Origin of the sequence: Pantoea sp. V106_11 (assembly GCF_029967885.1) — a bacterium.
Classification (GTDB): domain Bacteria; phylum Pseudomonadota; class Gammaproteobacteria; order Enterobacterales; family Enterobacteriaceae; genus Pantoea; species Pantoea ananatis.
Genome location: NZ_JASCAK010000024.1, coordinates 173015 through 218920 on the forward strand (window position 1 = coordinate 173015; position 45906 = coordinate 218920).

At 55.0% G+C, this 45906-nt stretch carries 41 protein-coding genes, 2 tRNA genes and 1 riboswitch (1 of these 44 running past the window's edge); of the genes, 16 read left to right on the forward strand and 27 right to left on the reverse strand.

Going from position 1 to position 45906, the window contains the following annotated elements:
- The 6 genes from kdpC to QLG08_RS08120 all read right to left on the reverse strand — a co-directional run.
- Nucleotides 1-442, reverse strand: the 5' portion of a protein-coding gene (kdpC, locus tag QLG08_RS08095; RefSeq protein WP_014594840.1) for a potassium-transporting ATPase subunit KdpC. Its footprint begins 128 nt before the window's first position; 442 of the gene's 570 nt are visible here — the first part of the coding sequence; the start codon lies at nucleotides 440-442; the stop codon falls past the left edge of the window.
- Between the two features lie 10 nt (nucleotides 443-452).
- Entirely contained in the window at nucleotides 453-2498 is a 2046-nt protein-coding gene (gene kdpB, locus QLG08_RS08100; protein WP_238492941.1) for a potassium-transporting ATPase subunit KdpB, read from the reverse strand.
- Between the two features lie 2 nt (nucleotides 2499-2500).
- Nucleotides 2501-4183, reverse strand: a complete 1683-nt coding sequence (kdpA, locus tag QLG08_RS08105) for a potassium-transporting ATPase subunit KdpA (RefSeq protein ID WP_282472882.1) — start codon at nucleotides 4181-4183, stop codon at nucleotides 2501-2503.
- Nucleotides 4183-4272, reverse strand: a complete 90-nt coding sequence (gene kdpF, locus QLG08_RS08110) for a K(+)-transporting ATPase subunit F (RefSeq protein ID WP_015699348.1) — start codon at nucleotides 4270-4272, stop codon at nucleotides 4183-4185. Before kdpF ends, kdpA begins: the two co-directional genes overlap by 1 nt.
- Before the next feature lie 110 nt (nucleotides 4273-4382).
- On the reverse strand, nucleotides 4383-5549 hold the full coding sequence (locus QLG08_RS08115; RefSeq protein WP_015699347.1) for an HD-GYP domain-containing protein: 1167 nt from the start codon (nucleotides 5547-5549) through the stop codon (nucleotides 4383-4385).
- A gap of 147 nt (nucleotides 5550-5696) precedes the next feature.
- Nucleotides 5697-6200, reverse strand: a complete 504-nt coding sequence (locus tag QLG08_RS08120) for a GNAT family N-acetyltransferase (RefSeq protein ID WP_024472226.1) — start codon at nucleotides 6198-6200, stop codon at nucleotides 5697-5699.
- 71 nt (nucleotides 6201-6271) lie between these two features.
- Between QLG08_RS08120 and QLG08_RS08125 the strand changes: the two genes are divergently transcribed.
- Nucleotides 6272-8104, forward strand: coding sequence for an ABC transporter ATP-binding protein (locus QLG08_RS08125; protein ID WP_013027631.1), 1833 nt, complete (start codon nucleotides 6272-6274; stop codon nucleotides 8102-8104).
- Here QLG08_RS08125 and QLG08_RS08130 read toward each other — a convergent pair.
- Nucleotides 8101-9225: a GNAT family N-acetyltransferase gene (locus QLG08_RS08130; protein ID WP_029569256.1), complete on the reverse strand. Its 1125-nt coding sequence runs from the start codon at nucleotides 9223-9225 to the stop codon at nucleotides 8101-8103. The two genes, QLG08_RS08125 and QLG08_RS08130, sit on opposite strands and share 4 nt — an antisense overlap.
- A 181-nt stretch (nucleotides 9226-9406) precedes the next feature.
- On the opposite strand from QLG08_RS08130, the gene QLG08_RS08135 reads away from it, so the two are divergent.
- Nucleotides 9407-10012: a prolyl oligopeptidase family serine peptidase gene (locus QLG08_RS08135; RefSeq protein WP_019106348.1), complete on the forward strand. Its 606-nt coding sequence runs from the start codon at nucleotides 9407-9409 to the stop codon at nucleotides 10010-10012.
- A gap of 29 nt (nucleotides 10013-10041) precedes the next feature.
- Here the strand turns inward: QLG08_RS08135 and crcB are convergent, their stop codons facing one another.
- On the reverse strand, nucleotides 10042-10419 hold the full coding sequence (crcB, locus tag QLG08_RS08140; RefSeq protein ID WP_015699341.1) for a fluoride efflux transporter CrcB: 378 nt from the start codon (nucleotides 10417-10419) through the stop codon (nucleotides 10042-10044).
- Nucleotides 10420-10512: 93 nt separating this feature from the next.
- Nucleotides 10513-10589: riboswitch (Fluoride riboswitch) on the reverse strand.
- A 244-nt stretch (nucleotides 10590-10833) separates the two neighbouring features.
- On the opposite strand from crcB, the gene QLG08_RS08145 reads away from it, so the two are divergent.
- On the forward strand, nucleotides 10834-11751 hold the full coding sequence (locus QLG08_RS08145; RefSeq protein WP_019106346.1) for a nucleoside hydrolase: 918 nt from the start codon (nucleotides 10834-10836) through the stop codon (nucleotides 11749-11751).
- Between the two features lie 33 nt (nucleotides 11752-11784).
- Here QLG08_RS08145 and QLG08_RS08150 read toward each other — a convergent pair whose 3' ends face one another.
- Nucleotides 11785-12813 carry a zinc-binding alcohol dehydrogenase family protein gene (locus tag QLG08_RS08150; protein WP_105087924.1) on the reverse strand — a complete coding sequence of 343 codons (1029 nt, stop codon included), beginning with the start codon at nucleotides 12811-12813 and terminating at the stop codon, nucleotides 11785-11787.
- Nucleotides 12814-12950: 137 nt separating this feature from the next.
- Here QLG08_RS08150 and QLG08_RS08155 point away from each other — a divergent pair, with 137 nt between their 5' ends.
- Nucleotides 12951-13853 (forward strand): GntR family transcriptional regulator, encoded by a 903-nt coding sequence (locus tag QLG08_RS08155; RefSeq protein WP_015699337.1) that lies wholly within the window; start codon nucleotides 12951-12953, stop codon nucleotides 13851-13853.
- Nucleotides 13854-14021: 168 nt separating this feature from the next.
- On the forward strand, nucleotides 14022-15371 hold the full coding sequence (locus QLG08_RS08160) for an MFS transporter (RefSeq protein WP_015699336.1): 1350 nt from the start codon (nucleotides 14022-14024) through the stop codon (nucleotides 15369-15371).
- A gap of 10 nt (nucleotides 15372-15381) precedes the next feature.
- On the opposite strand, the gene QLG08_RS08165 is transcribed toward QLG08_RS08160, so the two are convergent.
- The 4 genes from QLG08_RS08165 to mntP all read right to left on the reverse strand — a co-directional run bounded on the left by QLG08_RS08165 (nucleotide 15382) and on the right by mntP (nucleotide 19622).
- Entirely contained in the window at nucleotides 15382-16773 is a 1392-nt protein-coding gene (locus QLG08_RS08165; RefSeq protein WP_015699335.1) for a hypothetical protein, read from the reverse strand.
- Nucleotides 16766-17713, reverse strand: a complete 948-nt coding sequence (locus tag QLG08_RS08170) for an alpha/beta fold hydrolase (RefSeq protein ID WP_013027640.1) — start codon at nucleotides 17711-17713, stop codon at nucleotides 16766-16768. The genes QLG08_RS08165 and QLG08_RS08170 overlap by 8 nt, the downstream gene beginning before the upstream one ends.
- A gap of 46 nt (nucleotides 17714-17759) precedes the next feature.
- The gene (locus QLG08_RS08175; RefSeq protein ID WP_014604789.1) at nucleotides 17760-18596 is read right to left on the reverse strand and encodes a fumarylacetoacetate hydrolase family protein; all 837 of its coding nucleotides are present in this window, start codon (nucleotides 18594-18596) and stop codon (nucleotides 17760-17762) included.
- A 453-nt stretch (nucleotides 18597-19049) separates the two neighbouring features.
- Nucleotides 19050-19622 (reverse strand): manganese efflux pump MntP, encoded by a 573-nt coding sequence (gene mntP, locus QLG08_RS08180; protein ID WP_024472222.1) that lies wholly within the window; start codon nucleotides 19620-19622, stop codon nucleotides 19050-19052.
- A gap of 305 nt (nucleotides 19623-19927) precedes the next feature.
- On the opposite strand from mntP, the gene QLG08_RS08185 reads away from it, so the two are divergent.
- Both QLG08_RS08185 and mqo read left to right on the forward strand, forming a co-directional pair.
- Nucleotides 19928-20170: a DUF1158 family protein gene (locus tag QLG08_RS08185; protein WP_013027643.1), complete on the forward strand. Its 243-nt coding sequence runs from the start codon at nucleotides 19928-19930 to the stop codon at nucleotides 20168-20170.
- A gap of 622 nt (nucleotides 20171-20792) precedes the next feature.
- Complete coding sequence (mqo, locus tag QLG08_RS08190; RefSeq protein ID WP_014594855.1) at nucleotides 20793-22406, forward strand: malate dehydrogenase (quinone); 1614 nt, start codon at nucleotides 20793-20795, stop codon at nucleotides 22404-22406.
- A gap of 108 nt (nucleotides 22407-22514) precedes the next feature.
- On the opposite strand, the gene QLG08_RS08195 is transcribed toward mqo, so the two are convergent.
- Entirely contained in the window at nucleotides 22515-23102 is a 588-nt protein-coding gene (locus tag QLG08_RS08195) for a LysE family translocator (RefSeq protein ID WP_019106341.1), read from the reverse strand.
- 134 nt (nucleotides 23103-23236) lie between these two features.
- Here QLG08_RS08195 and QLG08_RS08200 point away from each other — a divergent pair, with 134 nt between their 5' ends.
- A complete protein-coding gene (locus QLG08_RS08200; RefSeq protein ID WP_013027646.1) occupies nucleotides 23237-24727 on the forward strand; it encodes a PLP-dependent aminotransferase family protein in 1491 nt (496 codons plus the stop codon).
- On the opposite strand, the gene QLG08_RS08205 is transcribed toward QLG08_RS08200, so the two are convergent.
- On the reverse strand, nucleotides 24694-25317 hold the full coding sequence (locus QLG08_RS08205; protein ID WP_014604785.1) for a glutathione S-transferase: 624 nt from the start codon (nucleotides 25315-25317) through the stop codon (nucleotides 24694-24696). The two genes, QLG08_RS08200 and QLG08_RS08205, sit on opposite strands and share 34 nt — an antisense overlap.
- A 105-nt stretch (nucleotides 25318-25422) precedes the next feature.
- Here QLG08_RS08205 and QLG08_RS08210 point away from each other — a divergent pair, with 105 nt between their 5' ends.
- On the forward strand, nucleotides 25423-26271 hold the full coding sequence (locus QLG08_RS08210; protein ID WP_029570776.1) for a PhzF family phenazine biosynthesis protein: 849 nt from the start codon (nucleotides 25423-25425) through the stop codon (nucleotides 26269-26271).
- A gap of 39 nt (nucleotides 26272-26310) precedes the next feature.
- Here QLG08_RS08210 and QLG08_RS08215 read toward each other — a convergent pair whose 3' ends face one another.
- The gene (locus QLG08_RS08215) at nucleotides 26311-27069 is read right to left on the reverse strand and encodes an SDR family oxidoreductase (RefSeq protein WP_014594859.1); all 759 of its coding nucleotides are present in this window, start codon (nucleotides 27067-27069) and stop codon (nucleotides 26311-26313) included.
- A gap of 115 nt (nucleotides 27070-27184) precedes the next feature.
- On the opposite strand from QLG08_RS08215, the gene QLG08_RS08220 reads away from it, so the two are divergent.
- From QLG08_RS08220 to QLG08_RS08230, 3 genes are all read left to right on the forward strand, one after another.
- Nucleotides 27185-28084, forward strand: a complete 900-nt coding sequence (locus tag QLG08_RS08220) for a LysR family transcriptional regulator (protein ID WP_013027650.1) — start codon at nucleotides 27185-27187, stop codon at nucleotides 28082-28084.
- Between the two features lie 44 nt (nucleotides 28085-28128).
- Entirely contained in the window at nucleotides 28129-29142 is a 1014-nt protein-coding gene (gene yhjD / locus QLG08_RS08225; RefSeq protein ID WP_024472219.1) for an inner membrane protein YhjD, read from the forward strand.
- A 277-nt stretch (nucleotides 29143-29419) separates the two neighbouring features.
- The gene (locus tag QLG08_RS08230; protein ID WP_013027652.1) at nucleotides 29420-30751 is read left to right on the forward strand and encodes an MFS transporter; all 1332 of its coding nucleotides are present in this window, start codon (nucleotides 29420-29422) and stop codon (nucleotides 30749-30751) included.
- A gap of 64 nt (nucleotides 30752-30815) precedes the next feature.
- On the opposite strand, the gene QLG08_RS08235 is transcribed toward QLG08_RS08230, so the two are convergent.
- On the reverse strand, nucleotides 30816-31769 hold the full coding sequence (locus QLG08_RS08235; protein WP_309545640.1) for a LysR family transcriptional regulator: 954 nt from the start codon (nucleotides 31767-31769) through the stop codon (nucleotides 30816-30818).
- A 141-nt stretch (nucleotides 31770-31910) separates the two neighbouring features.
- On the opposite strand from QLG08_RS08235, the gene QLG08_RS08240 reads away from it, so the two are divergent.
- On the forward strand, nucleotides 31911-33152 hold the full coding sequence (locus QLG08_RS08240; RefSeq protein ID WP_116198006.1) for an MFS transporter: 1242 nt from the start codon (nucleotides 31911-31913) through the stop codon (nucleotides 33150-33152).
- Between the two features lie 74 nt (nucleotides 33153-33226).
- On the opposite strand, the gene ilvC is transcribed toward QLG08_RS08240, so the two are convergent.
- Entirely contained in the window at nucleotides 33227-34702 is a 1476-nt protein-coding gene (ilvC, locus tag QLG08_RS08245; protein WP_013027660.1) for a ketol-acid reductoisomerase, read from the reverse strand.
- A gap of 161 nt (nucleotides 34703-34863) precedes the next feature.
- Between ilvC and ilvY the strand changes: the two genes are divergently transcribed.
- Nucleotides 34864-35745, forward strand: a complete 882-nt coding sequence (gene ilvY / locus QLG08_RS08250; RefSeq protein ID WP_013027661.1) for an HTH-type transcriptional activator IlvY — start codon at nucleotides 34864-34866, stop codon at nucleotides 35743-35745.
- On the opposite strand, the gene ilvA is transcribed toward ilvY, so the two are convergent.
- The 6 genes from ilvA to ilvL all read right to left on the reverse strand — a co-directional run bounded on the left by ilvA (nucleotide 35746) and on the right by ilvL (nucleotide 42302).
- Complete coding sequence (ilvA, locus tag QLG08_RS08255) at nucleotides 35746-37293, reverse strand: threonine ammonia-lyase, biosynthetic (RefSeq protein WP_238492943.1); 1548 nt, start codon at nucleotides 37291-37293, stop codon at nucleotides 35746-35748.
- Between the two features lies 1 nt (nucleotide 37294).
- Nucleotides 37295-39145, reverse strand: coding sequence for a dihydroxy-acid dehydratase (gene ilvD / locus QLG08_RS08260; RefSeq protein ID WP_014604778.1), 1851 nt, complete (start codon nucleotides 39143-39145; stop codon nucleotides 37295-37297).
- Nucleotides 39146-39204: 59 nt separating this feature from the next.
- Entirely contained in the window at nucleotides 39205-40134 is a 930-nt protein-coding gene (locus tag QLG08_RS08265) for a branched-chain amino acid transaminase (RefSeq protein WP_014604777.1), read from the reverse strand.
- A gap of 18 nt (nucleotides 40135-40152) precedes the next feature.
- Entirely contained in the window at nucleotides 40153-40410 is a 258-nt protein-coding gene (gene ilvM, locus QLG08_RS08270; protein WP_013027665.1) for an acetolactate synthase 2 small subunit, read from the reverse strand.
- Nucleotides 40407-42053 carry an acetolactate synthase 2 catalytic subunit gene (ilvG, locus tag QLG08_RS08275; protein ID WP_282472883.1) on the reverse strand — a complete coding sequence of 549 codons (1647 nt, stop codon included), beginning with the start codon at nucleotides 42051-42053 and terminating at the stop codon, nucleotides 40407-40409. The genes ilvM and ilvG overlap by 4 nt, the downstream gene beginning before the upstream one ends.
- Nucleotides 42054-42203: 150 nt before the next feature.
- On the reverse strand, nucleotides 42204-42302 hold the full coding sequence (gene ilvL, locus QLG08_RS08280) for an ilv operon leader peptide (RefSeq protein WP_071785161.1): 99 nt from the start codon (nucleotides 42300-42302) through the stop codon (nucleotides 42204-42206).
- A 330-nt stretch (nucleotides 42303-42632) separates the two neighbouring features.
- On the opposite strand from ilvL, the gene QLG08_RS08285 reads away from it, so the two are divergent.
- Nucleotides 42633-44153 (forward strand): YifB family Mg chelatase-like AAA ATPase, encoded by a 1521-nt coding sequence (locus QLG08_RS08285; RefSeq protein ID WP_029570780.1) that lies wholly within the window; start codon nucleotides 42633-42635, stop codon nucleotides 44151-44153.
- A gap of 23 nt (nucleotides 44154-44176) precedes the next feature.
- Here the strand turns inward: QLG08_RS08285 and QLG08_RS08290 are convergent, their stop codons facing one another.
- Entirely contained in the window at nucleotides 44177-44515 is a 339-nt protein-coding gene (locus QLG08_RS08290) for a DUF413 domain-containing protein (RefSeq protein WP_006121163.1), read from the reverse strand.
- A gap of 121 nt (nucleotides 44516-44636) precedes the next feature.
- Here QLG08_RS08290 and hdfR point away from each other — a divergent pair, with 121 nt between their 5' ends.
- Nucleotides 44637-45461 carry an HTH-type transcriptional regulator HdfR gene (gene hdfR, locus QLG08_RS08295; protein WP_013027669.1) on the forward strand — a complete coding sequence of 275 codons (825 nt, stop codon included), beginning with the start codon at nucleotides 44637-44639 and terminating at the stop codon, nucleotides 45459-45461.
- A 112-nt stretch (nucleotides 45462-45573) separates the two neighbouring features.
- Here the strand turns inward: hdfR and QLG08_RS08300 are convergent.
- Together QLG08_RS08300 and QLG08_RS08305 are read right to left on the reverse strand one after the other, a co-directional pair.
- Nucleotides 45574-45649, reverse strand: a tRNA-Trp gene (locus QLG08_RS08300).
- An 8-nt stretch (nucleotides 45650-45657) separates the two neighbouring features.
- Nucleotides 45658-45734 (reverse strand) — tRNA-Asp (locus QLG08_RS08305).
- Between the last annotated feature and the right edge of the window lie 172 nt (nucleotides 45735-45906).

A 45906-nucleotide genomic window follows, 5' to 3' on the forward strand; every position in this document is an offset into this window, starting at 1 on the left:
GTGCCGCCGCGATACGCGGTGCCTGCCACAGCGCAGCCTCAGGCGAAATCTCCGGGTCCAGTCCACTGGCCGAGGTGGTTACCAGCTCGACCGGTACCGCCCCGTTAGCCTGCGGATTCGCCGTGCGCAAAGCCGCCACGCGCTCGGCTACAGCCTTATCCAGCGCCGGGTTGCTGGCCGCCAGGTTGCTGCCGCTGGAGGCCAGAGGATTATAAGGCTTATCACCGGTTGCAGAAGGACGCCCCCAGAAATAACCGGGCTGGCTAAAATTCTGACCAATCAGCGCTGATCCCCGTTCTTCGCCATCGACATTCAATACTGACCCGTTAGCCTGCCAGGGAAACAGCAGTTGCGACAGTCCCGTGGTAAGCAAAGGATAAACGACGCCGCACACAACCGTTAGCAGCAAAAGCAGGAAAATCGCCGGACGTAACTGACTCATTTTAATCTCCTCAGGCCATACCAGACAGCACGAGCAACATATCAATCGCTTTGATGCCGACAAAGGGCACCAGCAGCCCACCTAACCCATAAATCAGTAAATTACGGCGCAACAGCGATGCGGCACTCAAGGGGCGATAGCTGACACCTTTAAGCGCCAGAGGGATCAGGAATACAATCACCAGGGCGTTAAAAATCACGGCCGACAGGATGGCCGATGCGGGCGAGTGCAGCTGCATCACGTTGAGCATATTTAACTGTGGATAGGTTGCCGCAAAGGCGGCCGGGATGATGGCGAAATACTTGGCAACGTCATTGGCGATACTGAAGGTGGTCAAGGAACCGCGCGTCATCAGCATCTGCTTACCAATGTGCACCACTTCCAGCAGTTTGGTGGGGTTCGAGTCCAGATCGACCATGTTGCCCGCTTCTTTCGCCGCCTGAGTACCCGAGTTCATGGCAACCGCCACGTCCGCCTGGGCCAACGCTGGCGCGTCATTGGTGCCGTCACCGGTCATCGCGACTAAGCGCCCCTCCGCCTGATACTGACGAATCAGTGCCAGCTTGGCTTCCGGCGTCGCTTCTGACAGAAAGTCATCCACTCCCGCCTCTGCCGCGATGGCGGCGGCGGTGAGCGGGTTATCACCGGTGATCATCACGGTTTTAATGCCCATCTTGCGCAGTTCCGCAAAACGTTCTTTGATGCCACCTTTAACGATATCTTTTAGCGCCACCACGCCCAGCACCTTTGCGCCTTCCGCCACCACCAGCGGTGTGCCACCGGCCCGCGCCACCTCTTCAACCCGGGCGTTCACCTCAGCCGGAAAGGCACCGTGGCTGGCTTCAATATGACGGCGCACCGCATCGACCGCACCTTTACGGATCAGGCGGTCCTGTACGTTGACGCCGCTCATACGGGTTTGAGCCGAGAAGGGAATAAAGCTGGCGCCCATGCTGCTCAGGTCACGTTCACGCAGGTTAAACTTTTGCTTCGCCAGCACCACGATGCTGCGCCCTTCCGGCGTTTCATCCGCCAGGGACGCCAGCTGCGCCGCATCGGCAAGCTGTTCTTCCGTGACGCCGGGAGCCGGTAAAAACTGCGTTGCCTGACGGTTACCCAGCGTGATGGTGCCGGTTTTATCCAGCATCAGCACATCCACGTCGCCAGCGGCTTCAACAGCGCGGCCACTGGTGGCAATGACGTTAGCGCCCAGCATCCGGCTCATCCCGGCCACGCCGATAGCGGACAGCAGACCGCCAATGGTGGTCGGGATCAGGCATACCAGCAGCGCCACCAGTACGGTGATGGTGACCGGCGTGCCGCCCCAGGCTGAAAAAGGCCACAGCGTGACGGTGGCTAACAGAAACACAATGGTGAGCGACACCAGCAGAATGGTCAGGGCAATCTCATTCGGGGTTTTACGACGCTGTGCGCCTTCGACCATGGCGATCATCCGGTCCAGGAAGGTTTCGCCTGGGTTGGCGCTGCAGGTAATGACCAGCCAGTCAGACAGAATGCGTGTCCCGCCGGTCACCGAGGCGAAATCCCCGCCCGATTCACGGATCACCGGTGCCGATTCACCGGTGATCGCGCTCTCGTCTACCGATGCGCCCCCTTCCACGACTTCACCGTCGCAGGGGATCACATCACCGGCCTCTACCAGCACGGCATCCCCTTTACGCAGCGCATCGGCCGCCACCTGCTGCCACGCTGCACCGTAGTGCGCCGCCGACAGTTTTTTGGCGAAGCTGGTCTTTTTAACGCCTTTCAGGCTGTTTGCCTGGGCTTTACTGCGCCCTTCCGCCAGGGCTTCTGCCATGTTGGCAAACAGCACGGTGAACCATAGCCACAGGGCAATCGCGCCGGTAAAGCTGGCGCTGCCGCTCTGGTGTCCGATAAACATCATTATGGCCAGAATCGAGGTCAGGATACTGCCCAGGTAAACCACAAACATGACCGGATTGCGAAACTGCACGCGAGGATCGAGTTTTTTTACCGCATCGATCGCTGAGGTACGTAACAGCGCTGCGTCAAACACCTGTTGTTGACGACTCATGATTATTGTCCCTGAATAAGTTGCAGATGCTCGGCGACCGGACCCAGCGCCAGAGCAGGAATAAAGGTCAGCGCGCCGACCAACAAGACGGTACCGACCAGCAGTGCGATAAACAGCGGACCGTGCGTAGGGAGCGTGCCGTTACCTACCGGCTGCACTTTTTTCACCGCCATTGCCCCCGCGATCGCCATGACCGGAATAATGATGCCGAAGCGACCCACGAACATGCACACCGCCAGCAGCAGGTTCCAGAACGGCGTATTGGCGCTCAGGCCCGCAAAGGCGCTGCCATTGTTATTGGCGGCCGACGAAACGGCATACAGGACTTCACTAAAGCCATGCGTTCCGGGGTTTGCAATACCTGCGCGTCCGGCGTCGGTCATCATCGCAATCGCCGTACCGATCAACACCAGCGCGGGCGTGACCAGAATCGCCAGGGCCGTCATTTTCATTTCCCATACGTCGATTTTCTTGCCGAGGAATTCCGGTGTGCGGCCAATCATCAACCCGGCAATAAACACCGCCAGTAAGACAAACAGCAGCATCCCGTACAGACCGGCACCCACGCCGCCAAACACCACCTCGCCCAGTTGCATCAGCAGCATCGGCACCATACCGCCCAGCGCCGTAAACGAGTCATGCATCGCGTTTACCGCACCGCAGGACGCCGCCGTCGTAATCACCGCAAACAGGCTGGAGTTGAGAATGCCGAAGCGCGTTTCTTTGCCTTCCATATTGATGGCGCTGTCAGCCCCTAGCGTCAGAAAGTGCGGGTTGCCACGTAGTTCGGCCCACATCACCAGCGCAGCAGCCACGACAAACATCAACGTCATGGACCACAGCAACATTGAGCCCTGGCGCCGATCTTTAACGCTTTCGCCAAAGGCAAAGCAGAGTGCTGCAGGAATCAGGAAGATACTAAGCATCTGTACGAAATTGCTCAGCGCGGTAGGGTTCTCAAACGGATGCGCAGAGTTGACGTTGAAAAAGCCGCCGCCGTTGGTGCCCAGCATTTTGATGGCTTCCTGAGAGGCAACCGGCCCCATTGCCAGCGTTTGCTGCGCACCTTCCAGGCTGGTGACGTTGTGATACGGCAGGAAGTTCTGGATGCTGCCCTGGCTGACAAAAAACAGCGCCATCAGCAGGCTGATCGGCAACAGGACATAGAGTGTGATGCGCGTTAAATCGCGCCAGGCGTTGCCCAGGGTTGCCACCGAACGATTAGCAAAACCGCGAATCAGCGCAAACGCCACGGCGATGCCGGTGGCGGCGGAAACGAAGTTCTGCACCGTCAGCCCGACCATCTGGCTGAAGTAACTCAGGGTGCTTTCACCGGCATAAGACTGCCAGTTGGTGTTGGTGACAAAACTGATAGCGGTATTCAGCGCCAAATCCCAGCTCAGTCCGGGAAGATGTTGCGGATTGAGCGGCAACGCTCCCTGAAACATCAGGATGGCGAGCAGCACCACGAAGCCAAGCAGGTTGAACACCAAAATTGCCAGCAGGTAGTGCTGCCAGCGCATACCGCCTTCTTGTACACCCGAAAAACGCCACAGCAGGGCTTCAGCACGTGCAAAGAGGGGTTTATCGGCAACCAGCGCGGCCAGCCCACGCCCCAGCGGTTGCGCCATCACCATCAGCAACAGCAGATAAACCGCGATCAGTAAAAACGCATTGGCCGCCATCAGAAAGCCTCCGCATTTAACAGGGCATAGATCAGATAGCCCAGCAACAACACTACCAGCACAATGCCGGTTATTACGCCTGCACTCACAGCAACCTCCAGAGGATTGGATTTGCTGAGTAGCTTGCGCTGGCGCACATAAAGAAAGGGTTAAAATGCGGGTCGGGGATGTAAAAAATGTATAAAAACGACCCGCAATATCAGGCGGCGTCCAGCAACCAGATTCGGCGCAGATCGACGTTGTCCCAACGGCCGTTATCTTCGGCACACACAATGCTGTCAGTACAAAAACTGTCGCCCAGATCCAGCACCTCGGGTTTGATTTCCCGCTGCGCGTGCAGTGACCAGAAGACATGCACCGTAGGTCGCTGTAATGACTTATCGCCGCCCTTCACCACCAGCGCAATGCGTCCAGACGCCAGGCGAACCAGGGAACCGACGGGATACATCCCTATCGTACTGACGAAAGCGTGCAGTAAGGTACTGTCGAAATGCCCCGGCCAGCTCAACATCATTTGCAGGGTTTTGGCTGGGGTCCAGCCTTTACGGTAAGGCCGCGTTGAGGTCAGCGCATCGTAAACGTCACAAATCGTCGCCATGCGGGAATACACGCTGATCTCATGGCCTTTCAGGCCATAGGGATAGCCGCTACCGTCATATTTTTCATGGTGATGCAGCGCGATATCCACAAGATCATCGCCTGCCTGTGCATCCATCAGCATTTGCGCACCGGCAATCGGATGTTCACACATGATCTTAAACTCATCGTCGTTGAGCGTGTCCGGTTTGTTGAGGATAGCGAGTGGTACGGCTGCCTTGCCCAGATCGTGCAGTAATCCGCCCATCCCCACCCGCTGAAGCTGCTGAGCATCCAGCCCCAGTTTTTTTCCAAAGGCGATCATGAGCCCACAGACCGCCATGGAGTGCAGGTAGGTGTAATTGTCATGATCCTTTAGCTGCGCAACGCGTAACAGCGCGGAGGGCTCACGCTCAATAGAGCCCGCAATCTGATCGACAATGGCAATCATATCATTGAGATTCAGACCATGGCCCAGGCGTGCCTCGCTGAACATGGCCAGCACTTTTGGCTTTCCCTGTTCAAAGATATGCTGCGCCTGCTCCATTTCCTGAGAAAAAGGCGCACGCAGGCCTGAATCGACCTTTTTCGGCACAGATGGCGTCACTGAAATCGATTTCTCCATATCGATCCATAAACGCTGTATGCCCTCATGACGAAACATCGAAACCTGACGTTGATCGGTGATCAACATCTGATTACGAATGCGTTTGTCTTTAAACCACCAGACTTCAAGCTTGTGGACGAACATACCCGGTTTTAGTTCGTCAATGGTGATGAGTTTAATCACAATCTCCCTCCAGAGTATCAGCGGGTGATATCGTGATATCGGCAGGCACTCGGTTTTGTGCAGGTCATTTTGTGCGAACTGCGGCACAGCACAAATTTTAGTCGTCGAAGGGAGATTTTTCCTGTTAACCGGTAAAAAAGAGCGTGGTCAGGCTGTCTCAGTGAGCAATTTTGCCATCATCACCACATCGTGAAATTTGCCTTCACGCAGTGACGCCTGGCGGCGGATGCCTTCGCGTTCAAAACCCAGTCGCTCATACAGCGCCAGCGCCCGGTGATTATCGTGAAACACCTCCAGTTCCATACGGGTGATGCCCAGCCAGTTGCGCGCATAATCCATGGCGTTACGAATCAAATGCTCTCCGATTCCCCGACCAGAGAAGGCGGGATCGACGCCAATACCGAAACTGATGCAGTGGCGGGTACGCGGATTATGATTGGTAAACAGCGTGAGTTCGCCCACCATTTCCCCCTCAACTTCGGCGATAAAATTGATAAAGCCTTCCGCATCCATCTTTGCAAACTTCTTTTCCCAGGTCGCGACGCTGGGGAAAGGCAACTGAAGCGTCCAGGGATAAACCGCCGGATGACCGTAAAGACGTTGGTATGCCGCAGCATCGCCAGGCTCGCGGCCGCGCAGAGTGATATCCATATTTAATCCTTTTTAATCGGGCGTACACATGCACTAAGCTGTAACTCTTCCCGAACGGAAAGAGTGACTCTATGTTGTATCGTCGTTTCGAACGTTTTATCAATATTTTTCAGGATGCGCCAACCGATATGCCGCCTTCACGGGTCTGGCCATTTTACTTTTACTATCTGCGTCAGGTGTGGCCGAGCTTCGCCGCACTACTGGTGGTGGGATTAATTGGCGCACTGATTGAGGTTGCACTGTTCAGTTATCTGAGCCGCATTATCGATTTGGTGAATCACGCTACGCCAGCAACGTTGTTCAGGGATAACTGGCAAACGTTGTTATGGATGGGCTGTGTTGCGCTAATACTGCGCCCGGTATTTATTGCACTGCACGATATGCTGGTCCATCAGAGCATTAACCCCGGCATGACCAGTATGATCCGCTGGCAGCACCATAATTATGTCCTGCGGCAGAGCATGAACTTTTTTCAGAACGACTTCGCCGGGCGGATTGCGCAACGTATTTTGCAAACCGGTAATTCGCTGCGCGACTCGGCAGTACAGTTGGTGGATGCGATCTGGCATGTGCTGATCTATGCCGCAACGGCGATGGTCCTGTTTGCAGAAGCCGACTGGCGTTTGATGATTCCGCTGATAATCTGGATTGTGGCCTACGTTGCCGCGCTGCGCTTTTTCGTCCCCCGGGTAAAAGCCCGTTCGGTGGTGTCATCGGAGGCCCGTTCGAAGCTGATGGGCACCATTGTTGACGGCTATACCAACATCGCCACCATCAAGCTTTTCGCGCACAGCGATCTTGAACGTCAGTATGCCCGCGAAGCGATTCAGGAGCAGACGGATAAGACGCAGCATGCTAACCGGATGGTGACCAGCATGGACCTCACCTTATCAACGCTGAACGGAATCCTGATTGTCTCAACGTCAGGACTGGCGCTGTGGCTGTGGAGCGAGTCGCTGATCAGCGTTGGCGCCATTGCCCTGGCAACCGGCCTGGTGATCCGCCTGGTCAACATGTCCGGCTGGGTGATGTGGGTGGTAAACGGGATTTTTGAAAACATCGGTATGGTGCAGGACGGACTGAATACCATTTCACAACCGCTTAGCGTGCAGGATTCCTCAAAGGCAACACAGCTAAAGGTGACGCAGGGCGAGATTCGTTTCGACGCTATCCGTTTTGACTATGGCGGCGGCCGCCAGGTCATTGATGGCCTGAACCTGACCATCAAACCCGGTGAAAAAATTGGCCTGATTGGGCCTTCCGGTGCGGGTAAATCCACCCTGGTGAACCTGCTGCTGCGCCTGTACGACCTCAACGGCGGTCGTATCCTGATTGACGGTCAAAATATTGCTGAAGTGACGCAGGAGAGCCTGCGCAGCCAAATCGGGATGATCACCCAGGATACCTCGCTGCTGCATCGCTCTATTCGCGAAAACCTGTTGTACGGGCGGCCAGATGCCAGCGAAGAAGAACTCCAGTTAGCCATTCATCGCGCCCGCGCCGATGAGTTTATCCCGTTGCTGTCGGATTCTCAGGGCCGGTTTGGCCTGGATGCACATGTGGGTGAACGCGGCGTGAAACTGTCAGGCGGGCAGCGCCAGCGCGTAGCTATCGCCCGTGTCCTGTTGAAAGATGCGCCGATCCTGATTATGGATGAAGCGACGTCCGCGCTCGATTCCGAAGTGGAAGCCGCGATTCAGGAAAGCCTGGAATCCCTGATGCAGGGCAAAACGGTGATTGCCATCGCCCACCGCCTGTCCACCATTGCCAAAATGGATCGTCTTGTGGTGCTGGAAAAAGGCCAGATTGTGGAAATCGGTAGTCACTCTGAGCTACTGGCTCAAAATGGCCTGTATGCCCGTCTGTGGCAGCATCAGACGGGAGGATTTGTTGGCGCAGATTAATCGCCGCGTCGATATGGCAGGGCGTCACGGGCTTCTTCGGCCCAAAGATGGACGCCTTGCCGCTCCTGCTGCAGAAAGTCATCCACGGCCGCGCGCAGGCCGGGATGGCACAGATAGTGCCAGGAGTGGGTCATCTGGGGTTCAAAACCACGTACCAGTTTGTGCTCGCCCTGCGCGCCCGCATCAAAGCGTTGCAGCCCTTCCGCAATGGCGAAATCCATCCCCTGATAAAAACAGGTTTCGAAGTGAAGCCGGTCAAATTCCGCCAGGCAGCCCCAGTAGCGGCCATACAGGCTTTGGCCGTCCTTGAGGTAAAAGGCCATCGCCGCCGGTTGTTGCTGCAGACGGGCAATGACCACGCGAATATTGTCCGGCAGCCTCTCAGCCAGCAGGCTGAAGAAGGCGCGGGTCAGATAGGGCCGCTGGCCGCGCACTGCATAAGTATTGGCGTAGCAGGTATAGACAAAGTCCCACTGATCCTCGCGCAGTTGATCGCCGCGATACCAGTCAAATTCAAAACCGCTCTGCACCACCTGCTCGCGCTCTTTTCGCAGCTGTTTACGTTTACGCGACATCAGCGTATCCAGGAAATCCTGAAAGTCGCGATAGCCTCGATTGTGCCAGTGATACTGGCAGCCCAGGCGTGACAGCCAGTCAGGTTGCGCCGCCAGCAAGGCGTTCGCTTGCGGGTCGGTGAAGTTGATATGCGCACCACTCAGCCCCTGTTCAGCCAGCGCGTCCGGGAGAGCCGCAAGCAGTCGGGCGGCGGCATCCGCTGCGCCGAGTACGCGTGCCCCTGTGACCGGGCTGAAAGGAATCGCGCCCAGCCATTTCGGATAGTACGGAATCCCGGCGCGCTGACAGGCATCTGCCCAGGCGTGATCGAAAACGTATTCACCCTGAGAATGAAACTTTTGATAACCGGGAAGCGCGGCGCGAAGCACACCGGCCTCACGCCAGAGAAGGTGATCGGGCTGCCAGCCCCTTTCCGGCCGGACGCTGCCACTTTCTTCCAGGCTCAGCAAAAACGCGTGGCGTAAAAAAGGCTGTTGATCGGGTAACAGCGCATCCCATTCAGCGGCAGAGATATCTGAAAGCGAACTCAGGTGGAACAACGACATGCATAACTCCAGACAGCAACCGATGACACGTCAGTCAAGCAGGTTTTAGGGTTCAGGGAAAGCAGAACGGCACGGAATGCCTCATGCCAACGCGCGACCTGAAGCGTCGTTAGGTTTTGACGTTAATCCCGCCAGCTGTTCAAATGCCTGCAGAATCTGACAAAACAGCGAAGGAACGGACATGGCAAAAGCATTGGTGATCTTCCTACACGGCGTGGGCAGTAACGGCGACGATCTGGCCCCCATTGGCGACGACTGGGCAACCCTGCTCCCGGATGTGGCCTTTGCCTCACCGGATGCGCCTTACGCCTTTGAGCATGGCGCGGGCTATCAGTGGTTTAGCCTGGCCGGGATTACGCCGGAAAATCGCCCGGGTCGGGTGCGTGAAGCCCGCGAGGCCTTTGACCGCGTTATTCGTCATCTGATGGCGCAGCACGGAATGGCAGATCGCTGGGAAAACGTCATTCTGGTGGGCTTTTCGCAGGGCTCAATTATGGCGCTGGATCTGCTGGCTTCCGGGCGTTATCCGCTCGCGGGCGTGGTGGCGTTTTCCGGACGCCTGGCCTTTGACGGCCCGCTGACGCCAGCACCTCACACGCCAGCCCTGATAATTCATGGTCGTGCTGATACGGTCATACCGGCCAGTGAAAGCGAGTCGGCGGCCACTCGCCTGAAGGCGGCTGGCGTCCTGGTCGAAGCGGTATTTGAGCCGCAGACCGGTCACACGATTTCGGGTCAGGGCGCGATGCACGCCGCCGGGTTTATTGCTCAGTGCTTGCAGGACTAAACCGCAGACATGCCGGTTTGGCCCTCAGGCTAGCCCAACAGGTTAATGAGCGCGAAACCGGCAAAACTCATCAGTAACGAGCCAATGACATGCACCAGCGCACTGCTCATCGCCCACAGGTATTTGCCGGTCTGCAATAAGGTCATTAACTCTGCTGTAAACGTGGAAAACGTGGTGAGCCCGCCGCATAAGCCCGTAATGATGAGTAACCGCCAGGCGGGATCGAGTGAGGGATTTTTGATAAACCAGGCCATTGCACCGCCAATCACGAATCCGCCAATCAAATTCACCAGCAAAGTCCCCGGTGGCAGATTGGGGAAAAACGCATTAAAACGCATACCGAACCACCAACGCAGTACACAGCCCACACTGCCGCCCAAAATCACAGCCAATAGCGGTTTTAACATCACAGACTCCATTTCAGGATTTGCGCAGAAGAGGGTGGAGGGCCAGAAAAAATGCATGCACCTGACACTCCAGCTCCCGCGAAAGGATTAAGGATAATGTCAGGCGTCATCAGCCGCAGGTTACGCCTGCAGGCGGTTGGGAAAGGTGGAACGCCATCACCTTATGCGCGCCATAATACGACGCCTTTTTCTGACTGGCAACCACAGTTGAGCGGGGAAATCAGCAATGCCAACCGACGCCGTCTGGACAGATGCCCCCGCTCAGGCTGCCGCAAAGCAGACGGTTTTGGGCCACACAATTCAGGTTTCCTCTTGAGCCGTTTTCCGCTTAAATGGTGACCTGCCAGCGGCCTTAAAGGGCCGTTTAATGCCCTTCACGCATAGCGAAGGGATGAGCCTGTTCTGGAGCGGCCTGTGCGAACTGTCATTTTAGATACTGATATCGGCGTAGACGATGCCTTTGCTCTGGCTTATGCCGCCCGCACCCAACATTTGCTGGGCATTACTACGGTGTTTGGCAACGTTGCCGTGGGACAGGCCGTGAAAAACGCCCGGCTGTTTTGCCACAAAATGGCGATTGAGGTGCCGGTATACCGGGGCTGTTCACGTCCATTAGCCCAGGCGCCGAGCGCGCCTGCCCGACTGCATGGCGAAGATGGTTTAGGGGACGCGTTTGATAATCCCTTCAGCGATGAGGCACCCGGTGCCGTTCAGTTTATTATCGACAGCGTGCGGGCCCGTCCGGGTGAAATCACGCTTGTCGCGATAGGTCCGCTGACCAATATCGCCAGCGCAATCAATCAGGCGCCGGATATTATTCCGCTGGTGAAAGAGCTGGTCATAATGGGCGGCGCATTTGGCACGGATGGGCACAGCGGGAATGTCACGCCCTTCAGCGAATTTAATATCTGGAAAGATCCTCACGCCGCCGATCAGGTTCTCTCTTCCACCTTGCCGATCGTGGTGATCCCGCTCGATGTCACGCATAACGTCTTGATCCACAGCGATGAGGTCGATCGACTTCATCAACCCGTCCTGCATGCGATCTGCCGCCCCTATCTGGCATACAGCCTTGAGAAGGAAGGCTTTTCTGGTATGGCGCTGCATGACACGCTGACGATATCCTGGCTGTGTTTGCCTGACGCGTTCACGCTGGTGGAAAGCCCGCTTCGTGTCATTACGGAAGGCATTGCCTGCGGCCAGACGGTGCGTCAGTTGAGTGCCCTGGCGTCCCGGCATGATCCCTTCCGCAATCTGCCTCGACAGCGCATCGCACTGGGGGTTGATGCGGAGGCCGTGCGGAAACACTTTTTTCAGTTGCTCAGCCGATAAGCCTGGCGGCGAGACGGCTCCTGTCATCCACCGTTAGCGATCAAAATCGATAACGCCTTTAATCAACTCACGATTGTTGATAACCGCTTCCTCAAAGTGCTCTGCCAGCGTAGAGAAGGCGAAATGGCGGTTCAGCATCATTTCTGCTCGCAGTTTCCCGGCGGCCATGAGTTCACGCACCCGGTCAAAATCTTCGCGCGTAGCGTTCCGGCTGCCCATCAACGTACTCTCTTTTTTGTGGAATTCACTGTCGGGGATGACCAGGTCGCCTTTGTGCAGGCCTACATAAACCACCGTACCGCCATGCCGAATCAGGTTAACCGCCGCGTTCATGGCCGCCGGGTTGCCCGTGGCATCGATCAGGGTTAACGCCAGCTGACCGTTAAATCCAGCGCGCAGCTTGGCGATGAAATCGGCGTCAGCCGGGTTAAGCGCGGGAAGACCCAGCTGTTGACTGACGTGCTGGCGGCGGTATTCACTGGTGTCCGCCACGATGACCTGCGCGCCATTGGCCGCCGCGATGGCCGCCGCCCCCAGCCCAATAGGGCCAGCGCCCACCACCAGCACGGCATCGCCCTGTGCCACTGCCGCACGCCTTACCGCATGGGCGCTAATCGCAAAGGGTTCAATCAGCGCCGCCGCCTCAGGTGCCAGCGCGTCCACGGCCAACAGGTTTGACGCAGGCACGCTCAGATAGTCACAAAAGCCGCCATCCTGATGTACGCCAATAACTGAGATATGTTCACAACAGTTGGTTTTACCGCTTTGGCAGGCATCGCACTGATAACAGGAGAGATAGGGGATCAGCGCCACGCGCTGGCCAACGGCAAACCCCTCCACGGCGCTGCCTGTTTCAACAATGTCTGCGCAGAGTTCATGCCCGAGTACCCGTGGATAGCTAAAAAAAGGTTGGTTTCCCGCCCAGGCATGGATATCCGTGCCGCAGATGCCCGCGCTGACAATTTTAATCAGCACCTCCCCTGGCGCGGGTTGAGGCGTTGCGCGCGTGGTCCAGACCATATTGCGTGGTTCGGCGATGACTAATGCTTTCATTGTTGTCATGGTAAGACTCCCGTTATCGTTAGCGCAGTTATGGCTAATCTTGCCGTGACAAGGCATTTCCTTTGCGCGTTCTGTGAAGCGTGACGGTTTTTTTGGGCCTTCAATGGTTTTTAATGCATAAAAAACCGGAGCCGCTCATGAGCCGTAGTCAGAATTTACGTCATAACGTGATCAACCATATGCTGGAAAGCATTGCCCAGGGTCATATTCAGTCGCCCCTGCCGCCACAGGCCGCCCTGGCTGAAATGTTTAATATCAGCCGCACTACGGTGCGGCATGCTCTGCGTTATCTGCACCAACGCGGCGTGCTGGAGAACGTAAAAGAGAGCTGGGTCATCGTGCGCGAGCCTGAAGAGCAAGACAGCCTCAGCGCCGTCACGCCAGCCATTGAGCTGCAGGCCAGCCAGGTGGAAAAACGCTTTTTTGATATGATTAATCAGCGACTGCTGCAGCCCGGTGACACGTTCAGCGAACTGCAACTGGCAAAACAGGCCAACGTCAGCCCGGTAGCGGTACGGGAATTCCTGCTGCATTTTATGCGTTATAACCTGCTGGAACCGGTTAAACGCGGCCACTGGCAGATGAAAAAGTTTTCACAGGAGTACGCCGAAAAGTTATTTGAGCTGCGCGAGATGCTGGAAACTCATGCGCTTACCCGCTTTCTAAATTTGCCCAGAGAGGATGAACGCTGGATCCAGGCCAGAGATCTACTGGATCGCCACCGATCGATGCGCGAAACGATCGCCAGCAACTATCGCCATTTTGCTGCCCTCGATAAAGAGCTGCACTGGCTGATCCTGTCTGCCGCCAACAACCCCTTTTTTAATCAGTCGCTGGAGATTATTTCAGTGATTTTTCATTCGCATTATCAGTGGGATGAAAGCGATCTTAAGCAGCGCAATATCGTCGCGCTGGAAGAGCATATGGCGATTCTGTCCGCCCTGATTGGCCGCCGGGATGTGGATGCGCTGTGCGCATTGCATAACCACCTGGCTACCGCCAAGCGCTCTATGGTACGGAGCATTAATCAGTACAATTAAAACCCGATTAAAAACCACAAAGCATTAGCTCCCGCACGATTTTGAAACAACTTTACAACATATCCTGTTCATTCCCCCTACTCTCAGCGCAACGCCCCGACGGCCTTGTACCGCCGGGCGACCGTAATACTCACAATAATGATGAATCGCCTGCCCGGGGAGATTGCCATGGAACACAGATCGGTTGTTGATCACGCGAACCCGTCCGACACTTCGCCCGATGAGGCGTTTGTGCCGTGGCGCAGTGATATCGTGCGCTCGCCGCGCATTCGTAAAGTCCAGATTACCGCCATGCTGCTGCTGCTGTTTGCTGCCGTCATTAACTACCTGGATCGCAGTTCGCTGTCTGTGGCCAACATGACCATTCGTGATGAAATGGGGCTGAGCGCCACCGAGATCGGCGTGCTGTTGTCTGCGTTTTCGCTGGCCTATGGGCTGGCGCAGTTGCCCGCCGGTGCGCTGCTGGACCGTAAAGGACCGCGCATTATGCTGGGCCTGGGAATGTTTATCTGGTCCCTGTTCCAGGCCGCGTCCGGACTGGTGCATAACTTTACGCAGTTTGTCCTGGTGCGTATTGGGCTCGGCATTGGTGAAGCCCCCATGAATCCGTGCGGGGTCAAGGTCATCAACGACTGGTTTAACATTAAAGATCGCGGTATGCCGATGGGGATGTTTAACGCCGCCTCGATGATTGGCTTATCCATCGCGCCGCCGATCCTGGCGGCCATGATGCTGGTTCTGGGCTGGCGCGGCATGTTTGTCACCATCGGGATTCTGGGTGTGTTTCTTGCCATCGGCTGGTACCTGGTTTACCGCGATCGCGATAACAAACAGCTAAGCGCTGAAGAGATCCACTACCTGCAGGCAGGCAGCGTGGCATCGCGTAAAGAGCCGATCAGCTTTCAAGAATGGCGTGGGCTGTTTAAACAACGCACCATGTGGGGCATGATGATTGGCTTCAGCGGCATCAACTATACCGCCTGGCTGTATATCGCCTGGCTGCCGGGCTATCTGCAATCCACCTATCATCTCGACCTGAAAAGCACGGGATTACTGGCGGCCATTCCCTTCCTGTTCGGTGCCGCAGGCATGCTGTTAAATGGCTATGTGGTTGATGCGCTGGTCAGGCGCGGCTGGGATGCGGTAAAAACCCGTAAAGTCTGCATTGTCAGCGGTATGATTCTGTCTGCCGGGTTTACCGCTATCGTGACGCGCGCGACCGACACCACCAGCGCCGTGACGCTGATTGGGATGGCGCTGTTTTGCATCCACTTTGCCGGTACTTCCTGTTGGGGTTTGATTCATGCCAACGTCACCGCGCGTATGACGGCGTCCGTGGGCAGCATTCAAAACTTCGCCAGCTTTATCTTTGCCTCGTTTGCGCCGGTCGTGACCGGATGGGTGCTGGATACCACCAAATCATTCAGCCTGGCGCTGATGATTTGCGCCTGCGTCACCCTGGTTGGCGCCCTGGCGTACCTGCTGCTGGTGCGCAAACCCATCACGGACGGCGCCTGATATCCCCGATTCAGGTCAGCGGGTGGAGGGTCACGCCATGGCGCGCACCATAACGCTGAATGCCCGCAATCGCTTTATCAATACTGAGCGGCGGCGGCGCAGGCAGTAGCGGGGCGCGCTCCCGGAGCGCCGAATCGAACCGGGAAAAGGTGGCAAAATCGTGGGGGAAGCGCGTTTCATCTACCCCGACTAATGCGCCCTCTTCCCTGGCGAAGGCCAACAGCTGTTTCCAGCGATCGACGTCCGCCAGGCCAATGCTGTCGGTGCCGTGCGAATACAGCATCATATCGATATGGTTGAAAGGCGGCTGCTTTTCAAGAAAGCGCTGTAGCGCATCAGCCGACGGCACGGATGGAAACATCAGCCAGAACGGAATTGCGTGCTGCTGCATGCTGCACCAGGGATCCATAAGTAAAAAGCTGTCTACCGTCAGCCGGGCAGGCAATATGCCCGCCGCCAGATACCAGTCGCGATAAATTTCAGCGACCACGAAACTCAGCGCTTCGGGATGGTCGTAGCGAATCTCCATCAGCCGCCAGCGCTGGGCTTCTGCCAGCTTTTTCAGTGGCGAAATCAGGTAGCCATCCAGCCCCCATTCGGCTTCAGGGACGTGGTCGGTGATAGCAGGCGGTTCCCAACGCGCCCGATCCACGCCTGCCCGCGCCAGATATTCCGCCACTCTCGGCCCGCCCTGCAAATACTCCTTTTCGGTTGCGCCGCCGGGGGCGCCAAACTGAAAGAAAGAGCGGTCACTGGTGCGCGTTACCGGCCACTGTCGCGTACAGTGATTAATGAACAGTGTTGATCCCGCCGGTAATCCTCCCAGCAGAAACTCATTGAAGGCCAGCGGCATGTCGCGCAGCTTCAGGCGGAAATAGTGCATTTTTTCCAGCAGGAGGCGATCCTGACTCGGATCCTGCATGTGGTGCACGGCAAGCTTAGGCCAGGTCGCCAGCAACGCTGCTGCCACGGCCTTGCCGTTTTCAAATTCGGACTGGGCGTCATCCGGATCGCTCTGCTGTACCCGCACCGGGCACAAAAACGTTTGCGGTAGCCACGGCGTTCCCATCGCCGCGGCCAGATGCACCATGGCACCGTTAGTGGCACCGACAAACGCAGCCGGATAATCGCGCTGCGGATAGGTACTGACCATCCATTCGGCGATGCCTTCGACGTCCAGTTCACTGGCCTGTTTGTGACTGATGCCCTCGGCCAGGCCACTGACCGCATAGCCCCACTCACGCAGCCGGGTCGGTAACCGATCAAGTGAAGGCAGTAAGCGGTCTAACATGGGCGACTGGCCTGGACTGGCAAAAGGCCGATCGTGCAGCGCATTCGCTAAGGCCAGCAGCATCGTGGCGGCTGAATCAAACCGGGCAATGCCCTTGGGAGGTTTACTCATGCTGGCTCTCCTGCTGAATACGCGCCAAAAAAGGTCGGATGGCGTGGCAGAAACTCCACGGATAGACATAGTGCAGCCGGTGCGTGCCGCCGCGCAGGGTGATTTTTTCACTGTGCGGCAGCAGCCCCGCCAGCTCATCCAGCCAGCGCGCCGGGCAAACCGGATCGCGCGAGCCTCTCAGCAAGAGGGTTGGCGCGGTGAGATAGGTCAGGTGGTGTTCGATAGGATCGTTCAGCATGGCGCGCAGGGTGCCAAAGGCTCGCGGCAAACCGGCTTTCGCCCAGTCAATTCGGGCCAGCGAGTCGGGCGATCGATGCGCTTCCATTCGGCTGTTACGCCAGCCTCGCCATATCTGACGAACCACGCTGCGCGCGTGGCGATCGGCGGTGGGCCCCTGTAATACCAGGCCTGCCACCGCTTCGGGGTATTTATCCGCCAGAGCCGCCAGCACCTGGCAGCCAAAAGCGCTCCCAACCCAGATCGCCCGCTGAAATCCGTTATGCTGTAACCATTGCCACAGGATATCGGCCAGCGCTTTCACCGAAAGAACCGGTGCGGATGCGGGCAACGCACTACCGCCAAAGCCTGGCAGGTCGGGCACCAGAACGTGATAATCCCGTCCCAGCGCCAATGCCAGTGATTCCATCGACCGCCCCGACATTACCAGGCCGTGAATCAGCACCACGGGCAACCCCTGAGGTTCCTCAGGCGTGACGCGGGTAAACATGCGCCAGTCACCGATCTGTTGATAATAACCCGCCAATCCCGCGTGATGACTGCGTGGTGAAACCGGCGGCGTTTGCTTCATTTGCTGCCAGCGTTTCGTGCCCCACATGACCGCCGCGACACCTAAGCCGATCCCGGCGGCAAGCGCCATGCCCTGCCGCTTTCTACACTGGATGGTACGCCTCATCAGCTGCTCCTGTTCCTGGGTATCCATTGAGTGTAGGACGGGAATGGCAGAGGCAGGCGGTTAATGCATTGGGTCAGGCAATGGTATGGCGCAGGCGGCCGATTTTTTCGATCTCAACCTCAACCACATCGCCACTGAACATGAACAGCGGCGGCGTGCGTTTTTTACCCACGCCGCCCGGTGAACCCGTGATAATCACATCGCCTGGCGACAGCGGGCTAAAGGCGGAAACGTATTCAATAATGTTGGCTACCGGATGCACCATGCTGCCGGTGGTATCGTTTTGTACTTCCTGACCGTTCAGCACCGTTTTAATGGTCAACTGCTGCGGATCAGGGATCTCGTCGGCGGTAGTCATCCAGGGCCCGAAGCCTCCGGTTTGCGGCCAGTTTTTCCCTGCGGTAAACCAGGTAAACTGCATGTCGCGCACCGTCGCATCCATAAAGCAGCTGTATCCTGCCACCGCGCTCAGCGCCTCTTCCGCCTTAACCTGATGCGCAGGCTGGCCGATGATCACCGCCAGTTCCCCCTCGTAATCAAACTCCTGGGTGGTGGTGGGTTTTTGCAACGGTTGCTCATGGCCGACCAGGGAGTCAGCAAAGCGTACAAATAACGTGGGGGCATCCAGCGTGGCGGCGAATTCCTGGCGTTTATCGGCATAGTTCATGCCCACGCAAAACACTTTACCAGGCTGCTCGATGACGGGCAGAAACTGTACAGTTGACCAAACATGATCGGCGGGCATCGCCTCAAAAGCAGTCAGGTCGGCCAGTGACGAGCGCGTCAGGAAGGTTTTTAAATCCGGGCAGGCTTTTCCCAGGCGCATACCGACATCCACTACGCCTTGAGCCTTAACGATACCAAAGCTTTTCTTCCCCTGTTCAGGAAGGTAAAAACTGCATAGCTGCATGACCGCCTCATGATGATTACGGGTTATAACCGCATGTTTTACAAGAAATTGGCGCGCAGAGTAGCAAAAACAGCGATGAAAATCGTACCTCGTTTGGCACATCGGATGTCCAGATGTATCACGTTGTGTCAACAGGAGGATGTCAGGAAGGTCACGCAGATAAGGTTGTCGTTATGACAGGGGACAATCAAAAGGGGGGCGAGATAACGAGGTGATAATCACCGGTCAATCCCTGACCGCGACTATCGAGGGTATTCGGTGGGCGCTTAGTTCAGCGCGCCTGGCGGTACGTGTTTAAAGGTTTCGACATAAGCGTGGAACACGTACTTAAAAAAACGTTTCATACATCATCCGGTTAAAAATTTGTTGAATATCTACAGCAAAAGTATAGCGCCTGCTGTTTAAAGCATCAATAAATTTTGAACCAGATCACAAAATTCACTTTTAACTGCGTTACTGAAACAGGGCCAGGTGCTCTGCAAGAATGGTTGACCCAATAGCAATCAGGACCAGGCCGCCCAGCACTTCAGCCCATTTGCCCAACACCGGTCCGATAAAACGCCCAATCAGCACGCCGGTGGTGGCCATTACGGTGGTTGCAGCACCGATAGTCAGGGCCGTGGTCACGATATTTACCTGCAGGAACGCCAGTCCAACCCCGACGGCCAGGGCATCAAGACTGGTTGCGACCGCCGTGGTAGCCAGTACCATGAAGCCGTGACTCTGCGGTGCTTCACAAGGCTCTGTGGCTGTTTTGCGGAAGCCTTCCATCATCATACGCGCGCCAAGAAAGGCCAGCAGGAAAAAGGCAATCCAGTGATCCCATGCCGCTACGTACTGGCTGGCTGCCAGGCCCAGCGCCCAACCGATAAGCGGCGTCAGGGCTTCGATACAACCGAAAATCAGACCGGTCCGCACGGCTTCCTTCAGGCCAGGACGATGCAAGGTTGCACCTTTGCCCAGTGCGGCGGCAAACGCGTCCATTGACATTCCAAAAGCAAGAATAAGCGTGGCAATAAAGGTCATGATTCGTTCACTTGGGATGAAAAAGCACGGCTTCATGCTAAATCCATCACACAATTTGCTCGGTTATTTAAAAAGTGCGCGCAGTCTATCACGCGATAATCGATATAAAAAGACAATAAAATCAGGGATTTAAGTATAGCAAAGGCTATAACTCATAACAGTCGCTATGAATGCCGCTAAGTTAATGTCATTTAAGCCTTTTCTCGACAGCTTTCCTCTGGGAATGACAGGTAGCGGCAGAGCATGATTGAACCTCTGCACGGAATACCGGAAAATGTCCGGCTGATAAACAGAGAACACTGCTCATGAATAACCCTTTCGAGTCCTTAATCCTTCCCGGTGGCATTTTACTGCTGGGCTTTCTGTCTGCCCTGCTGCTACCCGCACCGGCTTTTAGCCTGACGGTGGCGCAGCATTTGCAGCAGCTGTTTCATTTACAGGATCTGAGCCAGCTGTACACCCTGGTGTTCTGCCTGTGGTTCCTGGTGCTGGGCGCGCTGGAGTTTTTTGTTATCCGCTTTGTCTGGCGTCGCTGGTTCAAGGTGTGACAACGCTGTCCTGCAAAAACGGCCTGGATACAGGGCTGCCGGGCGGTTGGCCCTGGCCGGTTTTCTGTTCTGAAGAAAATCTTAAAATTACGCTGTCACGCGTATTTCCTGAGGCGTCGCAACCGTGCTGGCATCCTGCATGGGGCCACTCCTGAGGCCACAAAAATGTAACATTTGTTTTACACAAATGGGCCAGATACACCAACGATTAAAAATTCACCTCAAAGAATAAAATTAAATAAACGCCATTTTTCATAAGTTTAAATTATTCCTTCCCTTGGGTGACATTTTCACCCTGCACCATAAAGAGGCAATCTCGCAACATCCATTTTAACTTAACTCACTGAGTTAAAAGAAAAATCCCCCTTATACCCAGCCAGGCATTATGATTATTTCTTATGCTGAATCATTTCTGCATTTAAAAAATAAACAAATGTTTAAATCCGATACGAGAATGTTATATTTGGGCAACAAAGCATAACGTTGAGTTAACTCGTTATCGTCGCTTTAACCCATACCTGAGTCTTAACCCGGAAATAGCGCAACGCGCTCATCAGAAGCGTGACTATTTCGCCTGCAACGCTGTTGAGCTTCAGGTCAACAGAAGAGGAGATGTCGCCTCATGTGCAAATCAGCTGTAAATCTTGCGCTCATGATGAGTGTTAGCGGAAAGGACACCACCAGGGCGCAGGAGCGTAAAGACGTTGATGTACTGCTTATTGGCGCAGGCGTCATGAGTGCTACGTTAGGAACCTGGCTTCAGGATCTGGAACCTGACTGGTCCATCGAAATGGTGGAGCGGCTGGGGCACGTAGCGGAAGAGTCTTCAAATGGCTGGAACAACGCGGGTACAGGCCATGCGGCGCTGGCTGAGTTGAACTATACGCCTCAGCGAGCCGATGGCAGTATCGATATCGCCAAAGCCGTTGCGATTAACGAGTCATTCCAAATTTCTCGCCAGTTCTGGGCTTATCACGTCCAGAAAGGCAACCTGCATACGCCGAAAAGCTTTATTCACAGTACTCCGCACATGAGCTTTGTCTGGGGCGATGATAATGTCGCGTTCCTGCGCAAGCGCTTTACTGCCTTACAGAAAAGCACGCTGTTCCGCGGCATGGCTTACTCTGAAGATCCGCAACAAATCGCACAGTGGATTCCGCTGGTCATGAAAGGCCGTGCGTCGAATCAGAAAGTGGCAGCAACCTGGACAGACATGGGCACCGACGTCGATTTCGGTGAAGTGACGCGCCAGCTGATTGCTTCACTGGAGCAAAAAGCCAACTTCCGTTTACGGATGCATCAGGAAGTGCGCGAGATTACCCGCCTTAATGATGGCCGCTGGCAGGTGACGCTCGTCTGCATGAAAGAGGGTACGCGCCGCACGTTGACGGCTGGAAAGATCTTTATTGGCGCGGGCGGTGCGGCGCTGCCGCTGCTGCAGAAAGCCGGCATTCCGGAAGCCAACGGCTATGCGGGCTTCCCGGTTGGCGGTTCCTTCCTGGTCACCGAGAATCCAGACGTCGTGAAACAGCACATGGCGAAAGTCTATGGCAAAGCCAGCGTGGGCGCGCCACCGATGTCCGTGCCCCATGTCGATACGCGTGTGCTGAACGGCAAGCAGGTGCTGCTGTTTGGTCCCTTTGCGACCTTCTCGACCAAATTCCTGAAGCAGGGCTCGCTGCTGGATATGTTTGCCTCACTCAACAGCACCAACGTAATGCCCATGATCAAGGTCGGACTGAAAAGCTTTGATCTGGTGAAATACCTGATGGATCAGGTGCTGCAAAGTGACCGCGATCGTATGGATGCACTGCGTGCTTATGTGCCACAGGCGAAACAGGAAGACTGGCGCCTGGTGACGGCCGGGCAGCGCGTGCAAATCATCAAGAAAGATGAGAAAGAAGGCGCAGTGCTGCGTTTAGGCACGGAAGTGGTGTCGTCCGAAGACGGCTCTGTCTCAGCGCTGCTGGGTGCCTCGCCAGGTGCCTCGACCGCCGCGCCGATTATGCTGGAGCTGCTGCATAAGGTCTATCCGGAGCAGATGGCGTCGCCGGAGTGGCAAAATAAAATCCGTGCCGTGGTGCCGTCCTGGGGTCGTAAGTTGAATGGCGATGTGGCGCTGACTGAAAAAGTACTGGCAGAAACCAGCCGTATCCTGCAGCTCAAATACACGCCGGTTACGCCAGTGGCTGCCAACGATGAAGGCCGTGAAACCGCCTATGTCATAGGCAAATAACCCACGGCAGCTCGCAAAACATCATCGCTACGGGCGCATTCGTGGCGATGATATGTCGGAAATCCAGAACGAAACGTCGCCCTTGACGACCGCGTCAGGCCCACCGAACTAGAGAAGCCTGAAGGCATCGACCAGCATCCAGATCGTGGTCGCCACTAACGACAGCGCCATAAGGCTGTTAAACAGCTGGCGTTTCCAGTTGATTTGCAGGTGACCGCGCAGGCGGTCACCCAGTGCAGCCCACAATAAAATGCATGGCAGATTGAGCAACATAAAAGCCCCCATCACGGTCAGCACGCCACTGCTGGCGCTGTAGAGCAGTGCCACGTTGCTGGCCATTAACCAGGCTTTTGGATTGATAGCCTGAAAACAGGCCCCACCCACCAGGGTCATGGGCTGCGGCTTTGCACGCGCTTCGGGGGCATTCGCCCGAAATATTTTCCATGACAGCCATAACAAATAACCACATCCCACCAGCGTCAGCGGCAGACGCACAGATGCCATCCAGTGCAGCAGGACTTCCAGCGCCAGCCCCGCAATGACGGTTTGTAGCGCACAGCCAATCAAAATGCCAAACACCATCGGTAACGTCCGGCGCATACCAAAGTTAACACCGGAAGTGGCGAGCAACAGATTATTTGGCCCCGGCGTAATCGACATCACGGTGACATAACTAAAGAAGGAAGGATCGAGCATAGTGGCGTTCCTGATGAAAGAGAGAACACCATGCTACGATCAGAAAAGCTATGGTAACAGAGACAAGAAATCGCTATTTTGATGGGTACAATCAGAACTGATTCCAACTGTACCTGTTACCTGCGGAGGCAATTGTGTCCCCTGAAACTCAGTCCGAGCACAGGCTTTATCAGCAACTGGCCGACAGCTTTGCCGAGGCCATTCACAAGGGCACGCTAAAACCGGGCAAGCGCTTACCCGCCATCCGGCGCGTTGCTCAGTCACATCAGGTCAGCGTGAACACCGTGCTGAATGCCTGGCAGCTGCTGGAGAATCGCGGTCTGATTGAGGCGCGCCCGCAATCGGGCTACTACGTGCGCGGCGTGCTGCCGGTGGTGACGCGAGATGCCCAGCACTCTGCCCGGGTGGTTCGCGATCCAGGCAACGAGAAGCTGGACTTGATTGATAAGGTTTTCGCCGCACAAAATCATCCGGATTACACCAATATTTCGCTGGCCTGTCCGCAGGACAGTGACCTGTTTCCGTCAGCCAGACTGGCGCGCATTACGGCCTCTCTGCTACGTCGCGATCCACAACTTATTGGTCGCTACGCGCTTCCGCCGGGTAGTGAGCGCTTACGGGAGGAGATTGCGCGACGTGCCTTGCATAGTGGCCAGTCGCTCGCCGCCGATGAGATCACCCTTACCCATGGCTGCATGGAGGCACTTCAGCTGGCACTCAGGGCGGTGACCCGGCCGGGTGATTGTGTCGGTCTGGAATCCCCCACCTATTTCTTCCTGTTTCCCCTGCTGGCATCGCTGGGCCTAAAGGCACTGGAGATTCCTACCGATCCTCAGCGCGGCCTGTCGCTGGATGCACTTGAGATGCTGCTCCAGGAAAAGCGTATTCAGGCGCTGGTTGCCATGCCCTCTGCGCAGAACCCGCTGGGCTTTGGAATGTCGTTGCCCGACAAGAAAAGGCTCGCAAAGTTAGTGAACACTTACAACGTTCCTTTGATTGAGGACGGGCTTTACGATGAGTTGCAGTTTGACTGGCCGCTGTCTCCTACGGTGAAGTCATTCGATCAGCATGGCTGGGTGCTCTACTGCACCAGTTTCACGAAAACCGTTGCGCCCGATTTTCGCATCGGCTGGATTGCAGCCGGCCGCTTTCATGATGCCATTGCACGCCTTAAAGCCGTGTCATCCATGGCGGAATCGGCCCTGCTGTCTGAAACGCTGGCAGAATTTCTTGCCAACGGAGGTTACGACCACCATCTGCGCAGCCTGCGCCGTAGCTATGCCAGCAATCTGGATGAAGCGCGCGGTTTGATTGCGCAGCATTTTCCTCAGGGTACCCGGGCTACGTTACCGCGCGGCGGCTTCGTTTTTTGGGTCGAACTGCCCGGCAATGTGAATACCACAGAGATGTTTACCCGTCTGTTGAAAGAGCAGATTTGTGTCACGCCAGGTGCACTGTATTCGCTGAGCGAGCGCTATAACCATGCATTGCGCCTCTCATGCTGCTATCCGTTTGATCAGCGCTATGTTCGCGCCATCATCCGCGCGGGGGCGGTTGCCTGCGAACTCGCTGGCCTGCCGCCGGGCCGGGATCAGGGCGTGCCATTACGTCCCCAAATGGTATAGCCATGCCGTTCAGTGAGGCGTTCGTAGTAGGTCCGCACGGCCGGTAAATCAGGATGGTCAAGCGGCGTTTCAAACCAGCGGTTAACGGCCAGCCCAATAGGGATGTCCGCCAGACTGAAGTTACGCCCGGCAACGTAGCGACCGGTATGTTCCAGCTGCTGATTGAGGATGCCCATGGTGTGGGACCAGCCTTTACAGGCGGCGGCCAACAGTCTTGGGTCCTGATGGGCGGGCGAATTACGCACCAGTGACATAAACGCATAGCGCCATGAGGTGTTAAGTTCCGTCGACTGCCAGTCCATCCACTGATCCACCGGCGCACGCGCACGCGGATTGTCGGGATAGAGCCAGTCGCCACCGTAGGCGGTGGCCAGATAGCGTAGAATGGCGTTGGACTCCCACATCGTCAGGTCTTCATCAATCAACACCGGGATCATGGCGTTAGGATTAAGCGCGATAAATTCAGGAGAGTGCGTGGATTTGTACCCTTCTCCCCACTCTTCACGTTCGTAGAGCAGGTCCAGTTCGTCACACAGCCAAAGTACTTTGCGCACGTTGATTGAGGAGGCGCGTCCAAGAATTTTTAACATAGCAGGCTCCATCCAGTTGCTTAACTTATTCATAGCCCTGTTAACTGACATAAGCAATTGCCGGAGCAAGAAAAAACATCTTTACCTCATTCACAAGGAGTCAAAATGCACGTTGCGTTTAAACAAGTAGATGTATTTACTTCGGCCGCGTTTAACGGCAATCCCCTGGCCGTCATCATGGATGCACAAGGTCTGGACGACAGCCAGATGGCGGCCATCGCACGCTGGACTAACTTATCTGAAACGACCTTTGTCCTGCCGCCGCAGGATAATCAGGCCGACTACCGCGTGCGTATCTTCACCGTAGAGGGCGAACTGCCCTTTGCCGGCCATCCGACGCTCGGTACCGCTCATGCTTTACTGGAAGCGGGCTTCCAGACAAAAACGCCGGGGGTAATAATTCAGGAATGCGGCGTAGGCAACGTGAAGATAAAAATTGCCGACGACAGCACGCTGGCCTTTGCCGCGCCAAAAGCCACCTTAACACCGTTTCATGATGCGCTTATCAGCGCGGCGCTCAACACCCATGCGCTCGATACCGCGCAGGATGCCGTGGTGGTCGATATGGGCATCCGCTGGCTGCTGATCCCGATGATCAGTGCCGATGCGGTCCTGGCAATTAAGCCTGATATTGCGGATTTACAGCGGCTTGTCCATCACGCCAACGTCACTGGCATTATGCCATTCGGCCCACTGCCCGCAGGAGAAGCGGAACAGTACGAGGTTCGCGGCCTGATAATTGAGCATGGAAGCCTGACCGAAGATCCGATCACCGGCAGCGCCAATGCCTGTCTGGCACGTTACTTCGCCGCTCAGGGCAAAACGCAGGATTATCGCGTCCGTCAGGGTACTCAGGTAAACCGACAGGGACGCGTGACGGTGGAATATCAGGGCGATACGATCTGGATCGGGGGGAAAACCGTGACGGTGATAGAGGGCACCATCAGGCGCTAACCCGGAAGCTGGCACAAGGGCGGCAAAGCCGCCCTAAAATTACAGCGCCTGACCACCCGATGCTTCGATACGCTGCGCAGTGATCCAGCTGGTTTCCTCACTGAGGATGGCGCAAACGGCATCGCCGATATCGTCTGGCAGGCCCACCCGGCCCAGGGCGGTTAATGCGGCGATAGTGTCATTGACCGTTTTATCATCGCGCACGCGCCCGCCGCCAAAGTCGGTCTCAATGGCACCCGGCGCCAGGATGTTAACGCGAATGCGCCGCTCGCCCAGTTCTTTAGCCTGATAGCGCGTCAGCACTTCCATCGCGCCCTTCATTGAGGCATAGGTTCCGGAACCGGGGTACGTCAGGCGGGTTAATCCGCTGGAGATATTCAGAATGCGCCCGCCGTCTGCTATCGCAGGCAATAGCGTCTGAGTCAGGAAGTAAGGCCCCTTGAAATGCACATTCATCAGCGCATCAAATTCAGCCTCGGTGGTCTCAATAAAAGGTTTATAGTGCCCATGGCCGGCATTGTTCACTAAATAATCAAACGTCTCACGCTGCCAGTGCTGTTGCAGTGCATTTTTCACTTCAGACATGAAACGATCAAACTGGCTCAGGTCGCCGACATCCAGCTGGAGCGCCACTGCGCGGCCGCCTGCGCTTTCAATTTCCCTTACCACGTCCTGCGCTTCATGTTGATGACTGCGGTAGGTCAGAATGATATCCCGGCCCTTAGCCGCCAGTTTTACCGCTGCATTCCGGCCTAAACCGCGATTAGCGCCCGTGATCAAGACGATTTTACGATTCATGTTGATTTCCTGTTGCAAAATTGAACACAGGTTGAGGATATTCTTTAATAATTGTTCTATAAACGCTTAAGAACGAGCAGCACTGTTCCACTTACAACAACAATCGGCAGGCCATATGGATAAAATTCATGCAATGCAGGTTTTCGTCAGAGTTGCAGAGATGGGCAGTTTTACGGCAGCAGCAGAAAGTCTTGGGCTGCCAAAAGGAAGCGTCTCGCGACAAATTCAGGCGCTGGAAAATCAGATGGGAACGCGTCTTTTGCACCGCACCACTCGTCGGGTGCAACTTACCCAGGATGGCTTAGTTTATTACGACCGCTGTCTGGATTTGCTGTCGATGATTAGTGATATGGATAGCCTGTTCCAGCACGATCCCGCCACTTTAAGCGGTAAGCTACGGGTGGATATGTCCGCCGCGATGGCGACCGATCTGATCCTGCCCCGCCTGCCAGAATTTTTGCAGCATTATCCCGGCGTTGAAATCGAGCTCAGCAGCAACGATCGCCAGGTTGACGTTATCCGCGAAGGGTTTGACTGCGTGATCCGCGTTGGCGAGCTGAAGGATTCGGGCCTCATCGCCCGCCGTATCGGCACCCACACCTTAATTAACTGCGCCAGCCCTGGCTATCTTTCACGTTTTGGCCGGCCGATTCGGCTTGAAGAGCTGTCGCAGCATGCCATGGTGCATTACAGTCAGCAGCTCGGCCAGCCTGCCCAGGGCTTTGAGTTTTTCGATGGCAAGCAGTGCCACTATGTGCACACCGGCGGCGTTGTCACCGTCAACAGCACCGAAACCTATCGCGCGGCCTGCCTCGCGGGGCTGGGCATTATCCAGGTGCCGACCGTGGGGATTCACAAATATCTGGAAAGCGGTGAGTTGGTGGAGGTGCTGCATGCCTTCCCGGCAAAACCGATGCCGATTCATTTACTTTATCCCCATCGCCGTAACGTCGCCCGTCGCGTTCGGGTATTTATGGAGTGGTTAAGTCAGGTGCTTCAGGAGTATGTCACCTGAGAGGCTATAATGTGTTTTTTACGTTTAACAGGAAGTGAATGTCTATGACAGACGAACAGGACAACGCAAAAGACGCACAGTCACCCAAACCACTGATTGATATCAAAACAGGCAACAAGTCTGTCGATCGTTCGATCGTGCGGGTTTCACGTTTTGCCACCTGGTTTCAGGCCATACCCGCCGTTGCCCATTTTATTCGTGCGCTTGACCGGTTTAACGATCGTCTCGGTAGCCAGTTTGGCGCAGCCATTACCTATTTTTCATTTTTATCATTAATCCCGATTTTAATGGTGTCCTTTGCCGCCGTGGGTTTTGTGCTGGCATCGAATCAGGATCTGCTGACCGATATCATCAACAAAATCGTCAGCAGCATCAGCGATCCCTCACTGGCAACGACCTTGAAAAATACCGTCAACACGGCCATTCAACAGCGTGCGACCGTGGGGATTACGGGTCTGCTGTTGGCGCTATATTCGGGCCTGAACTGGATGGGCAACCTGCGGGAAGCGATTCGCGCTCAGTCGCGTGACGTCTGGGAACGCCAGCCCGACGATAAAGAGAAAATCTGGAAACGCTATATTCGCGACTTCTTATCGCTGACAGGATTGATGCTGGCTCTGGTTATTACCCTGTCGTTAACCTCTGTCGCAGGCTCTGCCCAGGCGATGATCGTGAGCGCGTTAGGTCTGGATGGCATCGAATGGTTACGTCCTGCGCTGACAATTATCGCGACCTCGATTTCCGTAATGGCAAACTATTTGTTGTTCCTGTGGATTTTCTGGATTTTGCCTCGCCATAAGCCCCGTAAGAAGGCGCTGCTGCGCGGTACGCTGCTGGCGGCAGTGGGTTTCGAAATCATCAAGTTTGTCATGACGCTGACCTTACCAAAACTGGCCACCTCGCCCTCAGGTGCCGCATTTGGGTCGGTATTGGGATTAATGGCCTTCTTTTATTTCTTTGCTCGTCTGACGCTGTTTTGCGCCGCATGGATTGCCACCGCGAAATACAAAGACGATCCGCGTATGCCGGAAAAAGGCGCGCTAACCACTCACAAATGACAATACTGCGTTAAACCAGCGAAAAATATCCCCCTCCGGTTATTTATTCATCAACTTACAGGATGAATAACTGAGGGGTCACTTTTCTTCAGCGCTTTCTTAGAGTATCTCGCCATATTTGCGTCACTTAACGCTGCCATTCTCCGGCATTTAACACATCACAAAAATTTTCCACTTTTGCCGGCGCAACGTCGCTAACCACGCGGCTTTCCGCCATTGAATGCCGTAATACAGGTGCGTAAGATTCCCTATCTGTCATTAAAAATAAGAAACATTTATGCAAGCCTCCATCTCAGAACCGCTCGATCAGCAAAACGATCCCACGCCAGTAAACTCACGAAGTAAAGTGGTTATCGCCTCGCTGGTTGGCACCGCTATCGAATTCTTCGATTTCTATATTTATGCCACCGCAGCCGTCATCGTTTTCCCTCATATCTTCTTTCCTCAGGGTGATGCGACCGTCGCGACGTTGCAGTCGCTGGCCACCTTTGCGATTGCGTTCATCGCCCGTCCCATCGGCTCTGCCCTGTTTGGTCACTTTGGCGATCGCGTAGGCCGTAAAGCCACCTTGGTTGCCTCACTGCTGACGATGGGGATCTCGACCGTGGTTATCGGTTTATTACCCAGCTACCAGAGCATTGGCGTTCTGGCTCCGCTGCTGTTGGCGCTGGCGCGTTTTGGTCAGGGGTTGGGCCTGGGCGGTGAGTGGGGCGGCGCAGCCCTGCTGGCGACGGAAAATGCACCTGCCAAAAAGCGGGCGCTGTACGGCTCCTTCCCGCAGCTGGGCGCACCGATTGGCTTTTTCTTTGCCAACGGCACCTTTCTACTGCTCTCCTGGCTGCTGACCGATGAACAATTTATGCAATGGGGCTGGCGCGTCCCTTTTGTTCTGTCTGCCGTACTTGTCTTGATTGGTCTGTACGTACGCGTATCGCTGCATGAAAGCCCGGTATTCGCCAAAGTACAGAAAGAGAAGAAACAGGTACGTGTGCCGATTGCCTCGCTCCTGAGCAAACATCTGACGGCAACGATACTTGGCACCTTTATCATGCTTGCCACCTATACGCTGTTTTACATCATGACCGTTTACTCAATGAGTTACGGCACCGCCGCCGCACCAGCCGGACTGGGTATATCCCGTAACAGTATGCTGTGGATGCTGATGATGGCGGTGATTGGATTTGGCGTGATGGTGCCGATTGCGGGCCTGCTTGCTGACCGCTTTGGTCGCCGTAAAACCATGATCGTCATTACGCTGATGATTATTGGCTTTTCATTCCTGTTTCCGGCCATGCTGGGCTCCGGCTCTCAGGCGCTGGTGATGGCGTTCCTGCTGCTGGGCTTGAGCATTATGGGGCTGACGTTTGGCCCGATGGGTGCGCTACTGCCTGAGCTGTTCCCGACGGAAGTGCGTTATACCGGCGCATCCTTCTCCTATAATCTGTCGTCGATTTTAGGTGCGTCGGTTGCGCCCTATATTGCGACCTGGCTGAACGCGCACTATGGCTTGTACGCTGTCGGATTGTACCTGGCTTCCATGGCTTTCCTGACGCTGATTGCACTGATTGCCTGCAAAGAAACCCGGCATCAAACGCTGTATGAAGTGTGATACCCGATAACGCTAAAGATACTCAACCCGGCTCAGGCCGGGTTTTTTATCGTTTCCGATCACGCTATTTCGCTTTAAGCCAGGCCATAAAATCGTCGATAAAGACACGGGTTTTTAGTGGTAACAGACGGTTGGGTAAGGTAATGGCGTAAGTGGTCATTGAGAGCGTATTTTCAATCCGCCAGTCTGGTAACACGCGGCGTAACTGCCCGTTGAGCAAATAACCATTTGCAATAAAGGTGGGGATTAACGCAATACCTACACCCTGCAATATCGCATCGATCATGGCATCACTGTTATTTATCATCAGCCGGGGCGTAAGTGTAACGCTCTCCATCGTGTCGTTTAACCAGAAACGCCATTCACCGCGAAACTGTGCGTCGTCAGGGAAGAAAATATTATGCTGTTTGAGGTCGCCCGGCATATCAGGCAGCCTTTGATCGTAGTGCTCTGCACATACTAAAACATAGTCAACAGGCATTAATGCCCGCGCTACCATATTGATGGGTGGCGTATCCGTGACGCGCAATGCCAGGTCGTACGACTCATGCGTGAGGTTAATCAGATGGTCAGTGAGATTGAGCTCAATATTGATTTCAGCATAGCGTCGCAGAAAACCAGGCAGGAACGGCGTCAGTAAAATCTTCCCAAGCGTTGTCGGCGCAGTAATACGCAGTAACCCCTTAGGGACATCGCTGTAACTGTCTGCCTGAGAAAACAGGGATTTAGTTGCGGCGATAACTGATAAAGCCTGGTGATATATTTCCTGTCCGGCCTCGGTCACAGCGAGCGCGCGCGTCGAGCGGGTAAAGAGTAAAACATTTAGCCTTTTTTCCAACCTGTCTATCATACGACTCACTGAAGACGGCGTCATGGATAGCGCTCTGGCAGCTGAGGAAAAGCTCCCCCTGTCGACTACCTGAACAAAGACCACCAGCCCCGGGAGAACGTCTGTTAATTCATTTATGTTCTTCACGCACAACTCTTTTGCGCCTGTTACGTCTAGCCAGGCTAGCACTGTAAAGTATGATATTCAATTATTCGATGCCATTACGGCGGCTTCGCCTCTGCGCGACAAAACCGTAGTGATATAAGCAAGTAAGAGCGTGTGCTTACGGTTCAATGGTATGCGCGAATGCGATCAGGGAGTGCGACAGCGGTGGACAAGTCTGATTTTAGTTTAAAGCGTTTTATATTTTCTCGCTTCACCGGTGCGTTGTGCGATCAGTTTTTATTGTTTGCTGTACCTTTGGCGATTTTGAAAACCACCGGTTCGCTAACGCTTTCTTCTCTGGCGTTTGTGGTCGAGTGGATTCCCCGCGTCCTGTTTTTCCCTCTCTCAGGTTTTCTGGCCGATCGACTGAAACCGCGCTTTATCTTTTTTAACGTCGATATTGCCCGTATGGCATTGATGATTTTGGCTTTTATGCTTTTAGCGGTTTTTCCAGACTCTACCTTTGCCATCCTGGCCGGTATGATGAGCTTACTGTCTGTCGCTTATGTATTGAGCTTTGTCGCCGCAGATGCGCTGCTGCCGCGGCATGTGTCAGCCGAGGCACTACCCAAAGCCCATTCCCTGTTACAGGGGATCGATCAGGTTACGATGGTACTTGGTCCGGCGCTGGCGGTCGCTATCTCGGCCTGGGGCGGTATTCGCGGTATTCTTAGTATTGCCGCCGCGCTGTTTTTCCTGTCAGCCATCAACTTTCTTTTTTTGAAAACTCGCGATCCCCAGGTAACCGATAAACTTCGGTTACGCACCTTACTGCAATCGAACCGCACAGCGTTAAGGGTACTCAGAGAAAACAAAATCCTGCTGCATTTGTGTGCCCTGACCTGGGTTGTCAATCTGGTTTACGGTTCGGCACTGGTAGTCAGTGCTGCCGTCATCCTTAAAGAATTTCATCTTGCCGACCATTACTTTGGCGCGCTTCAAACCGTTGCCGCGGGAGTGAGTATCGTGATGTTTTTCTTTATTCCACGCTTTTCACACCGTTTTGGTTTATCCGCACTCGGCACCTTTTCGTTTTGTGCGATGATCTTTTCGGGTGGCGTTATGGCACAATCGATGGATTACGCTATGTATCTGATTGGTTATGCGTTATTGATGGCGTTCGATGGGGCATTCAGCGTTTATCTGCGTACGTTACGCAGCCAGATTATTCCCGAGGCGCATTTAGGGAAAACGCTGGGATTGATCGGTCTCATGAATCTGTGTTCCATACCCGCCAGTGGGGCGTTGGTATCGCTGCTGTCCCCACATTTTATGCCGCTGAACATAATCAGCATCATTCTGCTGTTAGCGTTATGCACAGGCGTGATGTTAATTATCGCTGGGCGACAGCGCTTCGGTTACAAAAGCCTGCTGCCGCCTGTGATTGCGGCAGAATCTTCCTGCTAAATGAAAAAGGGCGCAGCCAGATGGCTGCGCCCTTTTTGCATGTGCTGTTTTGCTGAAAACAGTGGCGGTGCGGCTTAGCCCGCAACCGCGATGCGTTTCATATCCGTCATGTAGCCACGCAGTTTGCGACCTACCTGCTCGATAGGATGCTGACGAACGGCTTCGTTAACGTCGCGCAGCTGTGCGTTATCCACCTGAGTGCCTTCAATGGCTTTGCCCAGATCGCCCGGCTGCAGCGTGGTCATGAACTCTTTCAGCAGTGGAACGGCCGCGAAGGAGAACAGGTAGTTACCGTACTCAGCGGTATCAGAAATCACCACGTTCATTTCGTACAGGCGCTTACGGGCAATGGTGTTGGCAATCAGCGGCAGCTCATGCAGCGATTCGTAGTAAGCCGACTCTTCGATGATGCCTGCATCAACCATTGTTTCAAATGCCAGCTCAACGCCCGCTTTGACCATCGCAACCATGACAACGCCTTTATCGTAGTACTCCTGCTCTTCGATTTTGCCATCGAACTGAGGTGCGGTTTCGAACGCAGTTTTACCGGTCTCTTCGCGCCAGGTCAGCAGTTTCTTATCGTCGTTAGCCCAGTCGGCCATCATGCCCGCAGAGAAATCGCCGGAAATGATGTCATCCATGTGCTTCTGGAACAGAGGGGCCATGATGCCTTTCAGCTGCTCAGACAGCGCGTAAGCACGCAGTTTGGCCGGATTCGACAGGCGATCCATCATCAGCGTAATGCCACCAAACTTCAGGGATTCGGTGATGGTTTCCCAGCCAAACTGAATCAGTTTTTCGGTGTATGCCGCATCGTGACCTTCTGCCACCAGCTTGTCGAAGCACAGCAGAGAACCGGCCTGCAGCATGCCGCATAGAATGGTCTGCTCACCCATCAGGTCAGATTTCACTTCCGCAACGAAAGAGGATTCCAGCACGCCAGCACGGTCGCCACCGGTGGCAGAAGCCCAGGCTTTGGCGATCGCCATGCCTTCACCTTTTGGATCGTTTTCCGGGTGAACCGCGATCAGCGTCGGAACACCGAAACCACGCTTGTATTCTTCACGCACTTCGGTGCCGGGGCACTTCGGCGCAACCATCACGACGGTGATGTCTTTACGGATGGTTTCGCCCACTTCAACAATGTTGAAACCATGTGAATAGCCCAGCGCGGCACCGTCTTTCATCAGTGGCTGTACAGCCTGAACAACGGCGGAGTGCTGTTTGTCCGGCGTCAGGTTGACCACCAGGTCCGCCTGTGGAATCAGTTCTTCGTAAGTGCCAACTTTAAAACCATTTTCTGTCGCTTTACGGAATGAGGCACGTTTTTCAGCAATCGCTTCTGCACGCAGCGTATAGGACACATCCAGACCCGAATCACGCATGTTCAGGCCCTGATTCAGACCCTGAGCACCACAGCCCACAATCACAATCTTTTTGCCTTTCAGGAAGCTGGCGCCATCCGCGAATTCGTCACGCCCCATAAAACGACATTTGCCCAGTTGCGCTAACTGGTTGCGCAGATTCAGTGTATTGAAGTAATTGGCCATGGGTACTCCGGTTAAATGTTGTGTTTGCTTTTGTCTGATGACGGCATAAGGTTCAGCGCCGCGAATGACCCCATCATATGACAGGATTTCTGTTGCTTAAATTGATATATTAACAACGTTACATTGCAATAATTGCAATGCCGTCCTGAGGTGGACCCCCTATGGATTTACGCGATCTCAAATTGTTTTTGCATCTGGCAGAAAGCTGCCATTTTGGCCGCACCGCACGCGCCATGCACGTCAGCCCTTCCACGCTGTCGCGCCAGATCCAACGCCTGGAAGAGGATGTGGGCCACGCCTTATTTCTGCGCGATAACCGCACCGTGGCGCTCACCGAAGCGGGCGAAAGACTTAAGCTGTTTGCCCAACAAACCTTACTGCAGTATCAACAATTGCGCCACGCTATGGATCTCAATGGTCCTTCACTTAGTGGTGAACTGCGCCTGTTTTGCTCGGTGACCGCCGCGTACAGCCATCTGCCCCCTATTCTGGATCGCTTTCGCGCCGAGCATCCTCAGGTCGAAATCAAACTCACCACCGGCGATGCGGCGGATGCGATTGAAACGGTGCAGTCGGGCAATGCAGACCTGGCTATCGCGGGCCGGCCTGAGTCGCTACCGGCCAGCATCGACTTCACCACGCTGGGGCTGCTGCCGCTGGGGCTGATTGCGCCTGCGCTGCCCTGCCCGGTACGCAGTCAGGCAACGGAAGAGGCACCTGACTGGACGCAGATTCCGTTTATTTTGCCCGAGCAGGGGCCGGTTCGTCGGGCCATTGAACTGTGGTTTCGTCGTCACCGCATTGTTAACCCGTTGATTTACGCCACGGTTGCGGGCCATGAAGCGATCGTTTCCATGGTGGCGCTTGGCTGTGGCATTGCCCTGTTGCCGGATGTGGTGCTGGAAAACAGCCCTGAGCCGGTACGTAACCGGGTGTTACCGCTGGAGAACGTGGAGTCCGTTGCACCGCTAGAGCTGGGGGTTTGCGTACAAAAAAAGCGGCTCGGGGAGCCGCTTATCAGTGCGTTCTGGCATCAGTTGTAGTTACTGACCGGCCAGGAAAAAGCGGAACGCCGGGTTATGGGTTTCGTCGTGGAAATCATAGCCCAGGTCGGTAAGGTGCTCTTCAAAACGTGGCTCATCGCTGCCGAGCTCAAACGCCGTGAGCACCCGACCATAATCCGTGCCGTGGCTGCGGTAATGGAACAACGAGATATTCCAGTGCGTGCCCAGCGTTTGCAGAAATTTGAGCAACGCACCGGGCGCTTCCGGGAATTCAAAGCTAAACAAACGCTCACGCAGCGGCTTGGAAGGCCGTCCGCCCACCATGTAACGCACATGCAGCTTCGCCATCTCATCGTCAGACAGATCCACCACCTGATAGCCGTTTTCCGTTAACTGACTAATGATCTCTGCTCGCTCTTCCATCCCGCGCGTCAGGCGCACCCCCACAAAGATGCAGGCTTTGTCGGTGTCGGCATAGCGATAGTTGAATTCGGTAATCGAGCGACCACCCAGCGTCTGGCAGAACTTCAGGAAACTGCCCTGCTGTTCCGCTATGGTGACGGCCAGAAGCGCTTCACGTTGTTCACCCAGCTCGCAGCGTTCAGAAACGTAGCGCAAGCCATGGAAGTTAACGTTAGCACCCGACAACACGTGCGCCAGGCGCTCGCCTTTGATGTCATGCTGCTGAACATATTTTTTCATGCCTGCCAGCGCCAGCGCCCCTGAAGGCTCCGCCACGGCGCGCACATCTTCAAACAGATCTTTCATGGCCGCGCAGATCGCATCGCTGTCCACGGTGACGATATCGTCAAGAAATTCCTGACACAGGCGGAAGGTTTCATTACCGATGCGTTTCACCGCCACACCTTCGGCAAATAATCCCACGCGCGGTAAATCTACCGGCTTACCGGCGTCCAGCGCTGCCTTTAGGCAGGCTGAATCCTCTGACTCTACGGCAATCACTTTGATTTGCGGCATCAGCTGTTTGATCAGGACGGCCACACCGGCAGCCAGACCACCGCCGCCCACCGGGACAAAGACCCGATCGAGATGGGCGTCCTGCTGCAGCAGCTCCATCGCCAGCGTACCCTGTCCGGCAATAACCGCCGGATGGTCAAACGGTGGGACAAAGGTGTAACCCTGCTGCGTCGCTAACTCAATAGCTTTAGCTTTTGCCTCATCAAAGTTGGCACCAAACAGAAAGGCTTCTCCGCCAAATGCACGCACGGCATCCACCTTAATGTCGGCAGTGGCAAGCGGCATCACGATCAGCGACTTGATGCCCAGCTTCGTGGCGGATAAGGCAACGCCCTGAGCATGGTTGCCCGCAGACGCGGTGACGACGCCGCGTGCTTTCTGCTCTTCGTTAAGTCCGGCAATCATCGCGTAAGCACCGCGCAGTTTAAAACTGTGCACCGGCTGGCGATCTTCTCGCTTGACCAGAATGGTATTGCCCAGACGCGCCGAGATTTTTTCCATCTTCTGCAGCGGGGTAACCTGTGCCACTTCGTATACCGGTGAACGCAATACAGCGCGCAAATACTCGGCGCCGCAGGGCGCCTCGGGTAGCGGTTGAGCCTCAGCCATTTTAGCCTCCCAGCTTACTCTTATCGCGCACGGCACCTTTGTCGGCACTGGTGGCAAGCGATGCATAGGCGCGCAGGGCAAACGACACTTCGCGCTGACGGTTCATCGGCGTGTAAGCGGCATCGCCACGTGCTTCCTGCTCTTCACGGCGCGCGTGCAGTTCATTATCCGGCACGGCCAGCTTGATGCCGCGGTTAGGAATATCAATTTCAATGGTATCGCCATCTTTAACCAGCGCGATGGTGCCGCCATTAGCTGCCTCGGGTGAGGCATGACCAATGGAGAGGCCAGAGGTACCGCCAGAGAAGCGACCGTCGGTGATCAGGGCACAGCTCTTACCCAGCCCCATTGATTTCAGGTAGGTGGTGGGATACAGCATTTCCTGCATGCCCGGTCCGCCTTTTGGCCCTTCGTAGCGAATCACAACCACGTCACCTGCCACCACTTTGCCACCGAGGATGGCTTCTACTGCGTCATCCTGGCTTTCATACACCTTGGCCGGGCCGCTGAAGGTCAGAATCTCTTTATCGACGCCCGCCGTTTTCACGATACAGCCATCTTCGGCGATGTTGCCGTACAGCACGGCCAGACCGCCATCCTGAGAATAGGCGTTTTCGCGCGTGCGGATACAGCCTTCAGTACGGTCATCATCCAGCGTGTCCCAACGGCAATTCTGTGAGAACGCCTGGGTGGTGCGAATACCGGCCGGGCCCGCGCGGAACATGTCCTTCACGGCCTGGTCCTGGGTCAGCATGATGTCGTACTGATCGATCGTTTCACGCATGCTTTGCTGCAGGATGTTGCGTGCGCTGGTGTCAATAAGTCCGGCACGATCCAACTCGCCGAGAATACCGATCACGCCACCGGCGCGGTGCACATCTTCCATATGGTATTTGGGGGTACTGGGTGCGACTTTGCACAGCTGAGGCACTTTGCGCGACAGGCGATCGATATCAGAGATATTGAAGTCGATCTCGCCTTCCTGCGCGGCAGCCAGCAAGTGCAGCACGGTATTCGTTGAGCCGCCCATGGCGATATCCAGCGTCATGGCATTTTCAAACGCAGCCTTAGTGGCGATGTTACGCGGCAGCATGTTGGCATCGTCCTGCTCGTAATAGCGTTTGGTCAGGCTCACGATGCGCTTACCGGCGTTGATAAACAGTTCTTTACGGTCGGCGTGGGTGGCCAGCAGAGAACCGTTACCCGGTTGCGACAGGCCCAGCGCTTCAGTCAGGCAGTTCATGGAGTTTGCAGTGAACATGCCTGAACAGGAGCCGCAGGTCGGACAGGCGGAGCGTTCAATCTGCTCGCTGTCGGCATCGCTGACGTTCGGGTTAGCGCCCTGGATCATGGCATCCACCAGATCCAGCTTGATGATCTGATCGGATAGCTTGGTTTTACCGGCTTCCATCGGGCCGCCGGACACAAAGATAACCGGAATGTTAAGGCGCAGTGACGCCATCAACATGCCGGGGGTGATTTTGTCGCAGTTAGAGATGCAGACCATGGCATCGGCACAGTGCGCATTCACCATGTACTCGACGGAGTCAGCAATCAGTTCCCGGGAAGGCAGAGAATACAGCATGCCGCCATGGCCCATGGCAATACCGTCATCCACCGCTATCGTGTTGAACTCTTTGGCCACGCCACCAGCCGCTTCGATTTGCTCGGCAACCAGCTTACCCAGATCACGCAGGTGAACGTGGCCCGGCACAAACTGGGTGAAGGAGTTCACGACGGCGATAATCGGTTTGCCGAAATCATCGTCGGTCATTCCTGTTGCGCGCCAGAGGGCACGGGCACCGGCCATGTTGCGGCCGTGAGTGGTGGTAGCGGAACGGTACTTAGGCATGCTCTTTACTCCAGTGAAAATAAGTTCGCGGACATCCAGCGACATCCGCGCAGGTCTGGTTATGCGTTAACCGGGTCCAGCCAGCCCCATTTGTCTTCAGTCTCGCCGGTGAACAGGCCGAAGAAGGCCTGCTGAACGCGTTTGGTGACGGGGCCGCATTTGCCTGCGCCAACCTGAATGCGGTCAACGCTACGCACTGGGGTAATTTCAGCTGCGGTGCCAGACATAAAGACTTCATCAGCCAGATAGAGCGACTCACGGGACAGCGTCTGTTCACGTACTTCGATGCCCATATCACGCGCCAGCGTAATAATGGCATCGCGGGTGATGCCCGGCAGTGCAGATGAGGTAAACGGCGGGGTAAACAGCACACCGTCTTTCACTTCAAACAGGTTTTCGCCTGCGCCTTCTGAGATCAGGCCATTGGTGTCCAGTGCAATGCCTTCCTGATAACCATGGCGGCGCGCTTCGCTGCCCACTAACAGTGAGGAAAGGTAGTTGCCGCCTGCTTTTGCCGCGGTTGGCAGCGTATTGGGCGCAACACGGTTCCATGAAGAAACCATCGCATCAATACCGTTTTCCAGCGCTTCAGCACCCAGATAAGCGCCCCACGGGAAGGCCGCAATGATCACGTCGGTCGTAAAACCATCCGGCGGGTTCACGCCCAGTCCCACATCACCGACGAAAGCCAGCGGGCGGATATAGGCGCTTTTCAGGTTGTTGACGCGAATGACTTCACGGCAGGCTTCCATCAGTTCATCAACGCTGTGTTTGATTGGGAAACGGTAGATTTTGGCGGAATCGTGCAGGCGCTGCATGTGCTCACGGTGACGGAATACAACCGGCCCTTTATGGGAGTCATAACAGCGAACGCCTTCAAATACCGATGTGCCGTAGTGCAAAGCGTGAGACATCACGCTGACTTTTGCCTCTTCCCACTTAACCATTTCGCCGTTGAACCAAATAAAGTCTGCTTTCTTCGTGCTCATTATTATTTCCTATAGCGACTACGCGCGTATTTGTTGTGATGTCTGTTGTTGAGTCTGGACGCAGGCGACATCCATCAGTTTTCTTAGCTGGGAAGACAGTAAATCGACAGAGCGCTGGCTGGCAACGGTCATTTCGATATTAATGTTTTCAGTGTTAGCCACGGTGGCCATGTTCATGGAACACACCTGAAAACCACGATGGCGTACCACACGTAAAATACGTTCCAATATTTCAGGTCGAAAGCGCGCTTCGATAGACAATTGATGCTGGTTCATACGGTTTTCTCCATCATGTTGGCGTTGCTGGCACCAGGCGGTACCAATGGCCAGACGTTTTCATGCTCATCGATTGAAACATGCAGGAAGTAAGGTCCTTCACTGCTCAGCAGAGCATCGAGTGCGGCGTCGACCTGATCTTTACGGGTGATGCGCTGGCCTGGGATATCAAACGCGCTGGCCAGCGTAAGGAAGTCGGGATTATCAGTCAGGATGGTTTCACTGTAGCGACCATCAAAAAACAGTTGCTGCCACTGGCGCACCATGCCTAAACGCTGGTTGTCCAGCAGCAGAATTTTTACAGGCAGCTTGCCACGCTTGATGGTGCCCAGCTCCTGAATGTTCATCATGATCGAGCCATCGCCCGAGACGCAGATAACCGTATCGTTGGGACGCGCAACCTGCGCACCGATCGCCGCGGGCAGCCCAAAGCCCATGGTGCCTAATCCGCTGGAGGTGATGAAATCTTCAGGCGCGTCACAGGAGATATGCTGGGCCGCCCACATCTGGTGCTGGCCGACGTCGGTCGTGATCACGGTGTTAGCAGGCTTGCGGTCGGACAGTTGTTTCAATAATAACGGCGCATAGATCGCTTCGCCGGGATGATCGTAGCGCCATGCATGCTGGGCTTTCAGGGCGGCGACTTCGTCACGCCATGTCTGAATCTGTAAAGGCTGGCTCAAGGCTGGCAGGACATGGTTAAGATCGCCCTGCAGTGAAACATGCGCACGGCGCAACTTGTTCAGTTCTGCGGGATCAACATCCAGATGAATCACGCTGGCCAGCGGGGCAAACGTATCCAGTTTACCGGTGACGCGGTCGTCAAAACGCGCGCCAACGGCAATCAACAGGTCACAGGACTGCACGGCAAGGTTTGCGGCCTTAGTACCGTGCATGCCCAGCATGCCCAGATAGCCTTCGCTGTGGGCGTCAACACTTCCCATGCCTTTCAGCGTGGCGACAGCAGGGATGCCGGTCTCCTGCATCAGCGCGCGCAGCGCCGGCACGGCCTGCGCCATCCCTACACCGCCGCCCACATAGAATATCGGCTTTTTAGCCTGAGCCATCATGGCGCGCGCTTCAACAATGGCCTGGTGCGGCATCGACATCACTTCTTCGACCGGCATCAACTGCGGCGAAGGCTCGCCTTTTGCCATCTGGATATCTTTCGGGATATCCACTAATACAGGACCGGGGCGGCCTGACTGGGCAATAGCGAAGGCTTCGGCCATGACGGAAGGCAACTTGTCCAGAGACTCAACCATAAAGCTGTGTTTCGTGCAGGCTAATGACAGGCCAAGAACATCGATTTCCTGGAATGCATCCGTGCCGATGAACGCAGAGGCGACCTGCCCGGTTAAGGCGACGACCGGAACAGAGTCCATCATGGCGTCGGCAAGACCGGTGATCAGATTCGTCGCGCCGGGGCCAGAGGTTGCGATGCAAACGCCGGTTTTGCCGGTTGAACGGGCATAGCCGATTGCGGCCATTACCGCGCCCTGCTCATGACGGCACAACAGGTGTTCTACGCCGCCGTCGTATAGCGCATCGTATACTGGCATGATCGCGCCACCAGGATAGCCAAATACGATATCAACGCCCTGTGCGCGTAAAGCCTGAACTACCCATTGTGCACCTGTCATCGCTATTCTCCTGTATTCCGAGGGGAACAACAGAATTTTATGCTACTGTTCATTGTTTGTTCCTTGCAGATTTACTAAGTTTTTGCCAGGTCAAAAAAAAACCCCCGGACCTTTCGGTGCGGGGGGTTTTTTAGAGTTCTGGCTTGATTTTTAAGCCTTTCTTGCTCCAAGCGTTGCCCCGCACAGTGGGTTAATAATCACCACCACGCTAATCACGACAAGGCTAATCACTAGTAGAAGGGCTTTCATAACGTATTCGATTCTTTAACTCGTTCGAAGTAATGCCTACAGAGTTATCATAGTTACCTCTCTAATTACAATATTTTTTATCAGGTTTTTTAATCACGCAGGTTTACCGTATTCATTATCGAATTGTTATTAAAAGATTATTTTATCATCCGGGGTTCCGGACAAAAAAAGGCCGCTCATTGCATTTTGACGATTTCACAGTCTGCTTCTGCAAAATGTGAAACCCGATGTATGGCAGATAAAAAGTTTGCGGGGCGACATACATTTCCTTGTTCTGGCCTTCGCTACACCTGAATTCCGGGTACAGAATGGCCGCATTTGGGGGCCGCTATGTCATTGTCAAAGGTGCTGACACGGGCAGCCATCGGTGTTGAAGCGCCGCTGGTGACGATTGAAGTGCATATCAGTAACGGATTGCCCGCCCTCACGTTGGTAGGGTTGCCTGAAACGACCGTGAAAGAGGCGCGTGAACGCGTACGCAGTGCCATTATCAACAGCGGTTTTGACTTCCCTGCCCGACGTATCACCATCAACTTAGGCCCGGCAGATTTACCCAAAGAAGGCGGCCGCTATGATTTGCCTATGGCTATCGCCATTCTGGTGGCCTCTGAGCAGCTTCCTGCGGACAGGCTCAACCACTACGAGTTTCTGGGTGAGCTGGCGCTTAACGGTGGCCTGTGTGGCGTTAAAGGCGCCATTCCGGCGGCACTGGCTGCGACAGGAGCCGGCCGGCAGCTGGTGCTCTCTGCTGAAAACCAGCCTGATGTGGGATTAATACGTCAGGGCGCGACTTTAGTCGCCGCACATTTGATCGAGATTTGTGCCTTTTTGCACGGTAAGTGTGAGTTAGCGACCGCAACCGCTCATGTTGAAGATGATGACAGCATTACCGAAGATCTTCGCGATATTGTGGGTCAGGAGCAGGGACGGCGTGCCCTGGAGATTACCGCTGCAGGTGGACATAATCTGTTGCTGATCGGTCCGCCGGGAACCGGTAAAACCATGCTCGCCACACGCTTACCCGGTATCATGCCGCCGTTAAGCGATCAGGAAGCCCTGGAGTGCGCCGCCATCGCCAGCCTGAGCCAGACATCCCCGATGCATCTGCGATGGCGTAAGCGGCCTTTTAGGGCCCCTCATCACAGCGCTTCTCTGTATGCCCTTATCGGCGGCGGTGCGTTACCACGACCCGGAGAAATCTCGCTGGCACATAACGGCGTGCTGTTTCTGGACGAACTGCCTGAGTTTCAGCGCAGCGTGCTGGACGCGTTACGTGAACCCATTGAGTCCGGCGAAGTGGCCATTTCGCGGGCCAGGGCCAACGTCGTTTATCCCGCACGCTTTCAGTTAATCGCAGCAATGAATCCCAGCCCAACCGGACACTATCAGGGACAACATAACCGTACGTCGCCACAGCAGGTTTTACGCTATCTCAGTAAACTTTCTGGTCCTTTCCTGGATCGCTTTGATCTGTCACTGGAAGTTCCGCTGCTTCCTGCAGGAATGCTGAGTCAGCAACGGCAGGCAGGGGAAAGCTCTGCAGAAGTGCGTGAGCGCGTTTTTGCCGCGCGTCAGATACAGATGGCGCGCTCAGGGAAGATTAATGCGCAGTTGGCTAATTCAGATGTACTACAGTGGTGTCAGATTTCGCCGTCGGATGCACGGTGGCTTGAATCTGTTTTAAATCAGCTGGGCTTATCGGTGAGGGCGTGGCAACGTATCCTGAAAGTGGCGCGCACGGTGGCCGATTTAGCGGGGGAAGAGGTGATTGGACGTCATCATCTTCAAGAGGCCGTAAGCTATCGAAGCATTGACCGACTGATGATCTACTTGCACAAAAGCTTGCAGTAAAAAGGGGCTTTCACCCCTTCTCGTTAATCGTCGCTTTCGGTGTAGTCTTCAACGGTATCCATCTGTGGTTTACCGCCTGACAGCGTGTGAAAACGCTTAGGACGCTTAATACGTGTCATGTATTTGGACCATACACGTTCTGCTTCCGTTTGTGGCTCACGCACGCCACGACAAACCTCAATGAACAGACGCTCTTCTTCTGTCGCTGGCTCACGCTTGGCGAGGTCCAGCTCATTAAACGCTACGCCGTGACGTTCAAGTAGCTGTGCTTCTTTAATCGTAAAGTCACCATGTCGCGAAAAACCGCGTGGGTAATGTTTGTTGTCAAAGAAACGATTTTCCGTTGAGAAGCTTTCCGCCATGTTACACGCTCCTGTTTCTCTTATGGCCGTGCTATTTATGGCGCGGAGTATTAGATAGGCTTGACAGAGTGTAAAACAAAACATTTAAATCTATACGACAAACAAATTTTGGGAGAACGCTGTGGATACGGAATTACTGAAAACTTTCCTGGAAGTGAGCAGAACTCGCCATTTCGGGCGCGCTGCAGAAGCACTTTACTTAACGCAGTCTGCTGTCAGTTTTCGCATCCGCCAGTTAGAAAATCAGCTTGGTGTTAATCTTTTTACCCGACATCGTAACAATATCCGTCTGACCTCCGCAGGTGAGCGGCTGCTGCCCTATGCGGAAAGCCTGATGAATACGTGGCTGATGGCCAAGAAAGAAGTGTCGCATACGCAGCAGCACCATGAGCTCTCCATTGGTGCCAGTGCCTCGTTATGGGAGGCGTATTTAACACCCTGGCTTCAGACGCTCTATGAGAACCGTGAAAGCCTCCATCTGGAAGCGCGCGTGGCACAACGCCATTTACTGGTTAAGCAGCTTCACGAACGTCAGCTGGATTTATTAATCACCACTGAAGCGCCGAAGATGGATGAGTTAACCAGTCAGCAGATCGGTCATATCTCACTGGCGCTGTTTCGCTCACGACAGACAGACAAGCGTGAAAAATATGATTATATAAAACTGGAATGGGGAGCCGACTTTCATCAGCATCAAAGCTATCTCTCTGGCGGTGACGATGTGCCCGTGTTAACAACCACATCCGCCCAGGTGACGCGTGAGTTGCTTCACACGACAGGTGCATGTGCGTTTCTACCTGATTTCTGGCAAAGCCTTTACAGCGATCTGATGGTAATGCCTGATACTTCTGTAGCCGTTCGCCCTCTTTATGCGGTGTGGTTACAAAACAGCGATCAGCAAACGTACATCCGTCAGCTGTTAAAGTTTCCTGTGGTACCTAATTAAAAACAGGAGGAAGTCAAAGAGGATTGGGCCAGTATCTGCTGGCTGGTTTTCTTTTTCACTTTTTTGCAGGCAAAAAAAAATCCTTCGCCGAAGCAAAGGATTTTTCTCTTTCTGGCAGGGGCGGAGGGACTCGAACCCCCAACACCCGGTTTTGGAGACCGGTGCTCTACCAATTGAACTACGCCCCTAAAAAGGGTGGCGGAACGGACGGGGCTCGAACCCGCGACCCCCTGCGTGACAGGCAGGTATTCTAACCAACTGAACTACCGCTCCACCGATTCTGTACTGACGTCAGAAAAACGTTCTGATATCAGGTATATCGCCCTTCCGCGTCACCGGTAAGGTCATGACCAGCGTACTGGTCTTAATTTGATGCCTGGCAGTTTATGAATCACGCTGTGATTCACCCTTCGGGCCGCTGCTTCGCAGCGTTCAAAAGCGTTCG

Coding starts and splice junctions, on each gene's coding strand:
- kdpB (WP_238492941.1), bottom strand. CDS start 2,498: ATGAGTCGTCAACAACAGGTGTTTGACGCAGCGCTGTTACGTACCTCA.
- kdpA (WP_282472882.1), bottom strand. CDS start 4,183: ATGGCGGCCAATGCGTTTTTACTGATCGCGGTTTATCTGCTGTTGCTG.
- QLG08_RS08120 (WP_024472226.1), bottom strand. CDS start 6,200: ATGGATATCACTCTGCGCGGCCGCGAGCCTGGCGATGCTGCGGCATAC.
- QLG08_RS08125 (WP_013027631.1), top strand. CDS start 6,272: ATGTTGTATCGTCGTTTCGAACGTTTTATCAATATTTTTCAGGATGCG.
- QLG08_RS08130 (WP_029569256.1), bottom strand. CDS start 9,225: ATGTCGTTGTTCCACCTGAGTTCGCTTTCAGATATCTCTGCCGCTGAA.
- QLG08_RS08135 (WP_019106348.1), top strand. CDS start 9,407: ATGGCAAAAGCATTGGTGATCTTCCTACACGGCGTGGGCAGTAACGGC.
- crcB (WP_015699341.1), bottom strand. CDS start 10,419: ATGTTAAAACCGCTATTGGCTGTGATTTTGGGCGGCAGTGTGGGCTGT.
- QLG08_RS08150 (WP_105087924.1), bottom strand. CDS start 12,813: ATGACAACAATGAAAGCATTAGTCATCGCCGAACCACGCAATATGGTC.
- QLG08_RS08155 (WP_015699337.1), top strand. CDS start 12,951: ATGAGCCGTAGTCAGAATTTACGTCATAACGTGATCAACCATATGCTG.
- QLG08_RS08160 (WP_015699336.1), top strand. CDS start 14,022: ATGGAACACAGATCGGTTGTTGATCACGCGAACCCGTCCGACACTTCG.
- QLG08_RS08165 (WP_015699335.1), bottom strand. CDS start 16,773: ATGAGTAAACCTCCCAAGGGCATTGCCCGGTTTGATTCAGCCGCCACG.
- QLG08_RS08170 (WP_013027640.1), bottom strand. CDS start 17,713: ATGGATACCCAGGAACAGGAGCAGCTGATGAGGCGTACCATCCAGTGT.
- QLG08_RS08175 (WP_014604789.1), bottom strand. CDS start 18,596: ATGCAGCTATGCAGTTTTTACCTTCCTGAACAGGGGAAGAAAAGCTTT.
- mntP (WP_024472222.1), bottom strand. CDS start 19,622: ATGACCTTTATTGCCACGCTTATTCTTGCTTTTGGAATGTCAATGGAC.
- QLG08_RS08185 (WP_013027643.1), top strand. CDS start 19,928: ATGAATAACCCTTTCGAGTCCTTAATCCTTCCCGGTGGCATTTTACTG.
- mqo (WP_014594855.1), top strand. CDS start 20,793: ATGTGCAAATCAGCTGTAAATCTTGCGCTCATGATGAGTGTTAGCGGA.
- QLG08_RS08195 (WP_019106341.1), bottom strand. CDS start 23,102: ATGCTCGATCCTTCCTTCTTTAGTTATGTCACCGTGATGTCGATTACG.
- QLG08_RS08205 (WP_014604785.1), bottom strand. CDS start 25,317: ATGTTAAAAATTCTTGGACGCGCCTCCTCAATCAACGTGCGCAAAGTA.
- QLG08_RS08210 (WP_029570776.1), top strand. CDS start 25,423: ATGCACGTTGCGTTTAAACAAGTAGATGTATTTACTTCGGCCGCGTTT.
- QLG08_RS08215 (WP_014594859.1), bottom strand. CDS start 27,069: ATGAATCGTAAAATCGTCTTGATCACGGGCGCTAATCGCGGTTTAGGC.
- QLG08_RS08220 (WP_013027650.1), top strand. CDS start 27,185: ATGGATAAAATTCATGCAATGCAGGTTTTCGTCAGAGTTGCAGAGATG.
- yhjD (WP_024472219.1), top strand. CDS start 28,129: ATGACAGACGAACAGGACAACGCAAAAGACGCACAGTCACCCAAACCA.
- QLG08_RS08230 (WP_013027652.1), top strand. CDS start 29,420: ATGCAAGCCTCCATCTCAGAACCGCTCGATCAGCAAAACGATCCCACG.
- ilvC (WP_013027660.1), bottom strand. CDS start 34,702: ATGGCCAATTACTTCAATACACTGAATCTGCGCAACCAGTTAGCGCAA.
- ilvY (WP_013027661.1), top strand. CDS start 34,864: ATGGATTTACGCGATCTCAAATTGTTTTTGCATCTGGCAGAAAGCTGC.
- ilvA (WP_238492943.1), bottom strand. CDS start 37,293: ATGGCTGAGGCTCAACCGCTACCCGAGGCGCCCTGCGGCGCCGAGTAT.
- ilvD (WP_014604778.1), bottom strand. CDS start 39,145: ATGCCTAAGTACCGTTCCGCTACCACCACTCACGGCCGCAACATGGCC.
- QLG08_RS08265 (WP_014604777.1), bottom strand. CDS start 40,134: ATGAGCACGAAGAAAGCAGACTTTATTTGGTTCAACGGCGAAATGGTT.
- ilvM (WP_013027665.1), bottom strand. CDS start 40,410: ATGAACCAGCATCAATTGTCTATCGAAGCGCGCTTTCGACCTGAAATA.
- ilvG (WP_282472883.1), bottom strand. CDS start 42,053: ATGACAGGTGCACAATGGGTAGTTCAGGCTTTACGCGCACAGGGCGTT.
- ilvL (WP_071785161.1), bottom strand. CDS start 42,302: ATGAAAGCCCTTCTACTAGTGATTAGCCTTGTCGTGATTAGCGTGGTG.
- QLG08_RS08285 (WP_029570780.1), top strand. CDS start 42,633: ATGTCATTGTCAAAGGTGCTGACACGGGCAGCCATCGGTGTTGAAGCG.
- QLG08_RS08290 (WP_006121163.1), bottom strand. CDS start 44,515: ATGGCGGAAAGCTTCTCAACGGAAAATCGTTTCTTTGACAACAAACAT.